50 protein-coding genes and 1 pseudogene (1 of these 51 only partly in view) are annotated in these 44,897 nt (G+C 57.8%); 31 read left to right on the forward strand and 20 right to left on the reverse strand.

The features are described from left to right. The 3 genes in view from BLW01_RS09800 to BLW01_RS09810 are tightly spaced (at most 21 nt apart) and all read right to left on the reverse strand, a layout consistent with a single transcriptional unit that may run on beyond the window. A protein-coding gene (locus BLW01_RS09800) for an APC family permease (RefSeq protein WP_092569322.1) crosses the window boundary here: on the reverse strand, nt 1-469 show its start. It extends 788 nt beyond the left edge of the window; the window shows 469 of its 1,257 coding nt (coding positions 1-469); it begins with the start codon at nt 467-469; its stop codon lies beyond the left edge, outside the window. Nucleotides 470-490: 21 nt separating this feature from the next. Next, nucleotides 491-805 (reverse strand): cupin domain-containing protein, encoded by a 315-nt coding sequence (locus tag BLW01_RS19000; RefSeq protein WP_092569323.1) that lies wholly within the window; start codon nt 803-805, stop codon nt 491-493. A 2-nt stretch (nt 806-807) separates the two neighbouring features. Beyond that, on the reverse strand, nt 808-1,545 hold the full coding sequence (locus BLW01_RS09810; protein ID WP_217635516.1) for a YqcI/YcgG family protein: 738 nt from the start codon (nt 1,543-1,545) through the stop codon (nt 808-810). A gap of 303 nt (nt 1,546-1,848) precedes the next feature. On the opposite strand from BLW01_RS09810, the gene BLW01_RS19005 reads away from it, so the two are divergent. The 14 genes and pseudogenes from BLW01_RS19005 (at nt 1,849) to BLW01_RS09890 (ending at nt 11,201) form a co-directional block, all read left to right on the forward strand. Next, a complete protein-coding gene (locus BLW01_RS19005; RefSeq protein WP_373294005.1) occupies nt 1,849-2,094 on the forward strand; it encodes an alpha/beta fold hydrolase in 246 nt (81 codons plus the stop codon). Between the two features lie 154 nt (nt 2,095-2,248). Then, nucleotides 2,249-2,452 (forward strand): annotated as a pseudogene (locus BLW01_RS19010) (transposase); the annotation flags it as partial. A 410-nt stretch (nt 2,453-2,862) separates the two neighbouring features. Beyond that, nucleotides 2,863-3,141, forward strand: a complete 279-nt coding sequence (locus tag BLW01_RS09825) for a type II toxin-antitoxin system RelE/ParE family toxin (protein ID WP_092569326.1) — start codon at nt 2,863-2,865, stop codon at nt 3,139-3,141. Nucleotides 3,142-3,151: 10 nt separating this feature from the next. Beyond that, nucleotides 3,152-3,466: a HigA family addiction module antitoxin gene (locus tag BLW01_RS09830; protein ID WP_092569327.1), complete on the forward strand. Its 315-nt coding sequence runs from the start codon at nt 3,152-3,154 to the stop codon at nt 3,464-3,466. A gap of 85 nt (nt 3,467-3,551) precedes the next feature. Then, nucleotides 3,552-4,022 (forward strand): hypothetical protein, encoded by a 471-nt coding sequence (locus BLW01_RS09835; RefSeq protein ID WP_139243928.1) that lies wholly within the window; start codon nt 3,552-3,554, stop codon nt 4,020-4,022. A 115-nt stretch (nt 4,023-4,137) separates the two neighbouring features. After that, a complete protein-coding gene (locus tag BLW01_RS09840) occupies nt 4,138-4,713 on the forward strand; it encodes a DUF6151 family protein (RefSeq protein ID WP_092569329.1) in 576 nt (191 codons plus the stop codon). Between the two features lie 141 nt (nt 4,714-4,854). After that, nucleotides 4,855-5,694 (forward strand): PhzF family phenazine biosynthesis protein, encoded by an 840-nt coding sequence (locus BLW01_RS09845; protein WP_092569330.1) that lies wholly within the window; start codon nt 4,855-4,857, stop codon nt 5,692-5,694. A gap of 352 nt (nt 5,695-6,046) precedes the next feature. Continuing rightward, nucleotides 6,047-6,649: a LysE family translocator gene (locus tag BLW01_RS09850; protein WP_092569331.1), complete on the forward strand. Its 603-nt coding sequence runs from the start codon at nt 6,047-6,049 to the stop codon at nt 6,647-6,649. Nucleotides 6,650-6,885: 236 nt separating this feature from the next. Beyond that, complete coding sequence (locus BLW01_RS09855) at nt 6,886-7,590, forward strand: CPBP family glutamic-type intramembrane protease (RefSeq protein WP_229806356.1); 705 nt, start codon at nt 6,886-6,888, stop codon at nt 7,588-7,590. Nucleotides 7,591-7,723: 133 nt separating this feature from the next. Continuing rightward, a complete protein-coding gene (locus BLW01_RS09860) occupies nt 7,724-8,371 on the forward strand; it encodes a class I SAM-dependent methyltransferase (RefSeq protein WP_092569333.1) in 648 nt (215 codons plus the stop codon). A 203-nt stretch (nt 8,372-8,574) separates the two neighbouring features. Further along, on the forward strand, nt 8,575-9,195 hold the full coding sequence (locus BLW01_RS09870) for a LysE family translocator (protein WP_092569334.1): 621 nt from the start codon (nt 8,575-8,577) through the stop codon (nt 9,193-9,195). Between the two features lie 89 nt (nt 9,196-9,284). Next, a complete protein-coding gene (locus BLW01_RS09875; RefSeq protein ID WP_092569335.1) occupies nt 9,285-9,695 on the forward strand; it encodes a GNAT family N-acetyltransferase in 411 nt (136 codons plus the stop codon). Nucleotides 9,696-9,763: 68 nt separating this feature from the next. Next, nucleotides 9,764-10,012: a VOC family protein gene (locus BLW01_RS18720; protein ID WP_229806357.1), complete on the forward strand. Its 249-nt coding sequence runs from the start codon at nt 9,764-9,766 to the stop codon at nt 10,010-10,012. A 550-nt stretch (nt 10,013-10,562) separates the two neighbouring features. Continuing rightward, nucleotides 10,563-11,201 (forward strand): class I SAM-dependent DNA methyltransferase, encoded by a 639-nt coding sequence (locus BLW01_RS09890; protein ID WP_092569336.1) that lies wholly within the window; start codon nt 10,563-10,565, stop codon nt 11,199-11,201. Between the two features lie 113 nt (nt 11,202-11,314). Here the strand turns inward: BLW01_RS09890 and BLW01_RS09895 are convergent, their stop codons facing one another. From BLW01_RS09895 to BLW01_RS09920, 6 genes are all read right to left on the reverse strand, one after another. Beyond that, the gene (locus BLW01_RS09895) at nt 11,315-11,569 is read right to left on the reverse strand and encodes a Txe/YoeB family addiction module toxin (RefSeq protein WP_092569337.1); all 255 of its coding nucleotides are present in this window, start codon (nt 11,567-11,569) and stop codon (nt 11,315-11,317) included. Beyond that, a complete protein-coding gene (locus BLW01_RS09900) occupies nt 11,566-11,817 on the reverse strand; it encodes a type II toxin-antitoxin system Phd/YefM family antitoxin (RefSeq protein WP_092569338.1) in 252 nt (83 codons plus the stop codon). Before BLW01_RS09900 ends, BLW01_RS09895 begins: the two co-directional genes overlap by 4 nt. An 86-nt stretch (nt 11,818-11,903) precedes the next feature. Next, nucleotides 11,904-13,976 (reverse strand): acetyl/propionyl/methylcrotonyl-CoA carboxylase subunit alpha, encoded by a 2,073-nt coding sequence (locus BLW01_RS09905; RefSeq protein ID WP_092569339.1) that lies wholly within the window; start codon nt 13,974-13,976, stop codon nt 11,904-11,906. Further along, nucleotides 13,976-14,797, reverse strand: a complete 822-nt coding sequence (locus tag BLW01_RS09910; protein ID WP_092569340.1) for an enoyl-CoA hydratase-related protein — start codon at nt 14,795-14,797, stop codon at nt 13,976-13,978. The genes BLW01_RS09905 and BLW01_RS09910 overlap by 1 nt, the downstream gene beginning before the upstream one ends. 61 nt (nt 14,798-14,858) lie before the next feature. Beyond that, the gene (locus BLW01_RS09915) at nt 14,859-16,466 is read right to left on the reverse strand and encodes a carboxyl transferase domain-containing protein (protein WP_092569341.1); all 1,608 of its coding nucleotides are present in this window, start codon (nt 16,464-16,466) and stop codon (nt 14,859-14,861) included. A gap of 159 nt (nt 16,467-16,625) precedes the next feature. Continuing rightward, nucleotides 16,626-17,795, reverse strand: coding sequence for an isovaleryl-CoA dehydrogenase (locus BLW01_RS09920; RefSeq protein WP_092569342.1), 1,170 nt, complete (start codon nt 17,793-17,795; stop codon nt 16,626-16,628). Nucleotides 17,796-17,961: 166 nt separating this feature from the next. Here BLW01_RS09920 and BLW01_RS09925 point away from each other — a divergent pair, with 166 nt between their 5' ends. The 3 genes from BLW01_RS09925 (at nt 17,962) to BLW01_RS09935 (ending at nt 20,109) form a co-directional block, all read left to right on the forward strand. Then, nucleotides 17,962-18,540 (forward strand): TetR/AcrR family transcriptional regulator, encoded by a 579-nt coding sequence (locus BLW01_RS09925; RefSeq protein ID WP_092569343.1) that lies wholly within the window; start codon nt 17,962-17,964, stop codon nt 18,538-18,540. A gap of 157 nt (nt 18,541-18,697) precedes the next feature. After that, nucleotides 18,698-19,327, forward strand: a complete 630-nt coding sequence (locus tag BLW01_RS09930; protein ID WP_092569344.1) for a DUF1326 domain-containing protein — start codon at nt 18,698-18,700, stop codon at nt 19,325-19,327. Beyond that, nucleotides 19,324-20,109 carry a DUF2182 domain-containing protein gene (locus BLW01_RS09935; RefSeq protein WP_092569345.1) on the forward strand — a complete coding sequence of 262 codons (786 nt, stop codon included), beginning with the start codon at nt 19,324-19,326 and terminating at the stop codon, nt 20,107-20,109. Before BLW01_RS09930 ends, BLW01_RS09935 begins: the two co-directional genes overlap by 4 nt. A gap of 77 nt (nt 20,110-20,186) precedes the next feature. Here the strand turns inward: BLW01_RS09935 and BLW01_RS09940 are convergent, their stop codons facing one another. The 5 genes from BLW01_RS09940 to BLW01_RS09960 all read right to left on the reverse strand — a co-directional run bounded on the left by BLW01_RS09940 (nt 20,187) and on the right by BLW01_RS09960 (nt 25,666). After that, nucleotides 20,187-21,545 (reverse strand): uracil-xanthine permease family protein, encoded by a 1,359-nt coding sequence (locus tag BLW01_RS09940; RefSeq protein ID WP_229806358.1) that lies wholly within the window; start codon nt 21,543-21,545, stop codon nt 20,187-20,189. 92 nt (nt 21,546-21,637) lie between these two features. Then, on the reverse strand, nt 21,638-22,993 hold the full coding sequence (locus BLW01_RS09945) for an 8-oxoguanine deaminase (RefSeq protein ID WP_092569392.1): 1,356 nt from the start codon (nt 22,991-22,993) through the stop codon (nt 21,638-21,640). 370 nt (nt 22,994-23,363) lie between these two features. Beyond that, nucleotides 23,364-24,191: an ABC transporter substrate-binding protein gene (locus tag BLW01_RS09950; protein WP_092569346.1), complete on the reverse strand. Its 828-nt coding sequence runs from the start codon at nt 24,189-24,191 to the stop codon at nt 23,364-23,366. Nucleotides 24,192-24,233: 42 nt separating this feature from the next. After that, nucleotides 24,234-24,965: an ATP-binding cassette domain-containing protein gene (locus BLW01_RS09955; protein WP_092569347.1), complete on the reverse strand. Its 732-nt coding sequence runs from the start codon at nt 24,963-24,965 to the stop codon at nt 24,234-24,236. Beyond that, entirely contained in the window at nt 24,962-25,666 is a 705-nt protein-coding gene (locus tag BLW01_RS09960; protein WP_092569348.1) for an ABC transporter permease, read from the reverse strand. The genes BLW01_RS09955 and BLW01_RS09960 overlap by 4 nt, the downstream gene beginning before the upstream one ends. A 95-nt stretch (nt 25,667-25,761) precedes the next feature. Here BLW01_RS09960 and BLW01_RS09965 point away from each other — a divergent pair, with 95 nt between their 5' ends. From BLW01_RS09965 to lhpI, 8 genes are all read left to right on the forward strand, one after another. Beyond that, on the forward strand, nt 25,762-26,652 hold the full coding sequence (locus BLW01_RS09965) for a helix-turn-helix transcriptional regulator (protein ID WP_092569349.1): 891 nt from the start codon (nt 25,762-25,764) through the stop codon (nt 26,650-26,652). 15 nt (nt 26,653-26,667) lie between these two features. Next, nucleotides 26,668-27,372 (forward strand): class I SAM-dependent methyltransferase, encoded by a 705-nt coding sequence (locus BLW01_RS09970; protein ID WP_092569350.1) that lies wholly within the window; start codon nt 26,668-26,670, stop codon nt 27,370-27,372. Next, nucleotides 27,323-27,850: an ankyrin repeat domain-containing protein gene (locus BLW01_RS09975; protein WP_092569351.1), complete on the forward strand. Its 528-nt coding sequence runs from the start codon at nt 27,323-27,325 to the stop codon at nt 27,848-27,850. The genes BLW01_RS09970 and BLW01_RS09975 overlap by 50 nt, the downstream gene beginning before the upstream one ends. Before the next feature lie 206 nt (nt 27,851-28,056). After that, nucleotides 28,057-28,320, forward strand: a complete 264-nt coding sequence (locus BLW01_RS09980; protein WP_092569352.1) for a hypothetical protein — start codon at nt 28,057-28,059, stop codon at nt 28,318-28,320. 75 nt (nt 28,321-28,395) lie between these two features. Then, nucleotides 28,396-29,178 carry a helix-turn-helix transcriptional regulator gene (locus BLW01_RS09985; protein WP_092569353.1) on the forward strand — a complete coding sequence of 261 codons (783 nt, stop codon included), beginning with the start codon at nt 28,396-28,398 and terminating at the stop codon, nt 29,176-29,178. Between the two features lie 168 nt (nt 29,179-29,346). Next, nucleotides 29,347-30,840 carry a Na+/H+ antiporter NhaC gene (nhaC, locus tag BLW01_RS09990; protein WP_092569354.1) on the forward strand — a complete coding sequence of 498 codons (1,494 nt, stop codon included), beginning with the start codon at nt 29,347-29,349 and terminating at the stop codon, nt 30,838-30,840. Further along, complete coding sequence (locus BLW01_RS09995; protein ID WP_092569355.1) at nt 30,837-32,144, forward strand: NAD(P)/FAD-dependent oxidoreductase; 1,308 nt, start codon at nt 30,837-30,839, stop codon at nt 32,142-32,144. Before nhaC ends, BLW01_RS09995 begins: the two co-directional genes overlap by 4 nt. Before the next feature lie 16 nt (nt 32,145-32,160). Beyond that, nucleotides 32,161-33,117 (forward strand): bifunctional Delta(1)-pyrroline-2-carboxylate/Delta(1)-piperideine-2-carboxylate reductase, encoded by a 957-nt coding sequence (gene lhpI, locus BLW01_RS10000; RefSeq protein ID WP_092569356.1) that lies wholly within the window; start codon nt 32,161-32,163, stop codon nt 33,115-33,117. A 219-nt stretch (nt 33,118-33,336) separates the two neighbouring features. On the opposite strand, the gene BLW01_RS10005 is transcribed toward lhpI, so the two are convergent. Further along, on the reverse strand, nt 33,337-34,062 hold the full coding sequence (locus BLW01_RS10005; protein ID WP_092569357.1) for an RNA methyltransferase: 726 nt from the start codon (nt 34,060-34,062) through the stop codon (nt 33,337-33,339). Between the two features lie 18 nt (nt 34,063-34,080). Continuing rightward, the gene (locus BLW01_RS10010) at nt 34,081-34,875 is read right to left on the reverse strand and encodes an SIMPL domain-containing protein (protein WP_229806359.1); all 795 of its coding nucleotides are present in this window, start codon (nt 34,873-34,875) and stop codon (nt 34,081-34,083) included. 128 nt (nt 34,876-35,003) lie between these two features. On the opposite strand from BLW01_RS10010, the gene BLW01_RS10015 reads away from it, so the two are divergent. Continuing rightward, complete coding sequence (locus BLW01_RS10015; protein WP_092569358.1) at nt 35,004-36,092, forward strand: AI-2E family transporter; 1,089 nt, start codon at nt 35,004-35,006, stop codon at nt 36,090-36,092. A 57-nt stretch (nt 36,093-36,149) separates the two neighbouring features. On the opposite strand, the gene trxA is transcribed toward BLW01_RS10015, so the two are convergent. Next, entirely contained in the window at nt 36,150-36,473 is a 324-nt protein-coding gene (gene trxA, locus BLW01_RS10020) for a thioredoxin (protein WP_092569359.1), read from the reverse strand. Between the two features lie 285 nt (nt 36,474-36,758). Here trxA and cysB point away from each other — a divergent pair, with 285 nt between their 5' ends. Beyond that, nucleotides 36,759-37,730: an HTH-type transcriptional regulator CysB gene (cysB, locus tag BLW01_RS10025; protein WP_092569360.1), complete on the forward strand. Its 972-nt coding sequence runs from the start codon at nt 36,759-36,761 to the stop codon at nt 37,728-37,730. A 101-nt stretch (nt 37,731-37,831) separates the two neighbouring features. On the opposite strand, the gene BLW01_RS10030 is transcribed toward cysB, so the two are convergent. Continuing rightward, a complete protein-coding gene (locus BLW01_RS10030; RefSeq protein WP_092569361.1) occupies nt 37,832-38,452 on the reverse strand; it encodes a phosphoadenosine phosphosulfate reductase domain-containing protein in 621 nt (206 codons plus the stop codon). A gap of 209 nt (nt 38,453-38,661) precedes the next feature. Further along, a complete protein-coding gene (gene pabB / locus BLW01_RS10035) occupies nt 38,662-40,029 on the reverse strand; it encodes an aminodeoxychorismate synthase component I (protein WP_092569362.1) in 1,368 nt (455 codons plus the stop codon). Nucleotides 40,030-40,278: 249 nt separating this feature from the next. Between pabB and BLW01_RS10040 the strand changes: the two genes are divergently transcribed. The 4 genes from BLW01_RS10040 to prpD are packed head-to-tail and all read left to right on the forward strand — an operon-like array spanning nt 40,279 to nt 44,605. After that, a complete protein-coding gene (locus tag BLW01_RS10040; RefSeq protein ID WP_092569363.1) occupies nt 40,279-40,986 on the forward strand; it encodes a GntR family transcriptional regulator in 708 nt (235 codons plus the stop codon). Nucleotides 40,987-41,002: 16 nt separating this feature from the next. After that, entirely contained in the window at nt 41,003-41,890 is an 888-nt protein-coding gene (prpB, locus tag BLW01_RS10045; protein WP_092569364.1) for a methylisocitrate lyase, read from the forward strand. 57 nt (nt 41,891-41,947) lie between these two features. Then, complete coding sequence (gene prpC, locus BLW01_RS10050; protein ID WP_092569365.1) at nt 41,948-43,075, forward strand: bifunctional 2-methylcitrate synthase/citrate synthase; 1,128 nt, start codon at nt 41,948-41,950, stop codon at nt 43,073-43,075. Nucleotides 43,076-43,120: 45 nt separating this feature from the next. Further along, nucleotides 43,121-44,605 (forward strand): 2-methylcitrate dehydratase, encoded by a 1,485-nt coding sequence (prpD, locus tag BLW01_RS10055; protein WP_092569366.1) that lies wholly within the window; start codon nt 43,121-43,123, stop codon nt 44,603-44,605. A gap of 104 nt (nt 44,606-44,709) precedes the next feature. On the opposite strand, the gene BLW01_RS18595 is transcribed toward prpD, so the two are convergent. Beyond that, the coding region (locus BLW01_RS18595) for a hypothetical protein (RefSeq protein WP_217635520.1) at nt 44,710-44,897 on the reverse strand (188 nt) is incomplete at its 5' end.

The following is a 44,897-nucleotide window of genomic DNA, read 5'->3' on the forward strand; positions in this document are numbered from 1 at the left end:
TTAGGAAAACCACAAGCACCCAGGAAAGCCATTGGTTCAGCTTACCTGCCATCTCAACAGACTGTAGATTAAGTAAAAGCACTGCAGCAAGGATAAGTAGCGCGTACATGTGTGCCTGACCACCAAAGGTGTTGCTTGCATAGTATCCTCCAGTCAATGCAATCGCTGGTAACCCGAGTAGTACCGCTCCAAGGAACATCAACGAAGCAATTATGTAAGCAAACCTACCGTAGGCTTGTTGTACGTACGATGCTATCCCTCCCGGTCCGGGGTATCGGCACCCCAGAATGATGAAGATGATGAACAAAGGAGAAGCCAGGACAGCACAGAGAATCCAGGAGGTCATCGAGAGATCACCGATCTTTTGCACCGTCAGTCCTGGAAGCACCAATAATCCTGCCCCAAGAACGATATTTATGAAGAGTGCCGCTCCCCGCCATGCGGAGAGGGTTTTTTGTAATTCGGCCATTTGAATTTCTCCGTCCAGAATTTAGCTAAGCCAGTTAAGAACATCCCGAAAGTAAATCGTGTAGACGCACCCTTCATTTGAAGCCGTCGACTTATGCAACGTTCCGGCAGGAAGAACCACATACTCTCCAGGACCGCAGGTTACTTCTTTAGATTCGACACCAAAAGTGATGCTTCCTTGAATAATAATTAGAGTCTCATCTGTCTCATGTTTGTGCCAATTATGAATGTGTTTTGGACCGTCCCTCTGAAGTTCCACGCATCCTTGCTCAGGAAGAAGAGAAATCAACGTCGAAAGACTGATATTGTCAATTGATCCACTAATGAATTTTCTCACTGCTAGTCTCCCAAATTTTTAAAAGGACATTCTTTTGTCTTGTTTGTATCGTCTAAGAAATATTGTCGTGATTCTAAAACACCAGGCTCACCATAAATTCCTAAGTCAGGTGATAAAGGTGTTGTATCATACTTTTTAAGTATATGACGAACTTTTGAAAAAGCTTTTCTGGCTTGTTCTGGTGAACCAAGGATATTGTCGAAAACCCATCGTGGCTGAAAAGTAATCATGAAATGTGTTGAATACCGGCTATACCGCATAACATGCGATGGCGTATTACAAACAACGAAAATCGGTTCTCCTGCAAAACAAAATTCCCATTTTGGGTCGTCGGTTGCTTTCGGTATTTCAGCAGGCCATGGTTGAGAGTCGTTTTCGGTTAGCTCTTTAAGGGTGTCCCAAAAAATCCTGTGGTATTCATCTATTTCGAATCGTTGGTCGATATTCGTGAACAGGACCAAAGAAGTGTTATTTCCAAATCTTCGGGAGTTCTTTACATATTTCCGTAGCTGTTGGCATAGTAATGGCATGTCAATATAGCTATGAAATATAAATCGCAAATGATCTTCTTTAAAGCCATGTACGCCAAATACGCACGGAAAAGGCGATTCTTTGTTAGTCATTGTCTCTTCGAAATAATCAAAGGCTTTCCTCTGCCACGAAACTTTCTGGTAGCTCTCAGTGACTGAGCGTTTGTCATGTACGGCATGATCAGCATTTATTACATCCATTGTGTCCATCGTATCCATTTCCCTGCCGAAGTATTACGATTAAGCCAGTCATCTATATAATAGCTAACCAAAAAAACAATGAAATTTTTAAAGTGATAAATAAAAGTTTTATTTTCTGCTTTTTAGGAAGGAAAATGCCGCATGCATTGGTAATATTGAAAGTCTATGGTGTGTTTTTTACTAACTGTAGGGTCCCGAATGATCATCGTGATACGGGGCGCTCTACCTTCATGGCGTTTGACCAGGGTCCCTATACCGTGGAGGACCTGGCGGCAGACGCTGTGTCGATTCTCGATGCCAGGGAATCACACGATGGCAACGCCTGTATCACTCCGGCGGGGGCAAGAGTTATGGAAGGTGAGCGTTCCCGCCTTGGTGATTCAAGGTTCCGAGGACCCACTCAACCCACCACCCCATGGCAAGCACATCGCAGACCTGCTGCCGAATGGCCGCTTGGTAGAAATTGACGGGCTCGGCCATTGTCTACCAAAGGCGTTGCTGCCGCGCATAGCCGATGAAATTGCCAATCATGCTGGGTGTGTTATTAAAGCGCTCTAATGCTTGCGTGGGCATTGCTCGCGGCGTAACGGCTGGTTACGGTACGCTAAAGGCCACTGAAGATGGCTGGTATAACCAATACGTAGCAGGGACTACCGCATGGATGGCAGCCGTTCATCGCAACATGCCCAGGTAGGGGCGGTAGTGTGCCAACCGGATCGCCATCAGCAATGCCCGCATCCTTGCCGTGGACGACCTCCAGGTCACCTTGCGCGTCAAGGATGATCGCGACCGTGATCGATCCAAACGGCTCGTGCACGCTGGCGAAGAGTTCGTGCGCCGCTTCCTGCTCCACGTCCTGTCCAAGGGGCCGATGCGGGTCCGTCACTACGGCTTTATGGCCAATCGTCGCCGGCGACTCGGCACCGCCTACACCTGCCCGTACTACCTTCACACAACGGACTCGACGAGTCGGCCCGCTTGCGGGTCGTGGCAACGCTCGTCCTGATGTTGGATTTTGGCCAGCAGGCGCGCTAGGTTGGGTTAAATCGAGTTCGAAAAGGGGTGAAAACATGGCCAATCTCACGGCCCGAACGCGACATCACAGGCCTGTACCCACGCGACCGGATGCCTCAGGCCACGCTCCGATCAATACAATACCCTATAGAAGCTGTGGTATCGCAGTCTGATGGGCGGCTTAGTCCAACAGGCATTTATCCGCCATGCTCTACACGGCGAAGAAATGCTGAACTGTTATGCCCATCTCAGTTGCACCATCTTGCCATAGTGACGCTTGACGTTATTAACGCGATGCGTCACTATTAAATCATGATCATCTCGTTCAAGTGTAGGGATACCGAGAAGCTGGTCAGCGGGCGGCGCGTCAAACGCTTTGTGAATTTTGAGCGGGTTGCGCTGAGGAAGCTCCTTCAGCTTCAACTCGCAAACCAGCTGGAGGACCTTAAGGTACCGCCCGGCAATAGGTTGGAAGCTTTGAGTGGTGATCGCCGAGGCCAGTACAGCATCCGGATTAACCAGCAATTTCGATTGTGCTTCCGGTGGACGAAAGCTGGCGCGGAGGATGTCGAAATCGTTGATTACCATTAGGGGGTGACTTATGCGCGATATTGATCCTGTAATGCCTGGCGAGTTGCTGAAGGAAGAGTTTCTTGAGCCTATGGGGATCTCTCAGTATCGCCTTGCCAAAGAAATTGGAGTACCGGCTCAGCGTATTGGACAGATCATTGCCGGGAAGCGCTCTATAACCGCCGATACGGATCTGCGACTCTGTCGTTTCTTTGGGCTATCCAATGGCTATTGGCTTCGGGCGCAAGCTGCTTACGATACTGAGGTGACTGAAGATGCTTTGGCCGAGCAGCTGAGTAATATTCGACCCTGGAATTCGGGCTCACCCTCAGATCGCAGGGCATAACGAGTCGCGTCACGCGGACGTGCTAAAGCGCGCTGGTGCGCATAACCCGTGTCTATTTTTCGTGGGTAGGGCCAGTGTTGAAATTATGGATATAGTAATTAGCGCAATAAAGATAGTAGGGCTGGTCGGTCTGCTACTGTGGTATTTGCTTTTCGCACCTAGCGGGGTCCGTGAATGGTTAGAATATGCACTGCTCTCCATTCAGGCAGCTGTGTTTTGGTGCATTGATGTCGCGAGCAAGTCTATTGATATAGCAGTACACCTTTTTCACTGGCTTGGCAGATTTTTTGTTGTAGTCATTTTTGTTGGGGCTGCAATAACTCTGTCCGACAACATGGCGGCAATATTTGGTCTGAGATTTTTGGAGAAAAGTGGAGCCGTTTTTGAAATGACGAGGTTGTTTGCGGATAGGGTTACGTGGGTTGCCTCTACTGCAATAGTGGCTACCACGGTCGCGCTGGGCCACTTCAAGACACTAGATCTGAACTATAAAAAACATAGGGAAGAGGTACGGGAAAAACTGAGAGAAAACCGTGATCGTAAACAAAACACATAACCAAACCAATCACGGTGATGGCTTTTCCGTTGCGGCTTCGCCTCCACTCCAAAGTCACGCGTTTTGGCAGCGTTAGGAACTCAAATATCCCCGTGACCCAACGAGAGCTTCCGATATGGAAATACAGTGCGAATGCGGTAAATTCCGCGCCAGGCTCAAAGCTTTTCCCAATAATACACCGGGACGTCTGGTTTGTTATTGCGATGATTGCCAATCGTATCTACGTTACATCAAGCGCGAGGATCTGCTGGACGCCAATGGTGGCACGGAGGTGATTCCCGCGTACCCTGCCGATGTTGAAATTATCAACGGACAGGAGCACTTGAAATGCACACGGCTGGCGCCAAATGGGATGTTTCGCTTTTCCACCTCATGTTGCAATACACCCGTCGCCAATACCCGCCCAAACACTCCGTGGATTGGCTTCCTGAGCTGTGTGTACACGGCCCGAGATTCCAACACACTCGATCAGGAACTGGGGCCAGTTCGCAGCCGCATCATGGGCCACTACGCAAAGGGAACGCCACCCGCGGGTACGCCCGCAAAATTCAATATGAAGGCTTTTGTAACCGTGTTGCCGTTCATACTTAAGGGCAAACTGCTCAAAAAAGTTAAGCCGTCGCCATTTTTTGCTGAGAACGGTGTTACACCTATTGTACCTCCCTATGTGCTGAGCGAAGCGGAACGGTAGGCGGGATAGTATACTGTCCACAGATAAGCGCCTAACTCTGCGCTCAAGCGGACGGCTTCCCGCCGACGATCCTGCCTCCGCTTCGCTATGGTAGGCTCACGACTGAAGCCGAGCGTTGGGCCTTGATCGAGGAGTTCCAAAATGGCCAACTCTACACTCTACCGCTTCGCTGCATTCAGTGACTCTGCGGATGGTGGGAACCCCGCTGGGATTTGGCTTGGAGAGGAATTGCCAAGTGAACCGGAGATGCAGGCGATAGCCGCTGAGGTTGGGTATTCCGAAACCGCTTTCATCACACCAACCACAGGGAAGATCAAGACGGTGCGCTATTTCAGCCCCGAAGCCGAGGTACCGTTTTGCGGGCACGCCACTATAGCTAGCGGAGTTGTGCTGGGGCGTCTAGAAGGTGCAGGGTCGTATGTGTTTGCGACAGTTGCCGGCGATGTAACAGTCGTAGTTGAAAATGATGGAACCCGATGGATAGCGTCACTTACGTCGGTGGACACAAAACAACAGGCCGCGACAGGTGCTCTCTTGTCCGCAGCCTTGGACGCACTCGGATGGAGCAAAGACGACCTCGACCAAAGTATCCCGCCGATTTGCGCCTATGGTGGGGCGTGGCATTTAGTACTTGTTGTTAAGAAACGTGAGCGACTGGCAAACTTAAGCTACAACTTCGAGCAATTAAAGGCGTTAATGCTTGAGCACGATCTCACGACTCTTGAACTGATCTGGAAAGAGAGTGAAGACGTGTTTCATTCGAGAAATCCATTTCCAGTTGGAGGGGTTGTTGAAGATCCTGCAACAGGCGCCGCAGCCGCAGCGTTTGGCGGCTACCTCCGGGACTCGCACTTAATGTCGCCACCATTATCAATTCGTATTCATCAGGGTGACGACATGGGGCGGCCAAGCCTTTTGAGTGTGAGCATTCCAGAGTCGGGCGGTGTCACCGTCAGTGGGACCGCAGTCGAAATAGATTGAAGCTCATACCGGAGCCCAATAGTTCGCTGCAGTGGACCGCCAAACGGCTTCGCGGTTTGGTTCCTTCCGCAGGCTTCGCCTGCTCCGGCGACCATGTTCTATCTGTCCGCCGGCAAGAGGCCCTTGCGTGAAGATGGAGGGACCGTCCACGGAAGTCATCAACGGCTGTTCTGACCTGTGTGTCGCAGTTCTCGGCGAACTCCGGGAGGAGGGGTGGCGAATTGTGTTTCACCAAGGCACTCCGGCCCACGGGGTTGGTGATGACTCCGCGTAATCAGTCGCTTGAGTTCGTGCCGCTCAAAGCCCGCCACTCAGCGAAGCGTTAGTTGTAGAGCAAGTGTGAGGATGTGAAATGGTCGCAACGGCAACTCTTTTCTTGGCAATGATGATTCCATTGGTATGGAGCCCAGGGCCAAACAACGTGATGTGTGCAACTGTTGGGGCAAAGCAAGGGACTAAAGGGTCGGTACCTTTCATTTTGGGTTTGAATATTCCGATCTTCATTTATGCTCTTTTAACCGGGTTTGGCCTGACTGCAATTTTAAGTAACATCCCGCAATTAGCCTCTGCTCTGACAATCCTCGGTGCCCTCTATGTCACTTATTTAGGTGTTAAACTAATAACCGCGACTTCAGGCGGCAGTGTTGAGGAGATTCAGTATGGGTTTAGGTCTGGGTTTATTGTCAGCTCACTTAATTTTAAAGTGGTTACAGTTCTAATTGTCATGTATTCGCAGTTTGTAAGTGATAGGCTATATTTTTCAATTGTATTGGCGCTCTCCTTTGTTCTTGTTTGTATCGTTGGTCATTTTCTATGGAATACAATTGGTCGAATATCCAGCCGGCTTCTTAAAAGTGATAAATTTTTGAAAATGCAAAATTTTGTCTATGGGGCAATGCTGGTAGGCGTTGGTGTTTGGATGTTCGTTCCAGCTTTAAATTCTGTCATTTATTAGCAGTAAATAGCTAAAAAATACACGCAGTGGAGTGATTTACGCTCCGCTATGTTTGGCTATTGGCGTTGAGCAAATGGCGTACAACAATCAATTTCACTCCGACGGCCTCGCCGCCGCTTCGCGGCAGCATGCCGCGGGTGAATTAGGACGTTATGCCGAAGGATGCACTGATGACAACAGCAGGACCCATTAAACCCCAGCGACTTCGACTTGGCTTATGCATGTGGGTTGCGGGCATGCTCGGCGTGGTCGCGCTCACTGTCACTGTGCTACCACAACTTGTGGCTGACGTGACGCTCGCCGTGCCCCTATGGTTGGTGTTACTTGCAAGCTCTGCGCAGAGTGCGCTGTTAGTCGCTGTTGCTGTGTGGTTGGGCGTGGTGCTGGCGCCGAAAGTTGGCTTTCGAGCTGCTGCTTTTGAGGCCGCAGTGTCTGCCGGATCAATCAGGTCAGCCCTTCGGCCGCAGCTCCGTCCCAGTCTGGTCGCCGGGGTCGTGGGAGGAGTTGGGCTATTCGCAATTGGCGGTTTCGGCTTTCCAGCGGCCCTCGCTGAGGTGGAGCAGCAATTTACAGTGCCGATAATTGCGCGTGTGCTCTATGGCGGGGTCACAGAGGAATTGCTTTTACGATGGGGGCTAATGACAGTCTTGGTATGGCTGGCATGGCGGTTCCTGCAACATCGGAGCGGTACGCCTCGGCCCCTCTATGTCTGGCTAGCCATCGTCGTGAGCGCGCTGCTTTTCGGCGCGGGCCATTTACCAGCGGCAACAATGCAGGCAGGCGAGTTAACGGGCTACGTGGTGCTGTTCATAGTCGGAACTAATACCGCCTTCGGGGTGCTGTTCGGTTACCTGTATTGGCGATATGGCTTGGAAGCGGCGATAATCGCGCACGCTTTCGCACATTTAGTGAGCTATGTTTTGAGTTTGGGAGTGGCATAACAATGTGCTGTAGTCGCTGCGCTCGGATCTTCGTTTCGCTTTCGCTCCACTGCGACCGCTAAGCACGGCGTTATATTCCTCAATACAGAATACATCCAGTTGAATCGGCTCAGCATATTAGTTACGGAAAACGATGATTCAAATGCATAAAACGCCTGCTGACGTACAAAAAGCCTACGACACGTGGGTGCACCAGTACGATACAAACGAAAACCCTACGCGTGATCTCAACGCAAGGGTGCTTCGCCAACAATCATTCGCACTTGCCGGTAAGTCAGTTTTGGAGATTGGGTGCGGCACAGGAATCAACACGATCTGGCTTGCTGAGCACGCCCAGTCTGTTGTTGGAGTGGATATTGCGGAAGGCATGCTCAAGAAGGCGCGTGGCCGCCTAGGCGAGGAGAAAGCATGCATGCTGCAAGCAGACATTACAAAGCCGTGGTTGTTTGATCAGGCATTCGATTTGGTCATAGCCAACCTCGTGCTGGAACACGTGCGAGATCTGAGCCACGTATTCAACGAGGCTCACCACATACTCTTGCCCAAGGGCTTGTTTTACATTGGCGAGTTGCACCCTTACAAGCAGCTTCGGGGAGCACAAGCGAAGTATCGTGATGCTGAGACGGACCAAGACGTGCTGGTGCCAGCCTTCACTCATCACGTATCCGAGTATATCAACGAGGGCATCAAAGCAGGTTTTACGCTTCGTCGTATAGGTGAGTGGCAAAACGAAGTGGACACTGATTTTCGTTTATTGACGCTGCTTTTCGAGCGCGCCTGATCGATGAGCGGCACATGATACCTGTTAGCCGCTACCTGTTCCCAGTCACACCTTGCGAGATGAGTAAAATTGGTGTTACCCGCCAATCAATCATAAAAGTATGGTTGGTTGAGCGTCTTCAAGCAGAAGCTGCGAACAAACCGATCAATGATGACGCCGCAGGTGGCGCACATTAGCGGAGTGTTCTTAAAGGAGAAACCATTGTGACTCTCATGACGATCCTTTTATTCATACCAGCGAGCTTTGCTCTGAACATGGCTCCTGGCCCGAACAACCTCCTGTCGATGGCGAATGCAAAGCGTTACGGCGTCAAGGCTGCCTGCTATGCCGGAATTGGCCGGCTTGTCGCATTTGTGGGCATGATTACTCTTGCCGCTACGGGGCTGGCAACAGTGCTGTACACGTCCGAAAAATTATTTCTGGCAATAAAGATCGTCGGTGGGTTTTATCTACTGTGGTTGGCTTTTCAACTATGGACAGCAGACCCCACTGACAGTGGAAACGAGGCTTTAGGTGGAAAAAGCCTATTCCAACTGGCGAGGCAAGAATTCTTTCTGGCGGCTGGAAACCCCAAGGCTATTCTGATTTTTACGGCCTTTCTTCCTCAGTTCGTTGACCCCGCGGGCTCTGTTGGGTTTCAGTTCTTCATCCTGGGCGCTCTGTTTTTGATGCTTGAGTGGGTGGCAATAGCCGCCTATGCACTCTTTGGAAAGGTGTTGCGACACTGGTTTTCTCGTCCGGTTATGCGTCGACTGTTCAATAGAACCTGTGCGGGGCTTCTCGGCAGTGCTGGGGGCGGGCTTCTGCTGGCGCGTCGCCAGTGAGTTCGCACAGCCATTGAGAGTTCGCTTTCTCGAATTCCGAGGTGTACATACCGTTGCGAATAGATGAAGTGCCGTCTTCAGAGGCGCCGATGGATCTACTGCTTTTGGCAGACCCCTCTGAAAATGCGATCAAAGAGTACCTGAATCAGTCCAGGTGTTTCGTCGCCTATGCCAACGATATGGTGGTCGGATCTTGTGTACTCAAGCCGATTGCGGGAGGCATGGTGGAATTGATGAACATTGCCGTTTCACCATCGCATCAACAGAGTGGCATCGGAACGCGGCTGCTGAAACATGTTATCGATAAAGTGAAGGAGTCGGGTGCCAAGGGCCTGGAGGTTGGGACTGGCACCTTCGGTTACCAGCTTACCTTCTACCAACGGCAGGGTTTCAGGGTTGATCGCATCGATAAGAACTTCTTCTTGAAGAACTATTCAGAGCCAATCGTTGAAGATGGAGTGCAGCACAATGATATGCTTAGACTGACTCTCGACTTTTGAGGCGATACGTCATACCAACGAACTGTTTGACAATGTAATGCACGCGGCAAGTGCGTGATTGTGGTGTCATGCATACGAGCGCGAACCCCCAGGCCCCCGAGTCAGCCATCTGGCTCGGGGGCTTGTCGTTTGTGTTGTTGAATGATTGGTTAGCGATCGATAGTTATCGCGTGGGGATGTCTCCGCACGGCCCTGCGCAACTCCAGGAGGCGAACGTGGCTATCGAATATGGGCCCGTCAGTGAGCCTTGGGGCGTGCGGCGGTTCTATGTTCGCGATCCTTTCGGTCGGTTGATCAATCTATTGCAGCATGAGTGATGATGGGCATGGTTTGTGGCAACGCTGCGCGCTGCATCGCGACTGAAGTCGCTCCTACAAAAAACCGTCTATCGTGATGGTTTTAGTGCTCGATTCAGCTAATTATCGCAACTGAAGCTGCTCCTGAAAAACCCGTTGGTCGGGATATTTTTATTGCTCGATTCAAGTGCTTATATCGACTGAAGTCGCTCCTGAAAAACCCGTCGATCGTAATGGTTTTAGTGCTCGATTCAACCAATTACCTCGGCTGAATCGCACCTGCAAAACCCGTCGATTGTGGCAGGTTTGGTGCTCGATAATCCGTTGATCGTCTGGGCCGTGTGCAGAAATTGCCCTTTGAACCCGATTGCGAGATCATTGCCGAGAAGTTCCGCGCCATCCTCGCCTCGTTGGTAGGTGCCGTGGCTGTTGCCAAGCGTCTGCCCGGGGGGTAGGAGCGTCAACACATTCTGAATGCCGCCCAGCGCCGGATCCTGCAGATGCTCGGGGTCGGTGAAAACGAACAGGAAAGAATGCTGCGTGCCGCTGGGCAGAACAGTGGATGGAGGCTATGACCGATAAAGAAATCACCAAGACCGAAATTCTCAACAAGGTGTATACCGCAGACGACCACGAACAGCTAAGAGATGCCTATAAAGCGTGGGCGACCGACTACGATAGTGATCTGGCCGAGCTTGGCTATGTCGCCCACATCACCAGCGCCGAGGCGTTGGATCAGGCGCTGGGCGGCAATCACGAGGCGGTGATTCTCGATGCCGGTAGTGGTACCGGGCTGGTAGGTGAGGAGCTCGTGAAGCGTGGCTACAGGACGCTGGATGCGCTGGACTATTCTTGGGAGATGCTGGATGAAGCGGCATCCAAGAACATCTACCGTTCGCTGTTACAGGCGAACATGACCATGCGCTTGCCGCTGGAAGATAACGCCTATGATGCGGTTATCTGTACGGGTACCTTCACTTACGGCCATATCACCGCGGATGGGTTCGATGAGTTGGTCCGTGTGACCCGGCCGGGCGGGGTGATTACCTTTACCGTGCGCGAGGGGGCATACGAGGAGTATGGTTATCGGGCGCGGATGCTGGATCTGGAGATCAAGGAGGCGTGGGAATTGGTGAGTTTCTACGATACGCCTTACCAGATCGAGGAAGGCAATGTCTGCAAGATGTGTACGTATCGGGTGCTGGGGTAACCGAGAAAGGGGCGCATCGCGACTGAAGTCGCCCCTACAAGCCCCGTCGAGCGTATAGGTGTGTGCGGTGCTTGATGAGCCACGAACAACGTCTGAAGTGTCTCCTGCCTGGATCAGTAGTGGTACCGAAGTTGGGCAATAAGCAAGGTGTCATCCATGACTTTATAGACCATTCGGTCTGCTTCGCTGATTCGGCGAGACCAGTAACCGATCAGGCTGTGCTTAAATGGTTCGGGCTTGCCGATGCCGTCGAAAGGCTCTCGTTTCGTTTCCTTGATCAACTTGTTGATTCGGTTAAGGATCTTTTTGTCGGTTTTTTGCCAGTACAGGTAGTCTTCCCAAGCGTGTTCGGAGAAGATGAGCTTCATTCGAGAAGTTCCTTTTCCTCTCCGCCACCTTGTTCCAGTTCGGCAACGGATTCCAGCAGACGACGGGCATTTTTAGGCGCACGAAGAAGGTATGCGGTTTCCTGCAATGCTTCGTAGTCCTCGAGGGAGATCATTACCACGGATTGCGCCTTGCTCCGGGTGATAATGATCGGAGAATGGTCTTCACAGACCTGCTCCATGGTTTTGGCGAGATTGGTTCTGGCGGCTGTGTAGCTAATGGCATCCATTGGTTTCTCCTGTACAGATTATTGTACCTGTGCAGAATATAGTACGCTCATGGTTGCAACAAGTACACAGTGACTTCCTGGCCGCCTCATTCCCCTGCCTGTCCTGCCGCTGCGAATTCGAGTAGTACGTCGCCCTGGCCGACCGTGTCGCCTGCCTGGAAATGATAACTGATGACCTGGCCGTCGGCGGGGGCGGTGAGGGTGTGTTCCATTTTCATGGCTTCCATCACCATCAAGGGGATGCCTTTTTCGACCGGTGTGCCGGGGTCGATGAGTAGCGCGACGACGGTGCCGTGCATGGGGGCGGTGAGGGTCGATTCCGCTTCGCGGTGGCCGTGGTCGATGGCGTCGAGGCGGCGCCAGTAGAGTCGGGCGATGCCGTTGGCGTCGGCGAGTTCGATGAGGTGGCTGGCCTGACAAGGGATGAGCCGTGCCTGCAGGCGGCGGCGATGGCCGTCGAGGATGACGGCGATGGCGTCGCCGCTCAGGCGTTGCCGTTCGCCGGTGAGTGTCTCGTCGCCGATGCGGAGCGTCCAGGGCTCGTGTGCATTGTCGCGATGGCCGTCGACGGTGACGATGGTTTGGGCGTCGTCGGCATCCTGGCTGTGGGCGGGATCGCAGAGGGCAATGCGTATCCGGTACGGGGCGTTGAGCCGGAAGCCGTCGTGGCGGTCCCAGGGGGAGTCGCTTGCGCGTTCGTTGCCGAGTCGATCGAGCGCGACCAGGGCAGCCGCGGCGTAGTCGTCGCTACGGTAGCGGTGGGGGGCGAAGAGCGCGTCGTGATGGTGCTCGATGAAGCGGGTATCGAGTTGCGCCTGCTGGAAGGCGGGGTGCCCGACCAGCCGTTGCAGGAAGTCCCGGTTGGTGGTGACACCGCGTATGTCGAGTGCCGCGAGTGACCGGGTGAGCGTGGCGAGCGCCTGGGGGCGGTCGTTGCCGTACACGATCAGTTTGGCGAGCATGGGGTCGTAGTGCATGGAGACGGCATCGCCGCTATCCACGCCGCTGTCGAGGCGCACGCGGGATGGGTCGAGACCGGCGCCGTCCCGGTCGAGGGCGAAGCGTTCCAGCGTGCCGGTGGCGGGCAGGAAGTCATTGGCCGGGTCTTCGGCGTAGAGGCGCGCTTCAATACTGTGGCCGGTGAGGGTCAGTTCGTGTTGCGCCAGCGGCAGCGGTTCGCCCATGGCGACGCGAAGTTGCCACTCCACCAGGTCCTGACCGGTGATCATTTCGGTGACCGGGTGCTCCACCTGCAGGCGGGTGTTCATCTCCATGAAGTAGAAGCTGCCATTCTGACCTTGTGAAAAGTCCAACAGGAACTCGACGGTGCCGGCGCCGATGTAGCCGATTTCCTTGGCGGCACGCACGGCGGCTTCGCCCATTGCGTGGCGCAACTCGGGCGTCATGCCGGGGGCGGGTGCCTCTTCCAGCACTTTCTGGTGGCGGCGCTGCACCGAGCAGTCGCGTTCGAACAGGTAGACGCCATTGCCGTGGCTGTCGCAGAACACCTGGACTTCGACATGGCGCGGCCGAGTCAGGTACTTCTCGATCAGCATGCGGTCGTCGCCGAAGGCGGCCCGGGATTCGCGGCGGCAGCCGTCCAGCGCCGCCTGGAATTCGGCGGCGGATGCCACCACGCGCATGCCCTTGCCGCCCCCGCCGGCGCTGGCCTTGAGCAGTACCGGGTAGCCGATCCTGTCGGCTTCGGCCTGCAGGCGCTGGTTGTCCTGGTCGTCGCCGTGATAGCCGGGCACCAGCGGCACACCGGCGTTGGCCATGCGGGCCTTGGCGGCGGACTTGTCGCCCATGGCGGCAATCGCCGAGGCGGGCGGGCCGATGAAGGTGACGCCGGCACGGGCGCACGCATCGACGAAGTCGGCATTCTCGGCAAGAAAGCCGTAGCCGGGGTGGATGGCCTGGGCGCCGCTGCGTCGGGCGGCTTCGAGCACGGCATGCTGATCGAGGTAGCTGTCGCGGGCGGCGGCGGGGCCGATGCGTACGGCTTCGTCGGCCTCGCGAACATGCTTGGCATGGGCGTCGGCATCGGAGTAGACGGCCACGCTGCGCAGGCCCATGCGCCGGGCGGTACGCATGATGCGGCAGGCGATTTCACCGCGGTTGGCGATCAGCAGTGTGTCGAAACGGTGTCGCTCTACCATCACGATGATGTCCCGTCGGGAGATGGCCAGTTAGGGGTGCGTTTTTCGAAGAAGGCGGCCATGCCTTCCTGCCCCTCGTTGCTGACGCGAAGCTGGCTGATGACGCGGCAGCAGTGCTCCCGGGCGGTTTCCATGCTGGCGTCGCCGGCGACGTGTTCAAGCAGGATCTTGGTGGCGCGTTGCGCCTGGGGCGAGGCCTCGAGCAGCGTATCGAGCATGGCGTCCACGGCATTGTCGAGGTCGTCGTGGGCTTCCACCCGGTGGATCAATCCCAGTTCCAGCGCCATGCCGACCTTGATGACCTCGGAGGTCAGGGCATAGCGGCGCATCTGACGCATGCCGATGGCGCGCTGTACGTAAGGGCTGACGACTGCCGGGGAGAGCCCGATCCGGACCTCCGAGAGACAGAAGGTCGCCTGTTCGGAAGCGATGGCGATATCGCAGCAGGCCACCAACCCGACGGCGCCGCCGAAGGTCGCACCCTGTACACGGCAGACCGTAGGACAGGGGAGTGTGTCCAGCGCGTGCATCATGCGGGCGAGTTCGCGGGAATCGGCGAGGTTGTCATCGAAGCTGTACTCGACCATGCGTTGCATCCAGCCGAGATCGGCACCGGCGGAGAAGTGCTTGCCGGTCGACGACAACACCAGCGCCCGCACCTCGTTGCGTTCGGCAGCCGCCGCCAGTTGATCGAGATGATGATTGAGTTCGGCGATCAAGTGATCATCGAAGGCGTTGTGCACCTCCGGCCGGTCGAGTGTCAGCCAGGCGACCCCGCGGGCGTCGATGTCCAGGTGGGTAAAACGCGTGGTATCGGGCATATCGGTTCTCCATCTCGTGTACGAGCCCCACCGTTCCGACACGTTGTCTCTGGCGTGGGGATTACATCCTGAACACGCCGAATCGGGTTTCGTCGATCTCGGCGTTCATCGCGGCGGCTAGGGCCAGTCCCAGCACGTCGCGGGTCTGCAGCGGGTCGATGACGCCGTCGTCCCATAGCCTGGCGCTGGCGTAGGTGGGGTGCCCCTGGTGTTCGTAGGCATCCCTTGTCGGTTGCTTGAAGGCGTCTTCCTCTTTCGCACTCCATTCGTGGCCGTCGCGTTCGTACTGCTCGCGCTTGACCTGGGCGAGCACGTTGGCGGCCTGTTCGCCGCCCATCACCGAGATGCGCGCATTGGGCCACATGAACAGCAGGTTGGGCTCGAAGGCGCGGCCGCACATGCCGTAGTTGCCGGCGCCGAAGCTACCGCCGATCAATACGGTGAATTTGGGCACCCGGGCACAGGCCACGGCGGTGACGAGTTTGGCGCCGTGCTTGGCGATGCCTTCGTGTTCGTACCTGGAGCCGACCATGAAACCGGTGATGTTCTGCAGGAAAAGTAGCGGAATCCCGCGTTGGGCGCACAGTTCGATGAAGTGGGCACCTTTCAGGGCGGATTCGGAGAACAGCACGCCGTTGTTGCCAACGATGCCGATCGGGTAGCCGTGCAGGTGGGCGAAGCCGGTGACCAGGGTGTCGCCGTAGTAGCGCTTGAACTCGTCGAAGTCGGAGTCGTCTACCAGGCGGCCGATGATTTCGCGAACGTCGAAGGGTTTGCGCAGATCGGTGCCGACGATGCCGTAGAGTTCGTCGGGATCGAGGCGCGGGGGCCTGGGCTCTTGCCTCTCGAGCCGACCACGCTTCTGCCAGTTGAGCCGGGCGACGCAACGCCGCGCCAGTTGCAGGGCGTGGGCGTCATTCTCGGCGTAGTGATCGACGACGCCGCTGATGCGGGTATGGACGTCCGCGCCACCCAGGGCTTCGGCGCTGATCGTCTCGCCGGTGGCGGCCTTGACCAGCGGCGGCCCGCCGAGAAAGATCGTCCCTTGCTGCTTGACGATGATCGACTCGTCGGCCATGGCCGGGACGTAGGCACCGCCGGCGGTGCAGGAGCCCATCACCACGGCGATCTGCGGGACGCCTTCGGCGGAGAGCGTGGCCTGGTTGTAGAAGATGCGCCCGAAATGGTCGCGATCGGGGAAGACCTCGTCCTGGTGGGGCAGGTGAGCACCGCCGGAATCGACCAGGTAGATACATGGTAGACGGTGCCTGCGGGCGATCTCCTGGGCGCGCAGGTGCTTCTTCACCGTCAGCGGGAAGTAGGTGCCGCCCTTGACGGTGGCGTCGTTGGCGACGATCACGCACTCGACGCCGGCGACGCGACCGATGCCGGTGACGATGCCCGCGGCGGGGACAGGGCTGTCGTAGACTTGATACGCGGCCAGTGCCGAGAATTCGAGAAAGGGCGATCCCTCGTCGAGCAGATGGTCGATGCGGTCGCGCACGAACAGCTTGCCGCGGCTCTCGTGACGCGCGCGCAGTGCCTCGCCACCGCCCTGGCTGATCTCTGCCGCCAACTCACGCAGCCTGAGGACCTCGGCGCGCATCGCGGCATCATTGGCCTGGAAGGTGTCGCTGCGGGCGTTGATCTGGGTGTGCAGGATGGCCATCACGGTTCCTCGCTGGTGGGCGATGTGTTGATCGCGAAGGCGGATGGGCCGGCCTCACGGCCGGCATCGCGACTAAAGTCGCTCCTACAATGGCTTGCTCGATGTTGGTGTCGTGGGAGCGGTTTCAACCGCGATGCGGGGCGCGAGCCCGCCTCTTGGTCAGGTGGATTCATCGAAGACCTCGCGGCCGATCAACATCCGCCGTATCTCGCTGGTGCCGGCGCCGATCTCGTAGAGCTTGGCGTCGCGCAGCAGGCGACCGGTGGGGTAGTCGTTGATGTAGCCGTTGCCGCCGAGAAGCTGGATGGCGTCCAATGCAACCCGGGTGGCGTTTTCGGCGCAATAGAGGATCACGCCGGCGGCGTCCTTCCTCAATGCCTTGCCACGGTCGCAGGCACCGGCGACGGCGTAGAGATAGGCGCGACAGGCGTTCAGGGTCGTCACCATGTCGGCGACCTTGCCCTGCACCAGTTGGAACTCGCCGATCGCCTGACCGAACTGCTTGCGCTCGTGGAGGTAGGGCACTACCACGTCCATGGCCGCCTGCATGATGCCGATGGGACCGGCGGCCAGCACGGTACGTTCGTAGTCGAGCCCGCTCATCAGTACGCGCACACCTTCGTTGACCTCGCCGAGCACGTTCGCTTCCGGCACCTCGCAGTCCTGAAACACCAGTTCGCAGGTGTTGGAGCCGCGCATACCGAGCTTGTCGAGCTTCTGGGCGGTGGCGAAGCCGGGGAAATCGCGCTCGACGATGAACGCGGTGATTCCTTTGGAGCCGGCGTCCGGGTCGGTCTTGGCGTAGACCACCAGCACGTCGGCATCGGGGCCGTTGGTGATCCACATCTTGTTGCCGTTGAGGATATAGCGGTCGCCGCGCTTCTCGGCCTTGAGCTTCATGGAGACCACGTCGGACCCGGCGCCCGGCTCGGACATCGCCAGCGCCCCCACGTGTTCGCCGCTGATCAGCTTGGGCAGGTACTTGGCCTTCTGCTCGGTGGTGCCGTTGAGGGTGATCTGATTGACGCACAGGTTGGCGTGGGCGCCATAGGAGAGCCCGACCGAGGCGCTGGCGCGCGAGATCTCCTCCATGGCGATGCAGTGGGCGAGATAACCCATGCCGCTACCGCCGTATGCCTCAGGCGCAGTGATGCCGAGCAGCCCCATGTCGCCGAACTTGCGCCACAGGTCGCCGGGGAAGTCGTTCTGCGCGTCGATCTCCGCGGCGCGTGGGGCGATCTCGTCACGGGCGAAGGCGTTGACCTGATCGCGCAGCATGTTCAGTTCGTCGTCGAGGCCGAAGTCGAGGGGCCGGTAGGGCGTGTGCATGGCGTGCTCCCATCCGTATCGGGGCTATGTGCCTAGGCTAGGATCGTTTGACGTTAACGTAAAGTGCAACTTTGGGGTGTCGATATATGCGGAGTTGCTTCTTTGACAGACGTCGGGAGTGGCCTACAGTTGAGAATAGACCGGTTTGTCTAGTAATGGAGTGGCCATGACAGGTACGACACGCGAACGTCTCCTCGATACGGGGCTGAACATGCTGCTGCAGCACGGATACAACGATCTCGGCATCATGGCGCTGCTGGAAGCGACACAGACGCCCAAGGGATCGTTCTATCACCATTTCCGAAGCAAGGAAGACTTCGCGCTGCAGGTGATCGATCGCTACATGGAAACGGTGCATCAGGGCTTAGGTGCCTCCGTGGGTGATCGCTCCTTGCCGCCGCTGGATCGTGCCCGTCGATTCTTCGAGCTGTCACGCGACAAATATCGCGAGGATGGGTACCTCGGGTGCATGCTCGGTGGGCTCGGTCAGGAGCTGTCCGGAGTCAATCCCGTCTTTGCGGAGAAGATCGAGTGGTGCTTTTCCGTGGTGATAGAGGGTATCGCGACGTGTCTGGAGGAGGCCCGCCAACAGGGGGAGATTCCACCGGACTCCGATCCCAGGGAAATGGCCAATCTGTTGCTGAACTGTTGGGAGGGAGCGGCCCTCCGCAGCCGGTTGAAGCGAGATCCGGCACCGCTGGACCGCATGCTGGATTTCTATTTTGCAGCGGCGACCTGCGCCTGATGCATCACGTCGGGGCGAGAGCGGGTTGCCAGGGAGGTAACCGCCAACGGCGGTTCGGGAGCGAGATGTGCCCGAGGCATTGCGGGGCGTCCATTCTCGCGGACCTGCCGTGATGCCGAGGGGAGCCATGACATCCTGATGTAGGCGGAGGTGTAACATGACAACAACAACCGGACCGGGCTATCGGCTTGAAGGCACGATGCTCGAAATCTGTTCCTGTGAGGTTCCCTGCCCCTGTTTCATCGGCGAAGACCCGGATGGCAATGAATGCTTCGGCGTGATCGCGTTCCATCTCGATAGCGGCCATGCGCACGGCGTGGATATATCCGGCCTGACACTGATGAATGTCGCGTATATCCCGGGCAATGCCCTGGCGGGCGGCTGGCGCTCGGTGGTGCTGATCGATGACAAGGCCGATGATGCGCAGCACGAGGCGTTGATGGAGGCCTTCGGTGGCAAGCTGGGCGGCCCGCTGGCCGATCTGGCGGGGTTGATCGGTGAGCTGGTTGCCGTCGAACGAGTACCGATCGAGTATGACACGCATCAGGCACAAGGGCGGCTGCAGGCCAAGGGAATGGTCGAGGCGGAACTGATGCCGATCCAGTCTTCGCCGGATGGCACAACGGCAACGATTCACGACAGTGCCTTTACGACAATCAAGGGTGAGCCGGCCTATATCGGCAAGTCCCGGCGTTATCAGGTCAACCTGCCACAGTACGACATGAGCTGGTCGTTCGAAGGGCGCAATACCATGCAGACGGCCTGGCGGATGGAGCATCAGCCATGAACACGGCCGTTGCGGAACGCGCTGCCTGGCGGGGCGCGCCGGTGCTGCTGCTGGCCATCGTGCTGGCGTGGTCGCTGGCCATCGGTGCTGAACTGACCGGTTCCGTACAGTGGGTGCATCATCATCGGTTGATGGTCGATGGGGTCAGTCCATGGTTCAGTCTGGCACTGTTTCTGCTGGCCTGGCAGATACACATTGCCGCCATGATGTTGCCCACGGCGTTACCGATGATCGGGTTGTTCCGTCAGGTGGCCGGTGTGCAACGTCATCCCGGCCTGGCGCGAGCGGGTTTCCTGGGCGGCTACCTGGTGGTCTGGACGCTCTTCGGGTTGGCGGCGTTGGTGGGTGATGCGCTGTTGGATAGCATGATACAGCGGTGGCACTGGTTGATGCACCGACCGGAATGGGTTGCCGGTCCGATCCTGGTGATGGCCGGTACCTTCCAGTTCTCCGAACTCAAGGAGCGATGCCTGGATAAGTGTCGTCAGCCGCGCTCTTTCTTGATCAATCATTATCGGCAGGGGGTGTCGGGAGCCTTCTCGCTCGGGCTGCGCCACGGCCTGTTCTGTCTCGGCTGCTGCTGGGCGTTGATGGTGGTGATGTTCATCGTCGGCATCGCCAATCTGCTGTGGATGGCGCCATTGGCCCTGTTGATGCTCTATGAAAAGGTGGGGCGCCACGGACGTCGCGTCGCGCGTTCATCGGGTGCCGCACTGATGCTCATCGGTATGCTCGTCATTGCCGATCCGGCCTGGATGCCGAATCTGTTGCCGGCCCATTGACGACATGTGACGACAAACGAAGACGCCTCGACCGGTGGTGATCGAGGCGTCTTTTTACGTGTAGAGCGGGGCGCGAATCAGACGTCGTCGCGCATTGGTTGCTCCGAGCGGGGCAGTATGAGGTTGAGGATGATAGCCACCAGGGCGCCCGGTATCAGGCCGGATTCGATGATGCCCTGGACGTTGTCCGACAGGTTCTCGTAGAGCCCTTCCTGAGCAGGCAGGCCGATGGCGGCGGCCAACGACAGGGCGATGATCAGCATGTTGCGCTTGTTGAAGTCGATACCGCTGAGCATCTTGATACCGGCGCTTGCGATCATGCCGAACATGATCAGTACGGCACCGCCGAGCACCGAGTTGGGGATGCTCGAGACCAGTCCGCCGAGTTTGGGCAGCAGGCCGGCGATGACCAGGAAGCCACCGCCGATGGCGACGACGAAACGGCTGATGACGCCGGTCAAGGCGACGATCCCCACGTTCTGGCTGAAACTGATCTGCGGATAGGCGTTGAAGATGGCGGCAAAGACACTAGCCAGGCCGTCGGCCATGACGCCGCCGGAGAGTTCCTTCTGTGTCGGTTCACGGTTGGCGCCACCGACAGTGGTACCGACGATGTCGCCGATCGATTCCGCACAGGTCACCACGGCCAGCAACACGACCGGTACGATGGCGGCGAGATGGAATTCCACCCCGATGGCGAAGGGCGTGGGCAGTGAGAACCAGTCGGCATCGCCGACACTGGAAAAGTCGACGTAACCGAAGGCGACCGCGGCAATGAAGCCGGTGACCAGGCCGGCCAGCGGCGAGATTTCCGACCAGATTCCACGTCCGAACTGATGCATGCCGACGGTAACGACCAGCACCAGCGCGGCCAGCAGCAGATGGTGCGGCGAGCCGAAATCATCGGCGCCGAAACCGCCACCGGCATAGGCGAAGCCGACCGGCATCAGTAGGGTCCCGATCATGATGACGAAGGTGCCGGTGACGACAGGAGGAAACAGGAAACGCAGCCAGGGCAGGAACAGCCCCACCAGGGCCATGGCGACACCGCCACATAGTGCGGCGCCCAGTGCGGCCGGTACGCCCATGCCCACGGCGATGGGGATCAGCACCGGCACGAAGCCGAAACTGGTGCCCATGACGATCGGCAGTCGGGCACCGATGGGACCCAGGCCGAGCGATTGCACCAGTGTGGCAACCCCGGCCACGAACATGGCGGCCTGGATCATCAGGGTCGTTTGTGCATCGGAGAGATCGGCGGCACCGGCGATGATGATCGGCACGGTGACGTTACTGACGAACATCGCCAGCACGTGTTGCAGGCCAAGTGGTATGGCCCGCCCCAACGGAGGTCTCGCATTGACATCGTGGGTACTGCGTATCGGGTTGTCATTGGGGGTTGCCATTGCGTCGGAGGAAGTGGACTCAGTGGGCATTGGATTCGTCTCCACGTTGTTGTTGTCGAACGTCGTTGCTGTCGAAGTGCCTCGCAAGTTCACGGCAATGGCATGGTGGCCTTTTGCCGTGCCTATAACTGTTGTCGTAGCCGTCTGGCGGCCTGGTCGTGACGGGATCTCAGGTCATCGAGATCGACATCGCACGGTAGGCCGTCGACCACGCGCCAGTCGCCGCTGACCATGACGCGATCGGCTCGGTGCGCCCCGCATAGCAGCAGCGCCGCCAGCGGGTTTTCGGCGCCGGAGAAGCGCAGTTCATCCAGCGTGAACAGGGCGAGATCTGCCTGCTGGCCGGGATGCAAACCGCCGATGTCGCTGCGACCCAGGCAGCGGGCCGAGCCCTGAGTGGCCCAGCGAATCACCGTGTCGTGTGTGATCTCGCCGGGTTCGTAACGCAGTCGGCCGAGCAGCAGCCCCTGACGCATCTCCTCGGCCAGGTTGGAGTGATCGTTTGATGATGATCCGTCGACGGCCAGTCCGACCGGCGCGCCGGCGGCTTCCAGGTCCAGCGTACGGCACATGCCGGAGCCCAGCACCATGTTCGAGGAAGGACAGTGGGCGATGCCGGTCCCGGCCCGGCCGAGCCGTTGTACTTCATCCTTGTTGAAATGGATGCCGTGCGCGAGCCAGGTGCGGTCATCGAGCCAGCCGATGTCTTCCAGATAGTCGAGTGGACGCATACCGTACTGGCGTAGGCAGAAATCGGTCTCGTCAGCGGTTTCAGCCAAGTGAGTGTGCAGCCTTACGCCGAGATCCCGTGCCAGTCGCGAGCTTTCCCGCATCAGTTCTCGGCTCACCGAGAAAGGCGAGCAGGGCGCCAGGGCGATGGTGATCATCGCGTTGTCACCACGCTCGTGGTATTGCTCGATCAGACGACGGCTATCATCGAGTATGGTCGTTTCATCCTGCACGACGGCTTGAGGCGGTAGTCCGCCCTCATCCCGGCCGAGACTCATCGAGCCTCGGGTCAGCGAGGCGCGAACGCCCAGTCGCCGGGCAGTATCGACCTGCACATCGATGGCGTGGCGCAGCGCGCCGGAAAAGATGTAGTGATGATCCGCGACGGTGGTGCAGCCGGACATCAGCAGTTCGACCATGGCCAGTTCGCTGGCGATCGCCAGTTGTGTTTCGTCGAGATTGGCCCAGACGTCATACAGGCTGGTCAGCCAGGGAAACAGTGCTTTGTTCAGTGCCGGTGAGTAGGCGCGGGTCAGGGTCTGGTAGAAATGGTGGTGCGTGTTGACCAGACCGGGTAGCAGCACATGACGCGAGGCGTCGAAGACGTGGTCCGCGGGCCGGGTGGGTTGGCCCCCTGCCGGTATTCGTTCGATGATACGGTTGCCCTGGATGACGATGCCGCCCGCAGCGTCCGGGTCGGCGCAGGCCAGAGGGTGGCGTATCCAGAGTGTGTCAGCGTTGTCGGTCATGTGGCGACTCTCCTCGGCATGTTGATTGGCACGCATCCCCAACTCAGTGTGGAAGGGTTACCCAGCGAGTGTCTCACGCCTGGTTCAGGTGCCTTGTTATGTTGCCGGAGATGTGTGGTGAATTCTTTATTGTGTACTGTATTTGTATACTAAAACTCGGTGATGGTGACGTCAGCTGTCAACCAAAAGCGGACAACACTTTGCGACGTCACTCCGAGCCGATGGGGAAAATGATGCCATGACAAGGCATTGCATGCGTATCGGATGCGCGAATAGATAACATCAGGATGGCAAATACAAGGTGCCGAACCGGCGTGACCGATTCGGCGCCAGATGGGGCGTCATGCTGTCGTGACGGGATAGAGGCGAGTCAGTCGGCGTCCGCGTTGGGAAAGAACAGTTGCTCACCGTCGAGTTCATACTCGGCGATGGCTTGTTGACCCGCTTCGGAAATCAGCCACTCATGCCACTGTTGCGCCAGGTCGTGTTTGAGATCCGGGTGGCGTTCTTCGCTTAGAAGCAGGCTGCCGTACTGGTTGAACAGCGCTTCGTCACCGTCGAACAGAATATCGAGGTCCTGGCGATTATCGAAGGCGACCCAAGTGGCGCGGTCGGACATCACGTAGGCATCCATGCCGGCGGCCGTATTCAGGGTCGGCCCCATGCCGCTGCCGAGTTCGCGATACCATTCACCGCCGGGCTCGACACCCGCTGCCTCCCAGAGACGCAATTCGGCGCGGTTGGTGCCGCTGTCATCGCCGCGCGAAGCGAACGGCGCTTCGGTATCGGCGATCCGCGAAAAGGCGTCTTCGACACTCTCGGCATTGGCGATGTCGGCCGGATCGTCGGCGGGTCCAATCAGGACGAAGTCGTTGTACATCACGGGTTGCCGTTCAGTGGCATAGCCCTCTTCGACGAATGCTTTCTCTCCGGTCGTGTCATGAACGAGAAGGCTATCGGCATCACCCCGGCGTGCCAGTTCGAACGCCTGCCCGGTCCCGACGGCGACGACACGCACTTCGATACCGGTCTTTTCCTCGAATTGCGGAAGGATGGCCTCGAACAGACCGGATTGTTCGGTCGAGGTGGTGGATGCCAGGGTGATGAATTGTTCCTCCTCATTGGCCGAAGCCTGGGTCGTGACGGCAAGGGCAAGCCCTAGTCCAGTGAGTGCGCTGAGGAGTCTTCCGGTGGTCATTGTTGATGGTCCTTCTATTGATGGCGGAAAACGACGAGGGCGTCACCACACCAGCTCGCCGCGAACGAAGGCCGACGCGTCACGGGTGCGTGGAGCCAGAAAGAACGATTCGGCATTGTTGTGCTCGACGACACGTCCCTGGCAGAGGAACAGGACGTCGTCACCGAGCCGCTTGGCCTGGCTGATGTCATGGGTGTTCATGATGATCCGGGTGCCGACCCGGCCGAAATCGGTGACGGCATCTTCCACGGCCTTGATGGCGGCCGGGTCAAGCGCCGAGGTCGGCTCATCGAGAAACAGGACCGCCGGTCGCAGGGCCCAGGCACGCGCCAGGGCCAGGCGTTGCTGTTCGCCGCCGGACAACACCCGGGCGGGACGGTGCGCTACGTCGGTCAGTCCGAAGCGTTCCAACGCTTCCCGGGCTAGTGGCTTGCGATCACGCCAACATGTGCCTTGTACCGCCAGGGCGTAGGTCACGTTGGCAATGGCGGAGCGGCGCAGCATGACGGGGCGCTGGAAGACCATGGCCTGGCGAGGGGGGCGGCCGCCGGTATCGTGCCAATGGAGACGGCCGCTGGTAGGTGTCAGCAAACCATGACAGATCCGCATCAGCAGGCTCTTGCCGGCGCCGTTGGGGCCCATGACGATCGTGCTGCCCTGACTTGACAGGGTCAGCGAGATGTTCTGCAGCAGAGTTTGCCCGCGATGGCGGAAGGTCACCTTGTCCAGAGTGAGTAATGGGGCCGAAGTCGAGGCAGCGTGCATGTCGTTCATCCCAGGCGCCTCTTGGCTTCTTCACTGATCAGGAAGGCACCGGCGTTGATCAGGGCCACCAGGAGCAACAGGATCAAACCGAGACCCAGAGCCAAGGGAAGGTCTCCCTTGTTGGTTTCCAGCACGATGGCCGTTGTCATCACACGGGTGACGCCATCGATATTGCCGCCGACGATCATGACGGCTCCGACTTCGGCACTCGCCCGGCCGAAGCCCGCCAGGATCACGGTCATGAGGGCAAAACGGGCATCCCATAGCAGAGTGGGGATGGAGCGAAGACGGCTGACGCGAAACGACGTCAGTTGCTCACGATACTCTTCCCAGCGCTCTTCGGTATGTTGCCGGGTGAGTGCGGCGATGATCGGCAGGATCAGAAGCACCTGGGCGATCACCATGGCCGATGGAGTGAACAACAGGCCCAACTCGCCCAGCGGACCGGCACGAGATAGCAGCAGGTAGACGACCAGCCCCGCCACGACCGGGGGAAGCCCCATGAATGCATTGAGCACGACGATGACGAGCCCCCGCCCGGGAAAACGCCATAATGCCACGGCCGCCCCTAGTGGCAGTCCCAGTACGCTGGCAATGAGGACCGCCGTCAGCGAAACTTGCATCGATAGGCTGACGATCCCGACCAGCGTTTGGTCGAGACTCAGGATCAACTGCAGGGCAGTGATGAAGGCGTTATCTTCCGACAGCATGCGCGACTCCAGGTGGTTGGGTGCATCATGATGCGTTATTGTCGTGATATGCAGTCAGCGTTGAAATATATGCAGTGATAAACAGCAATAGACGTGTGAAACACTTCGACTACGACTATTTGACGACGACCGAGGCGGCCGATTATCTGCGGCTCAAGGAGCGCAAGGTCTACGATCTGGTTCGGCAGGGACAGATCCCTTGCACCAAAGCGACGGGGAAGCTGCTTTTTCCTCGCCAGTCGCTCGACTTGTGGCTAATGAATCATCTGGTCGGTGATCAGCAGGCAGGGCGCGATATTCCTCCCATCGTGGCGGGCAGTCACGATCCGTTGCTGGAGTGGGCGCTGCGCGAATCGCAGTCGCAGTTGGCGACGCTATGTCATGGTAGTGGCGATGGCGTTCGCCGCGTGCGCGACGATGAGGCCATGCTGGCAGGGATTCATCTTATCGATGCCGAAACCGGTGCCTATAACAGGCCGGAGGCGCTGGGGCTGCTCGGTATGAAAGATCTGGTCATCCTGCACTGGGCGTATCGTTGTCAGGGATTGATCCTGCCCGCTGGCAACCCCTTAGAGGTGACGGGTATCGACTGTCTGACGAGAAATGGCCTGCGTGTCGCGCATCGTCAGCCCGATGCCGGTGCCGAGCGGTTATTGCGCTATCTGCTGGCGCGCGCGAACATCGATCATGCCTGTCTGCACCTGGCCGACCATGTGTCTCTCAGTGAGGATGATCTGGCTCTGGCGGTGCGTGAAGGCAGTGCCGATGTCGGGCTGGGTGTGAAAGCAGTGGCGCAGCGTCATGGCCTGGCATTCGTGCCGCTGCACCTGGAACGCTTCGATCTGGCGATGCGGCGTCGAAGTTTTTTCGAGCCCGCCGTGCAACGCCTCATGACGTTCGTGAACAACGAGCGGTTTCGAGAACGTGCCGAAACGTTGGGGGGATATGATCTGTCCCGTTGTGGCCAGGTGGGATACAACGCGTGAGTGGGGGAGTGGGTTATGAGGCGTCAGACGCGTCGGCATGATTATGCGCCATTGAAACAGGAATATGCTCGTCTGGCGCCGGTATATGACCGTCGCTGGCAAGGTTATGTAAGGGCCTCGGTCGATCGTGCTGCGGCCCGCCTGGCGCTGCAACCCGATGAAACATTGGTGGATGTCGGCTGCGGCACCGGTGCCCTGCTGGCGATGTTGTCGCAACAGGTCCCGACGGCCCGGCTGACCGGCATCGATCTGTCCAGTGAGATGCTGGCCGTGGCGCGTGAGCACGTCGGTGACGATGTGTCCCTGATTGCCGCGACTGCCGAGCGGTTGCCGCTTCCCGATGCCAGCCAGGATGCCGTCGTGTCCACCAGCGCCTTCCATTATGTGCGCCACCCCCTGCCTGCACTGGGAGAGATGCGACGGGTGCTCAAGCCCGGAGGCCGAGTGGTGATCGTCGACTGGTGCGACGATTTCCTGACATGCCGGTTGTGTGATCTGTTTCTACGCTGGTTCGATGACGGTCATTATCGAATCTATCGTAGCGATGAATGCCGTGAATTGCTTATCGAGGCCGGCTTTGCGAATGTAAACGCCGACCGCTACAAGATCAGTTGGCTGTGGGGCTTGATGACGGTATCCGGCCATCTGCCCAACGCAGAGGAACAGACCGATGTCGAACGAGTACAACCGGGCTTCCACCACGACACCTGCCATGGATGAGGAGACGACGGTACCCGTCAACGCCGTTTTCGACATGGCTCGCCAGGGAGATGTCGAATCACTGGAAGCATGGCTCGATCAAGACTTGTCTCCCAATATGGCGACGACACAGGGGGAGAGCCTGTTGATGATCGCCAGTTACCATGGGCACAAGGCGACGGCCCATGCATTGCTCGCCCGTGGTGCCGATCCGGACCAGCGCAATGACAGCGGTCAGTCACCGATTGCCGGTGCCTCATTCAAGGGGGACCGAACGATGGTGGAACTGCTGCTGGCACACGGTGCTAGTGTCGAAGGTGCGGCGAATGATGGCAAGACGGCATTGATGATGGCTGCCATGTTCAACCAGGTCGACGTACTCGATACCTTGCTGGCGCATGGTGCGGACCCGGCAAGAGAGGATGCCGATGGCATGACGGCACTGTCGCTGGCCAAGGCGATGGGGGCGGTGGATGCCCAGCGTCGCTTGGATCAGTGATCGACGTTGCTCGATCCCGATGTCGATCCCGGTACGTTGATCGGCAACGCCATGCCTCGATTTTCATATTTTTTGCGTGTTGGCAGCTTTCGTTGGTGGTAGGCTGTTATAAAACAGTGTTCGCATAGCCCGTCGATGCTATAGCGAACCATCAGGGGAACTGGTAGGGATCATATGTAATCAGCAACCGCTAGAGGTTTGTGACCATGAAATGCTCCCTGCGTTTGACTGTCATCCCGTCGCTCGCTGCCATGTTGCTGGTGGCGGGGTGCAGTTATCAACCGGCACGCTTCCAACCGGGCGAAATACGCTCGGAGCCACTGATCGAGTTCGATGGCAAACGGCATTACCATGACCGCGATCATCGACATGATCGCCACTATGACCGGGATCGTCGCCATCGTCGTTCCCATGGCGGTCATGGACGCGGCTTCTGCCCGCCGGGACTGGCGAAACAGGGGCGTTGCTGATTCTCCTGGTGATTGGCAACGTGAACGGGTAGGCGTATGGTGGCAGCGTCATGATAGCAGGAAAAGTCTCTCGTTATGTCAGTCTTTCACCTGCGTACCCGTACGCTGTCACCACAGGTCGTTGCCCATTCTCACCGACATCACCAGTTGATACTGGCGACGTCGGGGGAGACCGAATTGAGTCTGGAAGGCCAGGGCGAGCGCATTACACGGGCTCGTGGCTGCCTGATTCCTGCCACATGTCACCATGAGTATCAGGGGGATGGCCGTAACCGGACGCTGGTGGTCGATATCCCCTTGTCGCATCTCGACTCGCTCTCCTGTGCCGACGAAGTGCGCCGCTTGTTCGATCGACCGCGTTTCTTCGCCGTGCCGGATTCGTTGCAATCCCTGACCAACGGTCTGGTTCCGCAGATCGACATGCAGCCGGGTCTGCATGGTGATATCGGCACACTGCTGTTCAGGTCGCTGTATCTTGCCTTGTACGATCAATCGATTGCGCCTGTTTCCTCATGTGAGCGGCGTATCCACAAGGAGCGCCTTGACGACTACATCGACAGTCACCGAGATGAACCGATCGAGGTAGAGACGCTGGCTTCGCTATGTGCCCTGAGTCCCGGTCATTTTCATACGCGCTTTCGAGATCTGTTCGGCATGACGCCGATGGCGTATGTGCAGCAACGTCGCCTGGCTCATGCCGCCCGGTTGATACAGGACAGCCGACTCCCTCTTGGTGACATTGCTCAACGTGTCGGCTTTCATGATCAGGGCAGTTTTTCCCGGGCCTATCGACGTGCCTACGGGAAGGCCCCTTCCGTGCATCGACGCCAGACGTTCATCGAGCAGCGCGATGACTGATCCCATCGAGTGCTGAGTTTCGGGCAAATTCCTCTGAGTTCAAGCCAAGTGAATCGCTTGTCGCCATCGTATGCTGGGTCGTCGCTGGCATGACAGCACCGTCATTCGGTGTCTGCCAACGCTCCCTCGCGACCTGAAATCCAACAATTCCTGGCGACGAGGTGTCTCATGAAAGAGGCTTATACAACACCGCCGATTCCAGCGCCGCGCCTATCCGTGGCGTTGATTCCGATCGTTTCGACGATCGCTCTCCTGGCATTACAGATCTTCTATTACGGCGATTTTACCCCCCATATCCCGCTGGCGATGGGCTTTGGTATCACCGCGATCGTGGGCTGGTTCCAGGGGTACCGCTGGAAGGATATCGAGAAGGGGGCTTTCCACGTTCTGCATGTGGCCATGCCCTCCATTGCGACCCTGATTATCGTGGGCATGCTGGTCGGCGTCTGGCTGTCCAGCGGAACGGTACCCATGTTGATCTATTACGGCCTTCAGATCGTCGATCCTGGCTGGTTCCTGGCGGCGGCCATGCTGATCTGCTCACTGGTATCGCTCAGCATAGGTTCGTCCTGGACGACGGTCGGTACCGTGGGTCTGGCTCTGGTCGGCATCGGTGATGCCTTTGGCGTGCCTATCTACTGGACGGCAGGGGCCGTGGTATCCGGTGCGTTCTTTGGCGACAAGATTTCGCCGCTCTCGGATACGACCAACCTCACTCCGGCCGTGACCGAAACCAATATCTTCGATCACATCCGTTACATGATGCCGACGACGGTGCCCGCCATGCTGATCGCCCTGGCGATCTACACCTTCGTCGGGGGCGCCGAGAGCGGCGGCAGCGACCAACTGGCGCGTATCGAGGCCATCCAGTCCGGTTTGGCGGCGAATTTTTCCATGGGGATCTGGCAACTGCTTCCCTTGCTGCTGGTAATCGGGCTGGCGTTTCGCAAAGTGGCACCGATTCCTGCTCTGTTTACTGGAGCGGTCGCCGGCGGTCTGGTGGCAATGGCGACCCAAGGGGCGTCGTTTCACGATGTGCTGACCTTCGCGCATGCCGGATTCAGCATTGGCGTCGACAATGAAGCACTCGATAGCCTGCTCAATCGGGGCGGTGTGACCTCGATGACCTGGGTGGTGACGCTGATGATGTTTGCGCTGGCGTTCGGGGGCGCGCTTGAGCGGACCCGCTGCCTGGAAGCGGTGGTCGAATCGATTCTCTCGTTGATCAAGGGGTTCCGGGGCTTGCAGACAGGCGCCATTCTGACGTCGATCACGACCAATGTGGTGTCCGGTGATGTCTATCTTTCCATCGCCTTGCCGGGGCGGATGTACGGGCCGGCCTACGATCGCTTCGGTTACAGTCGCCTGAATCTGGCGCGTGCCGTGGAGGAAGGCGGAACCCTGGTATCGCCGCTGGTGCCCTGGAATGCCGGTGGCGCCTTTGTCATCGGGGCATTGGGTCTGTCGATGTCATCGGGCGACCTGACGGATTTGCTGTATATTCCCTTGGCGTTCGGTTGTTGGCTATCGCCGTTGATCGGCATCCTGTATGCGCAGTTGGGCTGGTTCTCGGCCCGTGCCGAGACGGATGATGTCGAACCGGAGCCGGGGTTCCAGGAGACTGGCGAGGCGGAATTTCTACAGGATCCACAACGCGAATGACTGATGACACTTCCCAGCAGGTCACGGTGGTCGGTGCCGGGGTTGTTGGGCTTTGCATGGCGCTGCGACTGCAGCGTCTCGGCAAGCAGGTGCTGCTGATCGACAGGCAGCGAGCCGGTACGGGAACGTCTTCGGGCAATGCGGGTTATATCGCGACCGAAACGATCGACCCCCTATCGACGCTGGAGACGCTCCGTTCGGTGCCGGGGCAATTATTCAAGCGGCACGGTGCCTTGAAGTTGCCCATGCAGTACTTGCCGAAGGCGGCTCCCTGGTTGATGCGCTTCGCCCTGTCGGCATCGCCGAGCCGAGTGGAACGAGGTCGCCAGGCGCTGGTATCGCTGAATAGCCAGGCCGTTGAAGCATGGCGGCGTTGCTTGACGGATATCGGCGCTGCCGGCGCGTTGAGGAACGCTGGTCATTTGCTGGTGTGGGAGTCAGCATCCACTGCCGGACCGCGCCGTCTTGCCGACCATCTGGCCCGCTACGGTATTCATGCGGAGTGGCAGTCGGAAGCGGCGGTGCGTGAGCGTATTCCCGCACTGTCGTCACGTGTCTCGCAGGGGCTATGGTTTTCTCAGACTGCCAAGATAACGGACCCGGCCGTGCTTTGTCGGCGTCTGTTCGATGCGTTCGTGGCCCGGGGCGGCCAGTGGTCTCAGCAGGGCATAACGCATGTGCAATCCGATGGCCAGCAGGCAGTATTGCAAGGGGAGCGCAATACGATCGTCACCCGTCAGGTGGTGATCGCAGCAGGTGCCTACAGCCACCGTTTGTGTGCTGATCTGGGGCTCGATGTGCCCTTGGAGACCGAACGGGGATATCACCTGACGTTGCCGGAGGCTCGCGATCTCTTGCCGCATTCCCTGGAGTCCGCCGAGCGCCATTGTGTGCTTTCTCCGCTTCACAGTGGCTTGCGTATCGTCGGCTTCAGCGAGATCGGAGGGTTGGACATGCCTCCCAGACAGTCGCGTTTCGCGTCCTTGCAGATACATTTGCGGGTGCTGCTCGATGGTCCCGACGGTTTTGCCGATTCGCCACGGACCTGGATGGGGTACCGGCCGACCTTGCCGGACTCATTACCGGTGCTGGATCGACACCCGTCGAAACCGAATGTCTTCATGGCGTTCGGGCATCAGCACTTGGGATTGACTCAGGCGGCAGTCAGTGCGGAGTGGCTGGCGGATGCCATCGTCTACGGGACGTTTGCCGAGTGTCTGGCGCCGTTTCGGGTCACGCGGTTCCGTGCAACGTCCCACCTCTCTTCGCTGGCCCATTCCCGAGAGGATGATACGGCCAAATGAAAAAGGAGATGTTGATATGCGCATGATCACGGGTGACGAGGTGGCGGCATCACTGCAGTGGCCTGCCTTGGTCGATCGAATCGGGCAAGCGTTCCGGGAGGGAGTCGAGGCGCCGCCACGGCACCATCATGCCATGCATCGCCCCGATGGGGAGGCTACCATGCTGCTGATGCCGGCCTGGCAGCCGGCGGGTTATATCGGCGTGAAGATGGTCAACGCGTTTCCTCAGAATGCGGCGTACGGGCTACCGGCCATCTCCGGTGTCTATCTCCTCAGTGAAGGGGATCATGGACAGCCGTTGGCCTGTATCGATGGGAGTGAGCTGACGCGGCGCCGGACAGCGGCCGCCTCGGCGCTTGCCGCCCGGGAGCTGGCACGTGACGATGCCGGGTCGTTGCTGGTCGTGGGGACCGGCAGGTTGGCACCGATGCTGATCGAGGCCCATGCAGCCGTTCGCCGCGTCGAGAAGGTACGCATCTGGGGGCGCAATGCCGACAAGGCGCAGCAATTGGCGGCTGACTATGCCGACCGGTTTGATTGTGATGCGGTGGATGATCTCGAGAAGGCCGTCGGCGAGGCGGATATCGTCAGTTGCGCAACGCTGTCGACCGAGCCGTTGATCAAGGGGGCATGGCTGAAGCCGGGGGTGCACTTGGATCTGGTCGGCGCCTTTCGTCCCACGATGCGGGAGACGGATGATGCGTGTCTGACACGCTGTGATGTGTTCGTCGACACCTATGCCGGGGCGAAAGGGGAAGCGGGCGACATTCTGCAGGCGATTGAGTCCGGCGCATTTCGGTTCGACGCTATTTGCGCTGATCTCGGCGAGTTGCTTCTGAGAGAGAAGGTCGGCCGGCGTTCTCCCGAATCGATGACGCTGTTCAAGTCCGTGGGCGCCTCGCTCGAAGATCTGGCGGCGGCCGTCGAAGTCTGGGAGCAACTCGACGTCGAGAAGGGGGGCGACGAAAAGTGATGGGCGCACAGCAAGAAAAGCGCCACGGGAATGCCCGTGGCGCGATGCCATTCCTCCTGAGGTAGCTATCCCGCTACCTTGGCCCGCCGGGCCACTCCTTGGGTGCCTCCTGCACGCCTGCGTCCGTGACGCGCTTAACGACAGTATCCTTTGTCTTTGTGGGAAGCTTACTCCGCCGATATGACAGTTTGGCGACACACCATCCCGGTCAATACGTATTCACAGCGATTCTTCCAGCGAGTTCAGTAGACCGCGCAGCAACGACAGTTCCTTGCGATTGGGTTGAGCACGGTTGAAAAGCGCCTGAAGCTGCTGCTCGGTGCGGGCATGGGGCTGTGTCAGGAACCCTGAGGCGTGCATGACTCGGCTTAGATGAGCGTGAAAGTAGTCGAGTTGTTGGCGGGTCGGTAATGGGCCTGTCGAGGGACGGGGCGTTTGATAGCCGCTATCGGGCCGTTGGCGCCAGGCGCGGAATACTTCATAGGCGAGTACCTGGACGGCCTGGGACAGATTGAGAATACCGTAGTCCGGATTGGCCGGTATGCTGACTTGATGGCTACAGCATTGGATCTCGTCATTGGTCAGTCCGAAACGCTCACGACCAAACACGAGGGCCACCGGATCCTCCGCGGCGAGTTCCACGAGTGTCTGAGCCATGACGTCGGGTTCGTCGTAGTGAGGAAGTGGTTGGCTCCTCAATCGTGCGCTGGCGCCTACGACTTGTACACAATCCGAGACGGCTTCCGAGAGCGTGTCGACGACACGGGCATCAGCCACGACGTCTTCCGCACCGGCCGCCAGCCGATCCGCTTCATGGTCCGGAAAGCGGCGTGGGGTGACCAGAACCAGGTCGGTGAGGCCCATGGTTTTCATGGCCCTGGCCGCCTGCCCGATATTGCCGGGATGAAACGTCTGGACGAGGACGATGCGAATATTCGAGAGCATGAAGACCCGTGTTGGCTGTTAGTCGGTGATTTCCCAGCGGACCTGAACGCCGGCGTCGATACTGATGGTGCCGGGGCGATATTCCGGTTCGCCGCCACTCTGGCTCTCCATGGCATCAGCCTGTAGAGACATTCGCCGTGGGGCAAATGCCGGGGCTTGAGTTTCCTGCACGCTGAGGACCGAGCCCAATTCCACATCGAGGGTATCGGCCATCAACTCGGCCTTGTGCCGCGCTTTTTCAAGTGCTTTGGTCAATGCCTCCTCGGTGGCGGCATCACGGTCGTCGAGATCATATTGGATGCCATCGAGGGCATTGACGCCGACTTCGGTCAGTGCGTCCAGCAGAGTGGGGAGCGCCTCGAGGTCATCGATATCCAATGTGATGGGCCGCTCCAACTGCGTGCGGACCAGGGGCGGTTCATCGTCGTTCCCTGAAGTGGGCTGAATGCGTTCAGGATGGATGTTGAGCGAACCGGCAGTGATGTCGTCACGTTCCAGACCGGTCTTTTCCAGTGCCCGAATCAGTTCACCGGTCCGTTTTTCAAGGCGCTGACGCGCCTCTTTCAAGGCTTCGGGATCGCTCTGGCGATCGTCTTCAACCTCGATGGCTTCGGTGCGCTCCCAGAGTCGCGCGTTCAGTGTGGCGATATCCGGTGTGACGGTGGTTGTTGCTTGGGCCTGGACATCGAGGGTGTTGGGGGGTGTCTCCTCAGCGATGGCTGGCGAGGAGCAGAGACTCAGTAAGGCCAGAACCATTGGAATCCATCCCCGATGTGGCGTCTGGCGGGTGCGTGTCATTCGAATACATGTCATGGTAATGCCTCCATGCCGAGAACCCATGTGTTTTACTTGCCCGGAGACGTTCACGTCAATGTCCCGGAATGCGTATCCTGTTACCAAAGGCCATTATTACTCTTTGATACTCTGCCAGGAAGGCTTTCATGATCTCCAATGAGTCGACACGTACCATCCCCCTGAATCTGCTGCTGGCGTTGGCAGCGCTGGTCATCATCGTCGGAGGGATGCGAGCCGGTGCCAGTCTACTGGTTCCGTTACTGCTGGCGCTGTTCATTGCGGTGGTGTGCACCTCCCCCGTTCATTGGCTGCACCGGTGCGGTCTCAGTCTGCGTTTGTCAGTATGGGTCACACTGTTGGTGCTGGGGATATTGATCAGCCTGTTGGGGCTGCTGTTGGCCAGCAGTTTCACCACCTTCACCGATGCGCTGCCGACCTTGGAAGAGGAACTCAATGCGTTCTACCTGAACCTGCTGCGTTGGCTGGCACAGCATGGTGTCTCGATCAGTCCGGAACAGTTCAGCGAATGGGTCGACCCCACCCAAGCGACCCAATTGGTACCAACCTTCCTGAGTGAACTGGGCAATATGTTGATACAGAGTGTCGTGGTGGCGCTGCTGGTCATTTTCATGTTGTTCGAAACACTGAATTTCCGGGATAAGGTATCGCAGGCCCTGCGGGATCCGGGACCCAGCCTGCGAGGCTTTCAGCAGTTCAGCCTGACGCTCAAGCGATATCTGGCGGTCAAGACGGTTGTCAGTCTGATTACCGGGGCGCTGGTCTGGATTGCCTGCATGGTGCTGAATGTGGACTTTCCACTGTTATGGGCCACCATGGCATTTGGCTTGAACTTCATTCCAAATATTGGCTCCGTGCTTGCTGCCATTCCTCCCGTCATTCTGCTGTTGGTCACGCCAGGCGGTGGCGTGCTTCAGGCGGCAATCCTGGCAGGGGCCTATCTGGTCATCAATCTGGTCATGGGGAATCTGATCGAGCCGCGCATGATGGGGCGTGCCCTGGGACTGTCGACATTCGTGGCGTTCCTGTCGCTAGTCGTCTGGGGATGGATTTTCGGAACGGTGGGCATGTTGCTGTCAGTGTTGCTGACCATGACCTTGAAGATTGCCCTCGAGAGCCATCCGGAAACCCGCTGGATAGCCCGTCTGTTGGGACCTGCCGGCGAACGTGAGGAACGCATGCAGGAGGAAGAGGGGCAAAGTGAGCAGCAGTCATGATAGATTCGCCCCGGTCGATGCCGGGGCGAAGTCAAGTCGAACGGGTATACCCAGTAATCAGTCGTTCTGCTCGATGAACTGGGCCAGTTGCGTCTTGGACTGGGCGCCGACCAGTGAAGCGACCTTGGCGCCGGATTTGAAAAGCATGACGGTCGGTACACCACGTACACCATGCTCGGCGGCAATTTCCGGGGCATCGTCGACGTTGATGCTGACCACCTTGAGATTGTCTTCGCGCTCGTCGGCGATTTCATCGACCACGGGAGCCATCATCTTGCAAGGGCCGCACCACGGTGCCCAGAACTTCAATAGGACCGGCTTGTCAGCTTTAAGAACTTCCTGCTCGAAGTTAGCGGTGGTGACATCGACGTTGTTGGCCATGTGATTCTCCAGTTGCATTGCGCTTCTTCAAGCGAGCTTGTTACGGCGTAGTCGGGTGATGTTATCGGTCGCCGGCGCCTCTGGCAATTCCCCCCGGCGTTATCTTTCCGATAGATAGACACTATGCAGGGGGAGTACAAGAGATGGGCGGTTCCCCTTATTTTACCATGCCAATATGCTATAAAGTAATTGCAACGCAAAATCCATATTGCCTCTGGGCATGAAAGGGCGTCGAGTCGTCGATGCTCGAGAGGATATGACACGACAATAGTGGAGATGGCAGATATGAAGCTGCAACAGCTGCGTTATATCTGGGAAGTGACGCGGCATAATCTCAATGTGTCTGCGACGGCACAGAACCTATACACCTCTCAGCCGGGGATTTCCAAGCAGATCCGCCTGCTGGAAGATGAGTTGGGGGTCGAGATTTTTGCCCGCAGTGGAAAGCATCTGACGCGTGTCACCCCCGCGGGTCAGGCGATCATCGAGTTGGCTGGACAAGTGTTGCGGACTACCGAGAATATCAAGCAGGTTGCCCAGGAACACAGTGATGAACGCCGAGGCAGCCTATCGGTCGCCACGACGCATACCCAGGCACGTTACGCCTTGCCCCCGGTCATCCGCGCCTTTCGGGAGAAATATCCGGATGTTGCGCTGCACATGCAGCAGGGGACGCCCAAGCAGATTGCCCAAATGGTCAGTGAGGGATCAGCCGATTTTGCCATTTGCACTGAATCACTGGAATTGTTCAGTGACCTGATTCTGCTGCCTTGCTATCGCTGGAATCGATGCATCCTGGTTCCCCAGGATCACCCGCTGGCCCAGAGTGACGAATTGACGTTGGAAACGTTGGCAGAGTATCCGTTGGTGACGTATGTCTTCGGTTTTACCGGCCGCTCTCAGCTTGATGACGCGTTTCGCTCCAGGGACCTCGTTCCCAATGTTGTCCTGACGGCTGCTGATGCTGATGTCATCAAGACCTATGTCCGCCTTGGCATGGGGGTGGGGATCGTGGCTCATATGGCATACGATCCGGAATTGGATAATGATCTGGTGGCATTGGATGCCAGTCATCTCTTTGCGAGTTCGACGACCAAGATCGGTATTCGCCGCGGTACCTTCATGCGCGGTTATATGTACGACTTCCTTCAGAACTTTGCCGATCATCTTGATCGGGATACCGTGGATGCCGCCCTGGAAGCCGGGCCACGTAATGAGCAAGCGTTGTTCGGCCGGATCGAGTTGCCTGAACGGTAATCGGGTGGCGTGTACAGAACGGCCTTGCCCCGGCCATGACAGTGACCGGGGCAAGGTGACGGGTGCGAGCGACCGTTAGTGAGAGGTTCCGCCGAGCAGGCTTAGTGCTGCAGGTGAAGGCCGCACTCTCGTTTGTCTTCCACCTTGGTGGGATCGAAGTAATCGAAGTTGTTAGGCAAGTCGTGCTTCTGCAGATATTGGTACATGTCCTTGGCTGTCCAGTACAGTACCGGTGCAACTTTGATGATTCCGTCAGCGTTGATCGACACCGGTTGCATCTCGGCCCGCTGTGTCGTGTCTTCGGCACGTAATGCCGTCAGCCAGATTTCCGGTGCCATTTCATGCAGCGCCCGCTGGAACGGTTCGAGTTTGACCTCTTCCGTGAAGGCGGCATGGCGTGGATCATCGATATCCGGTACCGGGCCGTCGACGGCTTCGCGATGTGCCCGGGAGCGACGAGGGTGGTAGATGGTCAGATTCAAGCTGAGTCGTTGTGCCACCTCTTCGGCAAAGCGGTAGGTCGCTTCGGTATTGTATCCGGAATCCATCCAGACCACCGGGATGTCAGGTTTCACCTGAGTCGCCATGTGAAGAATCACGGCCTCGAATGGGCGAAAATTGGTCGTGCAGATTGCATGTTTGCCGAGCCCCAATGCCCAGCGTGTCAAGGCTTCGGGATCGCTCCCCAGGTCCCGGTTAATGGTATCGATATCGAATTCCATGTGTGCCTCCAATAGCTGACGGGGTCGGGTTACCCCTAGAATGGTTCCAACATTACCAAAACCTGGAGACTCTCACCCAATATCGATTGGTTCGGTTCTTATATAGCTAAATGATTTCAACTGACCAGTTTCTTAGAACGATATGAGTTACTCCATACATGCAATACCGCTGGACATTGGTCCGAGACGGGGCGATCGAGAGGCTGGGGTCAATGAGAGACATTGCAGGTAGCATCCAATGCTGTTAGCAAGTGACTGATCTTGTCCAGCGTCTCATGGTATTCGGCCGTTTCGTCGGAATCGGCGACCAGTCCGCCACCTCCCCATAAGTGCAAGTGTCCGCCTTCCGCCACGGCAGTTCGAATGGCAATGGAGGTGTCCATATGACCACGCCGATCGATATACCCCAGGCTGCCGCAATATACGCTGCGCCGGCTTGGTTCGAGCTCATCGATGATCTGCATGGCCCGCACTTTCGGGGCACCTGTGATCGAGCCCCCGGGGAATGCAGCTGCCAGCAGGTCCAGGGGAAGGTAGGACGTGTCCAGCTCACCCTGGATCACACTGACCAGGTGGTGGACATTGGCGTAACTTTCCAACCCACATAGCTGGGGGACTTGAACGCTGCCGGGACGGCACACACGACCCAGGTCATTGCGAAGTAGGTCGACGATCATGACATTTTCGGCGCGATCCTTGTCACTGTGTACCAGTTCATCGGCAAGCCGTTTGTCATCTCCTGGGGTCTGCCCGCGGGGGCGAGTGCCCTTGATGGGGCGCGCTTCGACACTACCGCCACGTGCTTGAAGGAACCGCTCGGGGGAGAGGGAGAGAATGCCTTGATCCGCCCAGGCCATGAAGCCGGAGAAAGGCGTTGGCGTGGCAGCGCGCAAGCGGCGGTAGGCCTGCCACAGGTCGCCTTCGTAGGGCGCACTGAAACGCTGTGCCAGGTTGATCTGATAGCAGTCACCGGAATGGATGTAGCGCTGGACCGCTCGAAAACGTTCACCGTAGTCTTGTGCATCCATTTCAGCCACGAAAGGTGCCGTGATGCGAAAAGGCGTCGTGGATGAAGAGGGTTCGTCCAGCCATGCCATGACCTGCCGGCGGCGTTCAGAGGAGGCAACCAGCCAGCTTCGCTGCTGCTGATGGTCCTGGATAAGCGCCCAGTCATAGAGGCCGACTCGGCATCGGGGGAGATGAGTGGCATCCTTGGCGTGGTTGGGCAGCGGTTCCAGATGACGGCTCAGGTCGTAGCTCCAATAGCCGATCAATCCTCCCAGGAAAGGGAGGTCGCTATCGACATCTATTTCGCCAAGGCTGTCGAGCATGGCCTGCTGGGCCTTGAAAGGGTCATCCGGTAGCGGTCGAGAAGGGGAGCATTGCAAATGGCCGTGGTTGTCGATCTCGAGCAGTGCCAATGGATCGCAACTCAAGATATCGTACCGCCCTCCGGGACTTTCCGGCTTGCCACTGTCCAGTAGTACCGCGCCACGTCGGTGGCGCAGCGCTTCGAAGTAGCCCAGAGGATGGCGACGGTAGGGCAGTGCAACGATGTCTAGTGTCGGTGACGTCATGCTCGGCTTCTTTCCAATGAGCGGTCCATTCTAGGGTATCGCAGTGCCATTTGTCGCATCGATGCATGGGCCGGCTATCCGCAATATTACCAGGTTGCATTATTCCTTGGTCTGATGGATTGTTGACAAGCCGTGCAGTGGCACTGACATTGAGTGGTCCGGCAGGGGAAAGAGCGCGCAGATATCGCGGCTTGACCTGCGATGAAGCGCTAGGATAACGTTCTCCAAACTTTAGATTGTCGACAATATATGAATTCTGAAACCGATGCCGTGGAAGTTCGCACACTTGCCGAGCGCGTGTTCAACCAGCTTCAAGACGCGATCGTCAGAGGTGAACTGGCCCCGGGCAGCAAGATAACCGAGCCGGGCCTGTCGAAAGCCTATGGTATCTCTCGCGGTCCATTGCGCGAGGCAATGCGTCGCTTGGAGGTCCATCGCTTGATTGAACGGGTTCCCCACGTAGGGGCGCGTGTGGTCAAGTTGTCGATGAAGGAACTGCTTGAGCTGTTCGATGTGCGTGAGGCGCTGGAAAGCATGGCTGCACGCCTTGCTGCAGAGAACATGTCACCTGATGAAGTCGCAAAACTTCGTGAAGTACTGGCATTTCATGAGGGGCAGGCCGACCTGGCGCGAGGTGAGGCGTATTACCAGCGTGAAGGGGATCTGGACTTCCATTATTGCATCGTCCAGGGCAGCCACAATCGCATGTTGATGACGATTCTCTGCGACGATCTCTATTACTTGGTGAGATTGTATCGCACCCAGTTCACAGCCAGCGGTAATCGTCCGCAAAGAGCGTTTGTTGAGCACCATCGAATCGTCGATGCGATTGAATCGGGAGATGCCGAACTGGCCGAGCTGTTGATGCGGCGCCATATCAGTGCGTCACGTGCGACGGTTGCCGAGCGTTATGCGGCAGTGCTGGAAGAGGAAGCTTCGCAACCTGCCACTGGTTGATATCAGGAGTAAAGTCATGACTCGAAGTACGCCTGGAGCGCGATTCCGTGACGCTCTCGAGCGCCACCATCCGCTGCCGATCGTCGGTACCATCAATGCTTATACGGCACTCATGGCACAGCAGGTCGGCCATCCCGCAATCTATTTATCCGGTGGTGGTGTGGCCAATGCGTCGTTTGGTCTGCCTGATCTGGGCATGACGACCATGAACGATGTCGTGGAGGATGCCCGCCGAATTACCGGCGCCTGTGAACTGCCCTTATTGGTGGATATCGATACCGGATGGGGTGGCGCCTTCAATATCGCTCGCACGATCAAGGAGATGCAGCGCGCAGAGGTGGCCGCAGTTCATCTTGAAGATCAGGTGGCACAGAAACGGTGTGGTCATCGTCCCAACAAGGCCATTGTGTCCAGACAGGAGATGGTAGACCGCATCAAAGCGGCGTCGGACGCCAAACTGGATCCTGATTTCTTCCTGATCGCGCGTACCGATGCGTTCCAAAAAGAAGGACTGGAATCCGCGATAGACAGGGCCAATGCCTGCATCGAAGCGGGTGCGGATGCGATCTTCGCAGAAGCGGTGCACTCTCTGGATGACTATCGTGCCTTTTGCGACGGTGTCACGGCCCCCGTTCTGGCCAATATTACCGAGTTCGGAGCGACACCGCTGTTCTCGCAACACGAACTCGCCGAGGCGGGGTGTCGTCTGGTGCTGTATCCATTATCCGCATTCCGCGCCATGAATGCGGCTGCGATGGCTGTCTATCAAAGCATTCATCAGCAGGGTCACCAGCGCGACGTCGTTGATATGATGCAGACCCGTGATGAGCTTTACGACATCCTCGATTACCACGAATACGAACGTAAGCTCGATGCTCTTTTCGCTTCTGAAAGGAACCAATAACGCGTGGTTGCAAGCCGCTAACCATCATCACTGTCTGTTGTCGCTAGGAGTCACGTCATGGCTGAGAAAACACCGGTAAGCACAGGGTTGCGAGGGCAGAGCGCAGGAAGTACGGCTCTCTGCACTGTTGGTAAAAGCGGTTCGGGACTGACGTATCGCGGCTATGATATCCATGATCTGGCAGAACATGCCCGGTTCGAAGAAGTGGCGTATCTACTGCTCAAGGGAAAGTTGCCGACACGACAGGAGTTGGATGCCTACGTAACGAAACTCAAGCGGTTGCGTTGGTTACCGGCGCCTCTCAAGGCCGTGCTGGAGCAGATACCGGCCGATTCTCATCCCATGGATGTCATGCGTACCGGGGCTTCCATGCTGGGCGATCTGGAAACGGAGGAGAGTTTCGGTCAGCAACAGGACCGTGCGGACCGTTTGCTGGCGGCGCTGCCTTCCATCATTTGTTATTGGTACCGGTACTCCCATGACGGTGTTCGTATTGAAACCGACACGGACGACGAGTCAGTTGGCGGCCATTTTCTGCGTCTGCTTCACGACGCTCCTCCTTCTGAACTGCATGCCGGCGTGATGAACGTGTCATTGATCCTGTATGCGGAACATGAGTTCAATGCGTCCACTTTCAATGCTCGTGTCTGTGCGTCGACGCTGTCGGATATCCATTCGTGTGTAACCGGGGCCATCGGTACGCTGCGCGGTCCGTTGCATGGCGGTGCCAATGAAGCGGCTATGGCGATGATCGAGAACTGGCGGACGCCGGATGAGGCGGAGCGTGAACTGCTTGGCATGCTCGAACGTAAAGAAAAAATCATGGGGTTTGGCCATGCCATCTATCGCGACTCCGACCCCCGCAATGCCATCATAAAGCGCTGGTCTGCACGCTTGGCCGAGGATGTTGGGGATACGCGTCTATACCCCGTATCAGAGCGATGCGAAGCAGTCATGTGGCGGGAGAAGCGCCTGTTCTGTAACGCTGACTTTTTCCATGCCAGTGCCTATCACTTCATGGGGATTCCGACCAAACTATTTACACCGATTTTTGTGTGCTCGCGTGTGACCGGTTGGTGTGCACACGTTTTCGAACAGCGTGAAGGCAATCGTATCATCCGTCCTAGTGCAGATTATGTCGGTCCCGAGCATCAAGCCTGGCTACCGATAGAGCATCGACAATAAGGTTGTCTGCCACGAGCTTTTTCGCCTGGATTCAAGGGAAGTTGCATGAGCACCAATGTTGATTTGAATGAACGTCCGGAATACGACATCGAGTTGCAGCGGATTGCGGATTATGTCCTCGAGTATCGCATTGACAGTCAGGAAGCGCTGGACACGGCCCGCAATTGTTTGATGGATACCCTGGGCTGCGGCTTGTTGGCACTTCGTTTTCCTGAATGCACCAAGCATCTGGGACCGCTGGTCGAGGGCACGGTGGTCCCCAATGGGGCTCGGGTACCCGGTACCTCCTTTCGGCTCGATCCGGTCAAGGCAGCTTGGGACATTGGCTGTATCATCCGCTGGCTGGACTACAATGACACTTGGTTGGCTGCCGAGTGGGGGCATCCTTCCGATAATCTGGGGGGCATACTGGCGATGGCGGATCATCTGTCGCAAAAGCGCCTGTCGTATGGTGAGCCCCCCCTGACCATGCGTGATGTCCTGGAAGCCATGATCATGGCTCATGAGATACAGGGCGTCATCGCGCTGGAAAACTCCTTCAATCGAGTGGGGCTGGACCATGTGGTTCTGGTCAAAGTGGCTTCGACGGCAGTGGCCGCCAAGCTCATGGGGGCGAGCCGTGAGCAGTTACTGGCTGCATTGTCCCACGCCTGGGTCGATGGCCAGAGTCTGCGAACGTATCGGCATGCCCCCAATGCAGGGTCCCGCAAATCGTGGGCGGCGGGTGATGCCACATCTCGAGGGGTGCGGTTGGCTGATATAGCGATGCGCGGTGAGATGGGGGTTCCCGGGGTGCTTTCTGCACCACAATGGGGGTTCTATGACGTTCTCTTTTCCAAAACGAACAAGGATCAGCAGGTCAAGCCGGAAGGCCAACGCAGGTTCTCGTTCAGCCAGGACTATGGCACCTACGTGATGGAGAATGTACTGTTCAAGATTTCGTTCCCGGCCGAGTTTCATGCCCAGACCGCATGCGAAGCTGCTGTCAAACTGCATCCGCAGGTCAAGGGTCGGCTCGACGAGATCGACCGGATTGTCATTACCACGCATGAGTCGGCGATCCGCATCATCTCCAAAGTCGGCAAGCTGGCCAATCCCGCCGATCGTGATCATTGCCTCCAGTACATGGCGGCGGTTCCCCTGGCCTTCGGGTATCTGGTCGCCGAGCATTATGAAGATGATTTCCACGCGGCCAATCCGGTTATTGATGAACTACGCGATAAAATGGAAGTCGTCGAGGATGAGCGTTATACCCGTGAATACCTGGAAGCCGACAAACGTTCTATAGCGAATGCTATCCAGGTCTTTTTCAAGGATGGTAGCAAGACCGACCAGGTGGCAGTGGAGTATCCGATCGGCCATCGCCGTCGACGCGAAGAAGGGATTCCGTTGCTGGAAGAAAAATTCAAGGCCAACCTGGCTACCCGCTTTGTCCCCCAGCGTTGCGAGGCTATCTTTGCGCTATGCAAGGACCAGGTGGCTCTGGAAGCGACTCCGGTCAATCGTTTCGTTGATATGTGGATGGCCTGAAAGCGCATCGTGACGCGGTTTTGAGGTGGCTATCCAGGCACGTTTCCGGCGAGCGTTGTGGCGTGTCTGACGTGGATGGACTATATTTTTGGTTTCGGGTCTTGTCACATGTCAGGCTTCGGTTTATAGTACGCATCCGCTGCCGGCGAGGCGCAGGCGTTGCCGGTGGTGTGGTGGTCCGAAGTGGTTGTTTTGCTGGTTATTTTCGGATCATGGGGCGTTATCGGGATTGACAGGTTGGTGGAATCCGGTAGAATACGCCTTCCCTGCTGAGGCACGGCCCGGCGGGATG

It is taken from the genome of Aidingimonas halophila (assembly GCF_900106955.1).
In the GTDB taxonomy this organism is placed as follows: Bacteria; Pseudomonadota; Gammaproteobacteria; order Pseudomonadales; family Halomonadaceae; genus Aidingimonas; species Aidingimonas halophila.

Coding starts and splice junctions, on each gene's coding strand:
- BLW01_RS09840 (WP_092569329.1), top strand. CDS start 4,138: ATGGAAATACAGTGCGAATGCGGTAAATTCCGCGCCAGGCTCAAAGCT.
- pabB (WP_092569362.1), bottom strand. CDS start 40,029: ATGACGTCACCGACACTAGACATCGTTGCACTGCCCTACCGTCGCCAT.
- BLW01_RS09890 (WP_092569336.1), top strand. CDS start 10,563: ATGACCGATAAAGAAATCACCAAGACCGAAATTCTCAACAAGGTGTAT.
- BLW01_RS09920 (WP_092569342.1), bottom strand. CDS start 17,795: ATGCACACGCCCTACCGGCCCCTCGACTTCGGCCTCGACGACGAACTG.
- BLW01_RS09910 (WP_092569340.1), bottom strand. CDS start 14,797: ATGCCCGATACCACGCGTTTTACCCACCTGGACATCGACGCCCGCGGG.
- BLW01_RS09895 (WP_092569337.1), bottom strand. CDS start 11,569: ATGAAGCTCATCTTCTCCGAACACGCTTGGGAAGACTACCTGTACTGG.
- prpB (WP_092569364.1), top strand. CDS start 41,003: ATGACTCGAAGTACGCCTGGAGCGCGATTCCGTGACGCTCTCGAGCGC.
- prpC (WP_092569365.1), top strand. CDS start 41,948: ATGGCTGAGAAAACACCGGTAAGCACAGGGTTGCGAGGGCAGAGCGCA.
- BLW01_RS09835 (WP_139243928.1), top strand. CDS start 3,552: ATGGATATAGTAATTAGCGCAATAAAGATAGTAGGGCTGGTCGGTCTG.
- BLW01_RS09810 (WP_217635516.1), bottom strand. CDS start 1,545: ATGGACACAATGGATGTAATAAATGCTGATCATGCCGTACATGACAAA.
- BLW01_RS09850 (WP_092569331.1), top strand. CDS start 6,047: ATGGTCGCAACGGCAACTCTTTTCTTGGCAATGATGATTCCATTGGTA.
- BLW01_RS19005 (WP_373294005.1), top strand. CDS start 1,849: ATGGCAACGCCTGTATCACTCCGGCGGGGGCAAGAGTTATGGAAGGTG.
- BLW01_RS09945 (WP_092569392.1), bottom strand. CDS start 22,993: ATGACCGACAACGCTGACACACTCTGGATACGCCACCCTCTGGCCTGC.
- trxA (WP_092569359.1), bottom strand. CDS start 36,473: ATGGCCAACAACGTCGATGTCACCACCGCTAACTTCGAGCAGGAAGTT.
- BLW01_RS10040 (WP_092569363.1), top strand. CDS start 40,279: ATGAATTCTGAAACCGATGCCGTGGAAGTTCGCACACTTGCCGAGCGC.
- BLW01_RS10015 (WP_092569358.1), top strand. CDS start 35,004: ATGATCTCCAATGAGTCGACACGTACCATCCCCCTGAATCTGCTGCTG.
- BLW01_RS09855 (WP_229806356.1), top strand. CDS start 6,886: ATGCTCGGCGTGGTCGCGCTCACTGTCACTGTGCTACCACAACTTGTG.
- BLW01_RS09860 (WP_092569333.1), top strand. CDS start 7,724: ATGATTCAAATGCATAAAACGCCTGCTGACGTACAAAAAGCCTACGAC.
- BLW01_RS09900 (WP_092569338.1), bottom strand. CDS start 11,817: ATGGATGCCATTAGCTACACAGCCGCCAGAACCAATCTCGCCAAAACC.
- BLW01_RS10010 (WP_229806359.1), bottom strand. CDS start 34,875: ATGACATGTATTCGAATGACACGCACCCGCCAGACGCCACATCGGGGA.
- BLW01_RS10005 (WP_092569357.1), bottom strand. CDS start 34,062: ATGCTCTCGAATATTCGCATCGTCCTCGTCCAGACGTTTCATCCCGGC.
- BLW01_RS18720 (WP_229806357.1), top strand. CDS start 9,764: ATGCATACGAGCGCGAACCCCCAGGCCCCCGAGTCAGCCATCTGGCTC.
- prpD (WP_092569366.1), top strand. CDS start 43,121: ATGAGCACCAATGTTGATTTGAATGAACGTCCGGAATACGACATCGAG.
- BLW01_RS09830 (WP_092569327.1), top strand. CDS start 3,152: ATGCGCGATATTGATCCTGTAATGCCTGGCGAGTTGCTGAAGGAAGAG.
- BLW01_RS09985 (WP_092569353.1), top strand. CDS start 28,396: ATGTCAGTCTTTCACCTGCGTACCCGTACGCTGTCACCACAGGTCGTT.
- BLW01_RS09925 (WP_092569343.1), top strand. CDS start 17,962: ATGACAGGTACGACACGCGAACGTCTCCTCGATACGGGGCTGAACATG.
- lhpI (WP_092569356.1), top strand. CDS start 32,161: ATGCGCATGATCACGGGTGACGAGGTGGCGGCATCACTGCAGTGGCCT.
- BLW01_RS09930 (WP_092569344.1), top strand. CDS start 18,698: ATGACAACAACAACCGGACCGGGCTATCGGCTTGAAGGCACGATGCTC.
- BLW01_RS09960 (WP_092569348.1), bottom strand. CDS start 25,666: ATGCTGTCGGAAGATAACGCCTTCATCACTGCCCTGCAGTTGATCCTG.
- BLW01_RS09950 (WP_092569346.1), bottom strand. CDS start 24,191: ATGACCACCGGAAGACTCCTCAGCGCACTCACTGGACTAGGGCTTGCC.
- nhaC (WP_092569354.1), top strand. CDS start 29,347: ATGAAAGAGGCTTATACAACACCGCCGATTCCAGCGCCGCGCCTATCC.
- cysB (WP_092569360.1), top strand. CDS start 36,759: ATGAAGCTGCAACAGCTGCGTTATATCTGGGAAGTGACGCGGCATAAT.
- BLW01_RS09915 (WP_092569341.1), bottom strand. CDS start 16,466: ATGGCCATCCTGCACACCCAGATCAACGCCCGCAGCGACACCTTCCAG.
- BLW01_RS10030 (WP_092569361.1), bottom strand. CDS start 38,452: ATGGAATTCGATATCGATACCATTAACCGGGACCTGGGGAGCGATCCC.
- BLW01_RS09995 (WP_092569355.1), top strand. CDS start 30,837: ATGACTGATGACACTTCCCAGCAGGTCACGGTGGTCGGTGCCGGGGTT.
- BLW01_RS09825 (WP_092569326.1), top strand. CDS start 2,863: ATGATCATCTCGTTCAAGTGTAGGGATACCGAGAAGCTGGTCAGCGGG.
- BLW01_RS09875 (WP_092569335.1), top strand. CDS start 9,285: ATGGATCTACTGCTTTTGGCAGACCCCTCTGAAAATGCGATCAAAGAG.
- BLW01_RS09905 (WP_092569339.1), bottom strand. CDS start 13,976: ATGGTAGAGCGACACCGTTTCGACACACTGCTGATCGCCAACCGCGGT.
- BLW01_RS09935 (WP_092569345.1), top strand. CDS start 19,324: ATGAACACGGCCGTTGCGGAACGCGCTGCCTGGCGGGGCGCGCCGGTG.
- BLW01_RS09940 (WP_229806358.1), bottom strand. CDS start 21,545: ATGCCCACTGAGTCCACTTCCTCCGACGCAATGGCAACCCCCAATGAC.
- BLW01_RS09980 (WP_092569352.1), top strand. CDS start 28,057: ATGAAATGCTCCCTGCGTTTGACTGTCATCCCGTCGCTCGCTGCCATG.
- BLW01_RS09845 (WP_092569330.1), top strand. CDS start 4,855: ATGGCCAACTCTACACTCTACCGCTTCGCTGCATTCAGTGACTCTGCG.
- BLW01_RS09955 (WP_092569347.1), bottom strand. CDS start 24,965: ATGAACGACATGCACGCTGCCTCGACTTCGGCCCCATTACTCACTCTG.
- BLW01_RS09975 (WP_092569351.1), top strand. CDS start 27,323: ATGTCGAACGAGTACAACCGGGCTTCCACCACGACACCTGCCATGGAT.
- BLW01_RS09970 (WP_092569350.1), top strand. CDS start 26,668: ATGAGGCGTCAGACGCGTCGGCATGATTATGCGCCATTGAAACAGGAA.